Here is a 49,422-nt window from a genome sequence, read left to right as displayed (position 1 = left end):
CCCATCCCGAACAGGACCGTGAAACACCTCAGCGCCGATGATAGTGCGGATTGCCCGTGTGAAAGTAGGACATCGTCAGGCTATTAATCCCCAAAACCCCTCGCAGTAACATGCGGGGGGTTTTGCTTTTGGGGGCTCGAAAATCCGCCCAATGCTTCCGTATCGAGTGGCCCTCGCGTAGAGAGCCGCTCGAATAGGTACCTCAGATGTGCAGTGCCTGGCCCAGTGCGCGCAGGCAGCATTCCTGCACCGCTTCGCCCAGGGTCGGGTGCGAATGGATGGTGTGTGCCACGTCTTCCAGGCACGCGCCCATTTCCAGGCTCAGACCGAACGCGGCAGATAGCTCGGATACGGCGGCCCCCACCGCCTGCCAGCCCAGGATCAAGCGGTTGTCGGCGCGCGCGACGACGCGAACAAAGCCCTCCGGAGATTCCAACGAGAGCGCGCGGCCATTGGCGGCAAAGGGGAACTGCGCCTGCAGCACCTTGAATCCACGCCGGGCCCCCTCGGCCTCGGCGCTAGCCGGAGTGTGGCCGGCACTGACGATCTCGGGATCGGTGAAGCACACGGCCGGAATCGCGGCGGGTTCAAAACGGCCAGGGTGGCCCGCAATAACCTCCGCCACCAATTCACCCTGGGCCATGGCGCGGTGGGCCAGCAGGGGCTCTCCGGTGAGGTCACCGATGGCCCAGACCTTCTTCATTGACGTGCGGCATTGCGCATCGACCTTCACGGCGCGCCCATTCATGTCCAGCATCAGACGCTCCAGTCCCCAGCCCTCGCTGCGCGGCCGGCGGCCCACGGCCACGAGGATCTTGTCTGCCGGCAGCTCCAGCAGCGTGCCCTGGGGATCACGCACCGTCAGCGCCGTGCCGGCTGCGTTCAGGCCCTCAACGCGATGCGCCAACATGGTCTTGAGACCGAGCTTGACGAGCGATTGCGCCACTGGTTTGACGAGTTCGGCGTCGTAGCCGGGCAGGATGCGCTCCTGTGCCTCGACGACCGTGACTTCCGCCCCGAGCTTGCGCCAGGCAGTGCCCAGTTCCAGCCCGATGTAGCCAGCGCCCACCACCACCAGTTGCTTCGGCACCGCGCCGAATGCGAGCGCTTCGGTGGCGGAAACAACGCGACCCTCGCCGGCCCCGAACGGCAGGAAGGGGAGTTCGACTTCCTGCGAGCCGGCGGCCAGCAGCAGGTGTTCGCACTGGATGCGTTGCGGCGCCTCACCGGGGTCGATGCCCGGCTGACGAACCTCGACGGTCTTGCCGTCGATGAGCTCGGCCCAGCCCTTGACGACCGTGACGCCATGCTTTTTCAGCAGCGCGCCCACGCCGCCAGTGAGCTTGGCGACGATGCCGTCCTTCCAATCCAGGGTAGTGGCCAGGTCGAGTTCGACCCCGCCGACTCGGATGCCGAGTGCCGAGCGGCCCGCTGCCTGCGTGCGCGCCTGGGCGTACGCCTCGGCCGCATGGATCAGCGCCTTGCTGGGGATGCAGCCGACGTTCAGGCAGGTGCCGCCAAGCGCCGCGCCTTCGACCAGGGTGGTCTTGATGCCGAGTTGTGCGGCGCGGATGGCGGCGACGTAGCCACCGGGGCCGCCGCCGACGATCAGCAGCTGGGTTTGCGTGTAGACAGGAGGCATTGCGCGCTCACTCAATGAACAGGGTCGCAGGGGTCTCGAGCAGGGCGCGCAGGCGCTGCACGAACAGGGCAGCGTCCATGCCGTCGACCACGCGGTGGTCGAAGCTGGAGCTGAGGTTCATCAGCAGGCGCGGCACGACGCGGCCGTCGCGGTCGAACATCGGACGCTCGACGATGCGGTTGACGCCGACGATGCCGACCTCGGGGTGGTTGATGACCGGCGTGGTGACGATGCCGCCCAAAGGGCCCAGGCTGGTGATGGTGATGGTGGAACCCGACAGCTCGTCGCGCCCGGCCTTGCCGGTGCGCGCCGCTTCGGCCAGCCGCGTGATCTCCGCCGCACAGGCCCAGGGGTCCAGGGTCTCGGCGTGGCGGATCACCGGCACCATCAGGCCGGCATCGGTCTGCGCGGCCATGCCGATGTGCACCGCGCCGTAGCGCGTCACCACGTTGGCCTCATCGTCGAAGCGGGCGTTCACCTGCGGAAACTCGCGCACGGCGATGACGATGGCGCGTGCCAGGAAGGGCAGCAGAGTGAGCTTGGCGCGGGCCTTGCCATTCTGCTGGTTCAGGCGCTGGCGCAAGGCCTCCAGCTCCGTCACGTCCACTTCCTCCACGTAGGTGAAGTGGGGGATCTGGCGCTTGGCCTGCTGCATCTTCTGCGCAATCTTGCGGCGCAGTCCGAGGACCGGGATGGTCTGCTCGTCCAGCCGCGCGGCGTAGCGGCTGTCCGCGCCGGCGCTGGCGGCGCCATGGGGCGCGCCCGCAAAGGCCTCCAGATCCTCATGCGTGATGCGACCCGCAGGACCTGTGCCCTGCACGAACTGCAGCTCGATGCCGAGTTCCCAGGCGCGACGGCGCACGGCAGGTGAAGCGATTGGCCTTTCGTCCGGTGCGCGGCGCTGCTGGGCTGGCGCGCGCGGGGCAGCCGGCTTCGCCGTGATGGGCGCTGGTGTGGCTGCGGGCGCTGCCACTGGTGCAGAAGCCACTGCCGCAACCGGCGCCGCAGCCGGTGCCGTCACGGGCTTGGCCGCCGGCGCTGCAGCTGGTGCCGCGCCCGCCTTCAGATTGCCCTCGCCCTCGACCTCGAGCCGGATCAGCTCCGCTCCCACGGCCATCACCAGGCCCACCGGCCCGCCCAGGGTGGTCACCGTGCCAGCCACTGGCGAGGGGATCTCGACCGTGGCCTTGTCGGTCATCACATCGGCCAGGATCTGGTCCTCGGCCACGGTGTCGCCCGGCTTCACATGCCAGGCCACCAGTTCCACTTCGGCGATGCCCTCACCGATGTCGGGCATCTTGATCACATAGGCACCCATCGGTCAGGCCTCCATCACGCGCTTGAGGGCCGCGCCGACGCGCGCCGGGCCCGGGAAGTAGGCCCATTCCTGGGCATGGGGGTAGGGCGTGTCCCAGCCCGTCACGCGCTCGATCGGCGCTTCCAGGTGATAGAAGCAGTGCTCCTGCACCAGGGCCACCAATTCGGCGCCGAAGCCGCTGGTGCGCGTGGCCTCGTGCACCACCACGCAGCGCCGTGTCTTCTTCACCGAGCTGACGATGGTGTCCAGATCCAGCGGCCAGATCGAACGCAGGTCGATGACCTCGGCATCCACGCCGGCTTCGGCCGCCGCGGCGGCGCTCACCCAGACCATGGTGCCGTAGGCCAGCACGGTCACCTCCTGGCCGGGGCGGAACACGGCCGCGCTGGTCAGCGGCACGCTGTAGTAGCCCTCGGGTACCTCACCCATCGGGTGCTTGCTCCAGGGCACCACGGGCTTGTCGTGGTGGCCGTCGAAGGGGCCGTTGTAGAGCCGTTTGGGCTCCAGGAAGATGACCGGGTCGTCGCACTCGATGGCGGCGATCAGCAGGCCCTTGGCGTCGTAGGGGTTGCTGGGCATCACGGTGCGCAGGCCGCAGACATGGGTGAACACGGCTTCGGGGCTCTGGCTATGCGTCTGCCCGCCGTAGATGCCGCCGCCGCAGGGCATGCGGATGGTCAGCGGGGCGGTGAAGTCACCGGCCGAGCGGTAGCGCAGGCGCGCGGCCTCGCTGACGATCTGGTCGAAGGCGGGGTAGACGTAGTCGGCGAACTGGATCTCCACCACCGGGCGCAAGCCGTAGGCGCCCATGCCCACGGCGGTGCCGACGATGCCGGATTCGGAGATCGGCGCGTCGAACACGCGCGACCTGCCGTACTTGGCCTGCAGGCCTTCGGTGCAGCGGAACACGCCGCCGAAGTAGCCGACGTCTTCGCCAAAGACGACCACATTCGGGTCGCGCTCCAGCATCACGTCCATGGCCGAGCGCAGGGCTTGGATCATGGTCATGGGCTTGGTGGGGCCGTTGCTGTTGGGCACGGCCAATTTGTCCTGTTGGACGCTGTCGTTCATGGCGTGCTCCTGATCAGTAGCCGAGTTGCTGGCGTTGTTGGCGCAGGTGCTCGGGCATGTCCTTGTAGACGCCCTCGAACATGCTGGCCACGCTGGGGATGTGGCCGTCCAGCAGCGAGCCGTAGCGTTCGGCCTCGCGCTGCGCGGCGACCACCTCGGCCTCCAGCGCCTTCTGCGTCGCCTCGTGTTCCTCGGCGCTCCAGTGGCCGATGGCCATCAGGTGCGCCGCCAGGCGGTTGATCGGGTCGCCCAGCGGGAAGCGCTCCCAGTCGTCGGCCGGGCGGTACTTGCTCGGGTCGTCGGAGGTGGAGTGGGCACCCGCACGGTAGGTCACCCACTCGATCAGGGTCGGGCCCAGGCCGCGGCGGGCGCGCTCGGCGGCCCAGAGCGAGGCCGCGTGCACGGCGATGAAGTCGTTGCCATCGACGCGCAGGCTGGCGATGCCCGAGCCCACGCCGCGTGCGGCAAAGGTGGTGTGCTCACCCCCGGCGATGGCCTGGAAGGTGGAGATGGCCCACTGGTTGTTGACCACGTTCAGGATCACCGGCACGCGGTACACGTGCGCAAAGGTCAGGGCGGTCGAGAAGTCGGATTCCGCCGTGGAGCCGTCGCCGATCCAGGCCGACGCGATCTTGGTGTCCCCCTTGATGGCCGAGGCCATCGCCCAGCCCACGGCCTGGATGTACTGCGTGGCCAGGTTGCCGGAGATCGAGAAGAAGCCGGCGCGCTTGTAGGAATACATCACCGGCAGCTGACGGCCCTGGATCGGGTCCTTCTCGTTGCTGAGCAGCTGGCAGATCAGCTCCACCATCGAGATGTCGTCGCGGCACAGCAGCAGGCCTTGCTGGCGGTAGGTGGGGAAGTTCATGTCCCCCTGCTCCAGCGCCATGCCGTGGGCCACCGCAATCGCTTCCTCGCCCAAGCACTGCATGTAGAAGCTGAGCTTCTTCTGGCGCTGCGCGATCAGCATGCGCGCGTCGAAGGCGCGCGTCTTCATCATGGCCTTGAGGCCGCGGCGCAGGAAGTCGGGCGCGAGCTTCGGGTCCCAGGGGCCCTTGGCCGTGCCGTCCTCGTCGAGCACGCGGATCAGCTGGTAGGCCAGATCCTGGGTGTCCACCGGCAGCACGTCCACATCGGGGCGGCGGGTGGCCCCGGCGGGGCTGAGATGCAGATAGGAAAAATCGGTTGCACAGCCCGGACGCCCAGTGGGCTCGGGCACGTGCAGACGCAGTGGCGGGTACTGAGCCATGGTCACGCGGCCTCCTGGCGTCCCTCTTGGGGCGCCTTGGATCGATTGCGAGGGAGCCGCCGCGCCGGCCGGGTAAGGCCGAGGGCGGCGAGGTGCGGCACGCCCGCGCCGGTGGGCACGGGGTCCATGGCGGCAGCGTAGCGGAAGGGCGTGTGCCGCCGCCCCGATGAAAGCCCGCACCGCGGGCTGGCGGGCGGCTGACCTGCATCAAGGCGCCAGACCCAGCCGGCTCAGCGAGGTGTTCGAGCCTCGCGGCGTGCGGGTCGCCCCGGAGCGGAGTTCCCCGGGGCCTCCGAAAACCCTCAGCGGTTTCGGGGATTTGCAACAGCTTGTTTCTTAACAATCCCGGCCCCACGACGGCCTCGCTTTTGAGCGTTCTGCGCGGCCTTCGGTCCCTATCAAAACACTGGAACCAACAGCATGCAGAAGATCTACAAGCGCAGCGCCCTCGTGATCGCGCTCGCCGCCCTTTCTACCGCCACCCTGGCCGCACCGGCTGATGAAAGCCGCGCCCGCGGCCACATCGAATCGTTCTCCGGCTACACCCTGCACGGCAATGGCCATGCCTATGGTCTGCGCGATGTCGTGACCGACGCCGACGGAAGCACCCATGTGCGCTTTGACCGCACGGTGCGCGGCCTGCGCGTCATCGGGGGCGACCTCGTGGTGCACAGCGACCGCCACGGCAACTTCAAGGGCGCCAGCCACACCCTGCGTCATGTGGTGGACACCGACGGCAACGCTCGCATCAACCCGCCCGCCGCCGTGCGCGCCGCGCTGGCCGCCCACCCCGGCGACACCCAGGGCAAGAGCGCCGAGAAGGTGATCTACGCACGTGGCGCCGCGCCGGTGCTGGCCTATGAGGTGATGGTCTACGGCGAACGCGCCGACGGCACGCCGAGCGAGAAGCACGTGATCGTCGACGCCCTGAACGGCGCCGTGCTGGAGGCCTGGGATGACATCCACGACGCCGCCGCCAGCGGCACGGGAAAAAGCCTGTTCAGCGGCAGCGTGGCCCTGACGACCAACAGCCTGTCCAGCGGCTTCGAGATGCGCGACCCGGCGCGCGGTGGCACCTACACCACCAACATGAACAAGAAGACCTCGGGCAATGGCAGCGTCTTCACCGACGCCGACAACGTCTGGGGCAACGGCACCACCTCCGACCTGGCTTCGGCCGCCGTCGACGCCCAATACGGCACCGCCGTCACCTGGGACTACTACAAGAACACCCATGGCCGCAGCGGCATCGCCAACGATGGCAAGGGCGCCTTCAACCGCGTGCACTACGGCCGCAACTACGCCAACGCCTTCTGGTCGGACAGCTGCTTCTGCATGACTTACGGCGACGGCGACGGCACCTCGCTGCGCCCGCTGGTGTCGCTGGACGTGGCTGGCCACGAGATGACCCATGGCGTGACCAGCCGCACAGCCAATCTGACCTACTCGGGCGAGTCCGGTGGCCTGAATGAGGCCACTTCCGACATCTTCGGCACCCTGGTCGAGTTCCACGCGGCCAACAGCAGCGATGCCGGCGACTACCTGATCGGCGAGAAGGTCATGATCAAGAGCGCCTTCCTGCGCAACATGATGCAGCCGAACAAGGACGGCGCCAGCGCCGACTGCTGGTACTCCGGCCTGGGTTCGCTGGACGTGCACTACAGCTCGGGCCCGGCCAACCACTGGTTCTTCATGCTCGCCGAAGGCACCAACAGCAGCTTCGGTACCAGCAAGACCTGCAACGCCGGTGACACCAAGGCCGCCACCGGCAGCGCCAGCCTGGCCGGCATCGGCCGCGATAAGGCCGGCAAGATCTGGTACCGCGCGCTGACGGTCTACATGACCTCGGCCACCAACTACGCCGGCGCCCGTACCGCCTCGCTGAATGCCGCCACCGACCTGTATGGCGCCGGCTCGGCCGAGTACAACGCCGTCAACGCCGCCTGGGCGGCTGTGAACGTGCGTTGAACGGGCGTTGAAATTGCGCAGTTCGCGCTGCGCAACCATCAAAGGCCGGGCTTGCCCGGCCTTTTTTCTTGGCCGCTCCGCGCCGCTGGCGGCGATCTGGCGGCCGGGCTCGCCATCTGTCGGGCAGGGCAGCATCCGGCGCCGCGGGGTCTCTAAGGTGCCGGTCATTGCCACCTCAGGAGCCCGCCATGAATCTGGACCAGGAACTCGAAGCCTTTCGTCAACGCCGCTTTCTCGCCATGCCGCTGGCGGGCACGCTGGCCTGGCTCGGGGTGGCGCTGGCCGGCCAGCTGCTGGCGCCGCGCTGGCATCTGCTGTCGGTCTATGTGCTGACGGGCGTCATCGCCTACATCGGCATGGGCCTGTCCAAGCTCACGGGCGAAGACTTCATGGCGGCGGCCAACCGCCGCAACCGCTTCAACACCCTGTTCATGCTCAGCGTCGGCCAGGCCCTGCTGGCCTATGCCATTGCCATCCCGTTTGCCCTGGTGCGGCCGGAGAGCGCGGTCTTCATGGTGGGCATGCTGACCGGCTTCATGTGGCTGCCCGCCGGCTGGCTGATGGGGCACTGGATCGGCGCCGTTCATGCGCTCGGTCGCACGCTGATGATCCTGGCCGCCTGGCTGCTGGTGCCGCAACAGGGCATGGTCTGGGTGCCGGCCATCGTGCTCGGCCATTACGCGCTGACCATCCTCGTGCTGGAGCGCCGCTGGGCTGCTCTGCGCCCGCGCCCCGCAGGCCTAGCGCAGCCCGCCTGAGCCCGCACGCTTTTTGCGCACCGCAGCAATTCGACGGATCCGCGCCAGAATCGCGTTCTTCGCTGTCCACCAACCAGGAGCCCGACCATGTCCGCCGATCCCATCGTCATCGTTTCTGCTGCCCGCACGCCCATTGGCGGTCTGCTGGGTGATTTCGCCGGCCTGGCTGCCTGGGAACTGGGCGCCGTGGCCATTAAGGCCGCGGTGGAGCGCGCCGGTGTGCCGGGCGATGCCATCGACGAAGTGCTGTTCGGCAACTGCCTGATGGCCGGCCAGGGCCAGGCCCCGGCCCGCCAAGCGCTGCGCAAGGCCGGCCTGCCGGACTCCGCCGGTGCCGTGACGCTGTCCAAGATGTGCGGCTCCGGCATGCGCGCCATGATGTTTGCCCACGACATGCTGGCCGCCGGTTCGGCCAACGTGATGGTGGCCGGCGGCATGGAAAGCATGACCAACGCCCCGCACCTGATGTTCGCGCGCAAGGGTGTGAAGTACGGCCAGACCGCCATGTACGACCACATGGCCCTGGACGGCCTGGAAGACGCCTACGAGCGCGGCAAGGCCATGGGCGTGTTTGCCGAGCAATGCGTGGGCAAGTACAGCTTCACGCGAGAGGCCATGGACCAGTTCGCCATCGCCTCCACCCAGCGTGCCAAGGCTGCCAATGAAGACGGCAGCTTCGACTGGGAAATGGCGCCGGTCACGCTCAGCTCGCCCAAGGGCGACACCGTCATCAAGTATGACGAGCAGCCCTTCAAGGCCAAGCTGGACAAGATCCCCACCCTCAAGCCCGCATTCAAGAAGGACGGCGCCATCACGGCCGCTACCAGCTCCAGCATCTCCGACGGCGCCGCCGCCCTGGTGCTGATGCGCGAGAGCGAAGCCGCCAAGCGTGGGCTCACGCCGATTGCCCGCATCGCCGCCCATGCGGTGCACGCCCGCGCGCCCGAGTGGTTCACCACCGCCCCGGTGGGTGCCATCGAGCTGGCGCTCAAGAAGGCCGGCTGGGACGCCAAGAGCGTCAATCTGTGGGAGGTGAACGAGGCCTTTGCCGCCGTCACCATGGCTGCGATGGCCGAGTTCAAGCTGCCGCACGAGATCGTCAACGTGCACGGCGGCGCCGTGGCTCTGGGGCACCCCATCGGCGCCAGCGGCGCGCGCATCGTCGTCACCCTGCTGGGCGCGCTGAAGAAGCGTGGCCTCAAGCGCGGCATGGCGGCGCTGTGCATCGGCGGGGGTGAGGCCACGGCCCTGGCCGTCGAGATGCTCTAAATGCTGGGCACGCACGATCTGGGGCTCTTTGCCCTCACCGTCTTCCTGCTCAACGCCACCCCGGGCGTGGACATGGCGCTCACCGTCGCCACCACGCTCAAGGGCGGCTGGCGCCAGGGCGCGGCGGTGGTGCTGGGCATCAGCCTCGGGTGCGTGCTGCACAGCCTGGCCGCAGCCTTCGGGCTGGCGGCCCTGCTGGCTGCCAGCTCCGAGGCCTTCACCCTGCTGAAGTGGGCCGGCGCGGCCTACCTGCTTTACGTGGCCTGGGGCATGGCACGCGCCGGTTTGCAGCCCGCCAGCGCGGCTCCCGCGCCCAGCGTGGCGTCCGGCTTCGGGCGCACGGTGTGGCAGGGCTTCTGGACCAATGCGCTCAACCCCAAGGTGGCGCTGTTCTTCCTGGCCCTGCTGCCGCAGTTCATCGCGGCCGAGGCCCCGCACAAGACCCTGGCCTTCCTGTTCCTGGGCGCCTGGTTCGTGCTGCAGGGCGGCCTGTTCTCGCTTGGCCTGGTGGCCCTGGCGGCGCTGGCGCGCCGCCTGCCGCCGCGGCCCGGCCTGGGCCGCGCGCTGAATCTGGGCGGTGCGGGGCTGTTTGCCTTCCTGGCCGGCCGCCTGGCCCTGGCCAAGCCGGGCTGATGCGGCACTGGCTGCTGCTCTTCGTCCTGCTGCTGGCCGCCTATGGGCTCTGGCAGCTGGGCAACCGGCGCTCGCTGCGGCGTGCCGGCCGCCATGCCCTGCGCATCCTCGCCCTGGCCCTGCTGCTGCTCGGCCTGCTGGTGCTGGCCTACTACTCCAACGCCCTCAAACTGCTATGAAGCTGCGTACCCCCTTGCTGCTGGCCCTGGCCGCTGCCCTGAGCGCTTGCACCCAGATCGACACCGGCAACGTCGGCGTCGAGCGCACGCTGGGCAAGGTCAGCCCCGAGGCCCTGCCGCCGGGCATCTACTTCACGCTCTTCAAGACCGTGGACGAGTTCAGCGCCAAGGAGGTGAGCTTCCAGCTGCAGGACATGACGCCCAAGAGCCGCGACAACCTGACCATGAAGGACGTCGACATCGACATCTACTTCAAGGTCAACCCCAGTGCGGTGCCGGGCCTGTTCACCAAGTACCAGGGTGATGTGGTGCGCCACTCGGACATGGTGCGCGAGGGCGGCACCAAAGACCTGGTAATCGCCTACAGCCGGGTCTCGCGCGAGGCCCGCGAGGCCGTCTACAAGGCCATCGCCCAGCTGGAGGCCACCACCATGCACACGCGCCGTTCCGAGCTGGCCGAGCTGGTGCGCAGCGGCCTGCAGAAGGAGCTGGACGCCAACGACAAGGGCGCCTTCGTCATCACCGCCGTGAACGTGCGAAATTTGCTGACCGACCCGGCCATCGAGGCGGCGATCCGCCAGCGCGCCGAGACCGATCAGGCGATCGAGAAGAAGCGCAAGGAGATCGAACTGGCCAAGGCCGAGGCCGAGCGCCTGATCGTCGAGGCCGAGGGTCAGGCCAAGGCCAACCAGATCATTTCCTCCTCGCTGACCCCGGCGCTGAAGGAGATCAAGCTGGCCGAGCTGCAGCGCGACGCCGCGCTGGCCATCGCCAGCAAGCAGGGCAATACCGTGCTGCTGGGTGGCGGCGCGCAGCCGCTCATCAACGTCGGCAAATAAGGAACACGACATGCAAGTGCTGGTCATCGGCGCCTCGCGCGGCATCGGCCTGGAGTTCGTTCAGCAGTACCTGGCCGAGGGTCATCAGGTCACCGCCACCGCGCGCGACGACGCCGCGCTGGAAAAGCTCAAGGCCCTGGGCGCCAAGGCCCTGAAGCTGGAGCTGCTGGACCCCAAAAGCTGCGCCGGCCTGGCCTGGCAGCTCGATGGCATGCAGTTCGACGTGCTGCTGATCAACGCCGGTGTGTACGGCGCCGACGTGGCCGCGCCCACGCCACCCACGCAGGCCGAGTTCGATCTCGTGATGCACACCAATGTGTTGGGCCCGATGCGCGTGCTGCCGGCGCTGACCGACTGCCTGGCGCAGAACGCCAAGCTGGCTCTGCTGTCCAGCCGCATGGGTTCCATCAATCTGCGCCGTAGCCCGAATGGCTGGCTCTACCGCGCCAGCAAGGCCGCCGCCAACTCGGTGCTGAAGGACGCCAGCATCGCCTTCGGCGGCCGCGCCGTCTGCGTGGCCCTGCACCCGGGCTGGGTCAAGACCGATATGGGCGGCTCGCAGGCCGAGCTGAGCCCGGCCGAGGTGGTGAGCAGCATGCGCGCCGTGCTGGCGCGCCTGGGCATGCAGGACAACGGCAACTTTCTGAACTTTGACGGCAAGCCGCTGGCCTGGTGAGCCTATGCAGCTGCACGACATCGAGGCCTTCTTCAAGGCCTATGCGGACGCCTTCAACGACCTGAGCGGCGACGCCGTGGCGGCGCACTGGGCCAGCCCGAGCGGCATCGCGAGCGGGGAAGCCGTCACCTGGTGGCCCACGCACGAACCCATGGCCGAGAACATGCGCAAGCTCTGCGCCGTCTATCGCGAGGCCGGTTTCGACCATTGCGCCTTCGAGGTGCTGCAGGCTGTGCCCATGGGCGCCCACGACGCCTTCGCCCTGCTGCGCTGGACCCTGACGCGCGCCGACGGCTCGCTGCTGCAGCGCTTCAGCACGGGCTACAACCTGCACCGCCAGGGCGGGCGCACACGAGTGCTGCTGTGCACGGCATTTGATGAAGACTTGGCAGTGATGAGATCTGCCGCCTGAGAGGACCAAGGGGCGCAGACCCCGAGCCGCGGGGAGGCGGCACGCCATGATGAAAGTTCTGAAATGGCTGGCCGGCGCTCTGCTGGCCCTGCTGCTCTTGGGCGCCTTGGTGCTCGGGGCTTGGGTTCTTAGCAACATCCGCGACGCCGAGCCACCCCACTGGCCGCAGGAATTGGTCGCGGGCCCGAACCGGTTGGTCGAGGCCGACAACCTGCACCATGCGCTGCTGGCCCCCAAGGCACTGGCGCGCAGCATCAACCTGCGTGTTTGCGAGCCGGACTGCAGCACCGCCTGGCGCCGCGAGTTGCCAGCCTGGCGCAGCCAGCCGGGTGCGGGCGAGTTCTTTGCCGCCTGCGAAGCCTTGGCCCAACGGCCGCGCCTGCAATACGAAGAACCCTTGCCCGCGCGCCTAACGCCAACCAGCGAGTTGCCGCCCTACCAGCGCCTGGTGGCCTGCTCCAACCATCTGCTGCTGCAGGCCTTTGAGCAGGCTGGTGAGGGAGGTGCCGCCTTGCCCTGGCTGGCGCAGTCCGACCGACTGATGCGCGCCGTGCAACAGGGCGCGCGCACCTTGATCGGCCAGATGATCGCGGCCGCCCTGGCCGGCAACCAGTTGCTGGTGCTGCGCGAGATCGGCCAGCAGCGCCCCGATCTTGGGCCCGAACTGGCGATCTTTGCGCGGGCCCCCGCAGAGGACTGGCGCGCCGGCACGCTGCGCTGGATCGGGGCCGAGGCGGAGTTCGGACGCAACGTCATCGAGGACCTGGCCAGAGGACTCTGTGCCGAGACCGAGCTCATGCCGCGGAGCCGTTGGGACCGCTTGACATGCCCGTTCCAGGAGTTGGCCCTGCAGCCGAATTACGCCCAGCAGTTGAGCATTGCCCAGTGGAGTCGATTGCGCGCGCTGGCGAAGCAGCACCCGCTCGAAAACCTGCCCGCCGCTGTGCGCTCGGCCGCACCCGTCGAAACCGGCTGGACTTGGTTCCACACCATTCCGAATGTGCTGTCGGCAGTGGCCCAGCCCGCCTGGTCCGGCTACTTTGAGCGCACCGCCGATCTGCTGCTCAGCAGCCAGGCGACCGCCTTGTGGCTGCAGGCTCAGGGGCAACCCGCCGCCTCGCGCGTCAGTTGGGCGCGCGCACAGCTGCAGGGCGAGTTGGCGCGCCGCCTGACAATCACGCCCGAAGGCGAATGGAGCCTGCAGACTTGGCGCTCACAAGGCGTCAAAGACATGCCGGTCCACTGGCCTGCGACCCGCAGCTGAGAGAGCCCCACCATGATCCTTTCCGAAGACCACCTCGCCGTTCAGGACGCCGTGCGCGCGTTTGTGCAGGCCGAGATTGCCCCCCACGCCGCCGCCTGGGACAAGAGCCACCAGTTCCCGGCCGAGCAGCTCAAGGGCCTGGCCCAGTTGGGCTGCTACGGCGTGGCGGTGCCGCCCGAGTACGACGGCGCCGGCCTGGACTACCTGGCGCTGGCGGTGATCCTCGAAGAGATCGCCGCCGGTGATGGCGGCACCTCGACGGTGGTGAGCGTCAACAACTGCCCGGTCTGCTCGATCCTGATGGCTTTCGCCAATGAAGAGCAGAAGCAGGAATTCCTGAAGCCGCTGGCGCGCGGCGACATGCTGGGCGCCTTCTGCCTCACCGAGCCGCATGTCGGCTCCGAGGCCGGTGGCCTGAAGACGACTGCCGTGCGCGAGGGCGACGACTATGTGCTGAACGGTGTCAAGCAGTTCATCACCAGCGGCAAGAACGGAGACGTCGCCATCGTCATGGCGGTGACCGACAAGGCGGCGGGCAAGCGCGGCATCTCGGCCTTCATCGTGCCGACGAACACGCCCGGCTACACGGTGGCGCGCATCGAAGAAAAGATGGGCCAGCACAGCAGCGACACGGCCCAGATCCTGTTCGAGAACTGCCGCATCCCGGCGCGCTACCGGCTGGGCGAGGAAGGCCAGGGCCTGAAGATCGCGCTCAGCGGCCTGGAGGGCGGGCGCATCGGCATCGCCAGCCAGTCGGTGGGTATGGCGCGCGCGGCGCTGGAAGCCGCGCTGGCCTATGCCAAGGAGCGCGTCAGCTTCGGCCAGCCGATCTTTGAGCACCAGGCCATCCAGTTCAAGCTGGCCGACATGGCCACCCAGATCGAGGCCGCGCGCCAGCTGATCTGGCATGCCGCCAGCCTGAAGGACGCTGGCCGGCCCTGCCTGAAGGAAGCGGCGATGGCCAAGCTCTTTGCCAGCGAGATGGCCGAGCGCGTCTGCTCGGCCGCCATTCAGGTGCTGGGCGGCTACGGCTATGTGAACGACTTCCCGGTCGAGCGCATCTACCGCGATGTGCGCGTGACGCAGATCTACGAAGGCACCTCCGAGGTGCAGAAGATCCTGATCGGGCGCGCCCTGGCCCTCTGAGCCCTGGCCGGCATCAGCCGCCCGGCGGCGGCTCGATGCACACCACGCGGTCGCGGCCCTGCGCCTTGGCGCGGTAGAGCGCGGCATCGGCGCGTTTGACGGCCTCCTCGGCCGTGCCATCGTCCGCGCTGGCCATGGTCAGGCCCAGGCTCATGCTCACGCCCAGCGCCTGGGCGTGGGCCAGCTGGCGTAGGCGCTCGGCCAGGGCCAGGGCGGCGTCCTTCGGGGTGTCGGGCAGCACCAGCAGGAACTCCTCGCCGCCCATGCGACCCACCAGATCCTCGCGGCGCAGGTGCTGGCGAAAGAGCTCGGCGGTGCGGCGCAGCACCGCGTCGCCGGCCGCATGGCCATTGCTGTCGTTGACCAGCTTGAAGTGATCCAGGTCCACCATCACCAGGGCCAGGGGGTAGCGGCGGCGCAGGTGGCGGTGCCACTGCGCCTCCAGGTACTCGCTCAGGGCGCGGCGGTTCAGCAGGCCGGTGAGCGCGTCGCGCTGCGAGGCCTCGCGCAGGCGGTGGGTCAGGCGCTGCGTCACCACGGCCAGGAAGCCGACGCCGAAGCAGGCCGTGCCGGCGAGATAGGCGTAGAGCAGGCCTTGGTTGAAATCCGTGCCGAGCTGGATTTCCTGCGGCACCGGCCAGGCCGCCACCTGCCGCAGGGCGGCCGAGGCATTCAGGCCGGCAATCACCGCGGTGGGCAGCACCAGGCCCAGCTGGGCCCAGCGGCCGAACTCGCGGTGCATGGGGCGGGCCAGGCTCCAGGCAGTCACGGCCATCACGAAGGCCTGCCCGCCGAAGGCCGCCAGCACGCGCCAGGCCGCCCAGTCGGTCGTTGGAGGTAGCAGCAGCAGGGGCAGCACCCATGGGGCCAGCTGCAGGGCCTGTTGAAGGTCGCTGCGGCCGCTGCGCAGGAACAGCTCAACCCCGCGGCGCATCAGGCCGAAGGCCAGCAGGGTGATCAGGTTGACGCCGTTGTAGACCCACCAGCCGCGCTCGCCATCCCGCATGCCGCACAGCACCAGGCCGATGGCCAGCAGGGCGTTGAAGCCGGCCCAGTTGAGCAGGGCCCGGCGCTCTTCGCGCAACAGCCGGGCCGCCACCAGCCAAGCCAGAGCATGCAGGCCGATCTGGAACGCCACCAGCCAGAGCATCGCCGGAACGGGGTTTGCAGCCATCCACTCTCCTGCGGGGAAGCCGATGCTGCCACGGCCTTGGGGGCTGGGCGAGCCCCGCTTCACGGGGCGGGCGAATCGGTTAAAAGCTCGGCCCTTGTGCTGTTGACGCCCGCGGTGCCGCGATGAAACCCGCCATCGACTTCTATTTCGACTTTTCCAGCCCCTACTCCTACATCGCCAGCGAGTGGATCGGAGCCGTGGCGGCGCGCCATGGCCGCACGGTGAACTGGCGCGCCATCCTGCTGGGGGCCACTTTCCAGGTCAGCGGCCTGCGCCCGCCGGCCGAGTTCCCGATGAAGCGCGAATACCTGTTCCGCGACGTGGCGCGCTCGGCCGCCTTTGCCGGCGTGCCGCTGCGCATGCCCGAGCCCTTCCCGATCCCGACCCAGAATGCCGCACGCGTGTTCTGGTGGCTGAAGGCCCAAGACCCGGCGCAGGCCGTGGCCTGGGCGCGGGCCGGCCTGCGCGCCTACTTCGCCCGCGGCGTGAACCTGAGCGACGCGGTGGCGCTGAAGGCCCTGTGCGCCGAGGCCGGCCTGGACGCCGAGGCGGCCGAAGCCGCCTGGAACGACCCGCAGTGGAAGCTCGCCCTGAAGCAGGCCAATGAGCAGGCGATTGCGGCGGGCGTGTTCGGTGCGCCCTTCGTGGTGGTGGACGGCGAGCCCTTCTGGGGCAATGATCGGCAGGCGCAGATCGAGGCTTGGCTCACCGCCGGGCCGCCGCGCGGCTTGGAATAAGGGTGAACGACGAACCTGGCACCGGCACTGACGAAGGCAAGGCGCTCGCCCCGCGCGAGCTGGCCTGGCTGCTGCCCGGTGCCCAGGGCGGCCCCGCCGAGGTGCTGCCGCGCGTGCAGTGGCTGTGTGCGCAATTCCCCGATCTCTTCAGCGCGATGTGGGTGCTGCAGGCCACCCACCAGGGCCTGCCGCGTGAGCTGCTGGCTGCCGCCACGCAGCAGTTCCGCCCTGACCTGCAAGACCTCAGCCGCGACGACGTGGCGGCCCTCTACACCGCGCTGCTGAACGGCGGCCGGCAGGGCTTCGACGCCGTGCTGCGCTCACGCCGCAAGGGCGAGCGCAAGAGTGCGGCGGGCCTGGGTTGGGTCAAGGAGTAGCGAGGGCCTCGGCGCGCACCGGCGCCGCTTGATAGCGGCCGAGCATGTCGGCCCACTGCTTACGCACCGTCTCCACGTTCGCGTGCTTCACATGGCCGTAGCCGCGGATGCGCTCGGGCAGGCGCGCGAGCTGGATGGCCAGCTCCAGGCGCTCGGGGTTCAGGCCTTTGAGCAGTGAGTCGACCAGTACCTCGTAGTCGCTGATCAGCTGGCGCTCCATGCGCCGCTCGGCGGTGTAGCCGAACACATCGAGTGCGCCGCCGCGCAGGCCCTTGAAGCGCGCCAGCACGCCCAAGGCCCGCCACATCCAGCCGCCGAACTTGATCTTCTTGGCGCGGCCATCCGGACCGGGCTTGCTGAAGACGGGCGGTGCCATGTGGAAGTCCAGGCCGTCCCAGCGCTCGAACTGGTCCTTCAGGGCCTTTTCGAAGCTGCCGTCGGTGTAGAGGCGGGCCACCTCGTATTCGTCCTTGTAGGCCAGCAGCTTGGCGTAGTAGCGCGCCACGGCCTTGGTCAGGCGCTCAGGTTTACCGGCTTCGCCCAAGCGGGCTTCGGCCTCGCGCACCTTGCGCACCAGGGCTTCGTAGCGCTCGGCGTAGGCGGCGTCCTGGTAGGCCGTCAGCAGCGCCTTGCGGCGCGCGATCAAGCCCTGCTCGCCGTCCAGCTTGTCGCTGGCCAGGCTGAGCTTGACGACCGTGGCGCCGCCCAGGCGCTCCAGCGCGGCCGGTGCGGCGTGGGCCAGGCGGCCCAGCGCGAAGGCGGTCTTGTTGGCCTCCACCGCCACGTTGTTCAGCTCGATGGCGCGCATCAGCGCGGCAAAGCTCACCGGCACCAGCCCGGCCTGCCAGGCCGCACCCAGCATGACGATGTTGCTGGGCATGGTGTCGCCCAGCAGCTTCTGGGCGATGTTCTGGGCGTCGATGGTCTTGAGTAAGGGCGCCTGCTCGCCGGTGGCGAACTTCATCTTGGCCAGCAGCTCGTGGGCGTGCAGGGTGGCGTCCGGGTTGCGCACGAAGGCGGCGGTGGGAAGCTCGTGCGTGTTGGCCAGGATCACGGTGCGCCCGGGTTTGACGGTCTGCAGCGCGTCGTTGCTCGCGCCCACCACCAGGTCGCAGGCCAGCAGCACGTCGGCCTGCTGGGTGTCGATGCGCACCTGGTTCAGCAGATCTTGCGAGGGCGCCACGCGCACGAAGGAGAGCACCGCGCCGCCCTTCTGCGCAAAGCCCATGAAGTCCAGCACCGAGGCGCTCTTGCGCTCCAGGTGCGCGGCCATGGTGATGAGCGCGCCGACCGTCACCACGCCGGTGCCGCCCACGCCGGTCACCAGCATGTCGAAGGGGCCGGTCCAGTTCCACGGGGCGGGCTCGCCGATGGCGTTGAGCTCGCGCGTCAGGTCGGCCGCGGTGAAGGCCGCGCCCTGGCGCTTCTTGAGCACCGCACCGTTCACGGATACGAAGCTCGGGCAGAAGCCGTTGACGCAGCTGAAGTCCTTGTTGCAGCTGGTCTGCTCGATGGCGCGCTTGCGGCCCAGGTCGGTCTCGACCGGAATGACGGACAGGCAGTTGCTGGCCTGGCCGCAGTCGCCACAGCCCTCGCACACCGCTTCGTTGATGAAGAGGCGGCGCGGCGGGTCCGGGAACTCTTTCTTCTTGCGGCGGCGGCGCTTCTCGGCGGCGCAGGTCTGGTCGTAGATCAGCGCGGTCACGCCCTTGATCTCGCGCAGCTCGCGCTGCACGGCGTCGAGCTCGCTGCGGTCGTGGAAGGTGGTGCCGGGCGGGAACAGGGCGCGGTGGTCGTCGTACTTGTCGATCTCGTCGCTGACGATGGCCAGGCGCTTGACGCCCTCGGCCTCGATCTGGCGCGCGATCTGCGGCACGCTGGTGGAGCCGTCCACTGGCTGACCGCCGGTCATGGCCACCGCGTCGTTGTAGAGGATCTTGTAGGTCAGCGTGGCCTTGGCGGCGATGGCCTGGCGGATGGCCAGGTAGCCCGAGTGGTAGTAGGTGCCGTCGCCCAGGTTCTGGAACACATGCGGCGCCTTGCTGAAGCGCTGCTGGGCCACCCAGTCCACACCCTCGGCGCCCATCTGCACCAGGCCGGAGGTGCTGCGCTCCATCCAGTTGGCCATGAAGTGGCAGCCGATGCCGGCCAGGGCGCGCGAGCCCTCGGGCAGCTTGGTGGAGCTGTTGTGCGGGCAGCCCGAGCAGAAGTAGGGCAGGCGGCGCGTGGCGTCGGCGGCGTTGGAGAGCACCTGCGGGGCGGTGAAGTCCACCACCAGGTGGCGGCGGTCCAGCGCGGGGTTCAGGCGCGCCAGCCATTCGGCCACCACGGCCATGACGCGGCTGGGACGCAGCTCGCCCAGCTCGCTCAGCAGCCTGCGGCCCTGCTCATCGGTCTTGCCCACCACACGCGGGCGCTGGAACTCGGGCAGGTGGAAGAGCAGGTCCTTGATCTGGCGCTCGACCACCGGGGCCTTTTCCTCGATCACCAGCAGGTCGGTCAGGCCCTGGGCGAACTCCGCCATGCGCGTGGTCTCGAGCGGGTAGACCAGGCCAACCTTGTAGACCCGCACGCCGGCCGCGGCCAGGGCGTTGGGGTCCAGGTCCAGGCGGCGCAGCACCTCCATGAAGTCGTAATGCGCCTTGCCCACCGTGACGATACCCAAGGTGGCCGCCGGGCTGGCGACGATGTGCTTGTCCACGGAATTGAGCTTGGCAAAGGCGCGCACCGCGTCCAGCTTGTGCGCGAGGCGGCTTTCCAGGTCCAACGAGGGCAGGTCCACCAGGCGGATGTGCAGATTGGTGGCGGGCTGGTAATCCACCGGCAGGGTGAAGTCCATCGGCACGGCGTCCAAGTCCACCGTCATGCCGCTCTCGACGACCTCCGAGATCGCCTTGAAGCCGACCCAGTTGCCGCTGAAGCGGCTCAGTGCCCAGCCGTACAGGCCGAACTCCAGGTACTCGGCCACGTTGCCGGGGTGCAGCACTGGCATGAACCAGGCCTGCAGGGCCAGGTCGCTCTGGTGCGGCATGCTGGAGCTGACGCAGCCATGGTCGTCCCCGCAGACCACCAGCACGCCGCCCTGCGCGCTGCTGCCGTACACATTACCGTGCTTGAGCGCGTCACCCGCGCGGTCCACGCCCGGGCCCTTGCCGTACCACAGGGCGAACACGCCCTCGACGCGGCGCTCCGGGTCCAGCGCGGCGCGCTGGGTGCCTAGGCAGGCGGTGGCGGCCAGGTCTTCGTTGATGGCGGGCAGGAACTCGACATCCGCGGCGGCCAGGAACTTCTTCGCCTTCCACATCTGCTGGTCCACCATGCCCAGGGGCGAGCCGCGGTAGCCGCTGACGAAGCCGGCGGTGTGCAAGCCGGCCTTTTCGTCCAACTTCTTCTGCATCAGAGGCAGGCGCACCAGGGCCTGGGTGCCGGTCAGGAAGACGGCGCCGCTGTCGGCGGCGAGGTTGTCGCTGAGCTGGTAGGGGCGCAGGGTGTCGGGGGCGTGGGACATGGCGGCGTTCGGGCGGGGGCGCGGAGGGCGAGATTTTTCGAGAAGCGCCCCAATTAGTCTTTGCTCAATGGCTCTGGTTTGCCCTGAATTGGAGAGAATTTCTCTCAAAGGAGCCATTCATGGCAAATGAACGTTTCGATCGGGCCACCGCCCTGATCCTGGAGGCCCTGCAGCACGACGCCCGCCTCTCCACCCAGGCGCTGGCGGACCAGGTCGGGCTCTCGCCCACGCCGGTGTGGCGGCGCGTCAAGGAGTTGGAGGAGAGCGGCGTGATCCGCCGCCATGTCGCCCTGGTGGATCGCGAGAAGCTCGGGCTCTCCATCTGCGTGCTGGCCAATGTCAGCCTGGTGCGGCATTCCGAAGGGGCGGTCGAGCAGTTCGAGGCCCTGGTGCGCGCCAGCCGCGAAATCATCGAGTGCCATGGCATCACCGGCGAGGCCGACTACGTCATCAAGGTGGTGGTGCCGGACATGAAGGCTTACGACCAGTTCCTGCAGACCCAGGTCTTCAAGGTGCCGGGCGTGGCCAGCGTGCGCAGCAATGTGGTGCTGCGCGAGGTGAAGTACGAAACCGCGCTGCCGGTGATCTGACACCGCGAGGGCTCGGCCGGGCTCGGTTTGTCAGGAATCCCCGGGCGCGAACCAGCTATAAGCATGGCCTTGCCGCATCGGCCCCCGGTTCACCGCCATGCAGATCGCCATCGTCGATGACAACGCCGTCAACCTCGCGCTGCTGCGCGGCCTGGTGCGGCAATTGGGGGAGGTCCAGTCCGTGGAGTTCCTCGATCCACGCGAAGGGCTGGCCTGGGTCTGTGCCCACCCGGTGGACCTGCTGATCCTGGACTACCAGATGCCGGAGCTGGACGGCCTGGGCTTCCTGCGCGCCTTCCGCGCCGCACCCGAGCGGGGCGAGGTGCCGGTGCTGATGGTCACCGCCGACCACGAACTGCCGCTGCGCTACCAGGCGTTGCAGGAGGGCGCGAGCGACTTCCTCACCAAGCCGGTGGACCGTGTCGAGTTCCAGGCGCGGGCGCGCAACCTGCTGGCCCTGCGCCGCTCGCAAATCGAAATGGCCTCGCGGGCGCAATGGCTGGCCACGGAGGTGGCCAAGGCCACCGCCACCATCCTGGCGCGCGAGCAGGAAACCATCGTGCGCCTGGCCCGTGCGGCGGAATACCGCGACCCCGAGACCGGCGCCCATGTGCTGCGCATGGCGCATTACGCCCGCCTCATCGCCGCCCAGCTGGCCGTGCCCGAGGCCGAGCAGGACCTGCTGCTGCATGCGGCGCCGATGCATGACATCGGCAAGGTCGGTACACCCGATCAGATCCTGCTCAAGCCCGGGCGGCTGACGCCCGAGGAGCTGGTCATCATGCGCCAGCACGCGCAGATCGGGCACGACATCCTGGCCGGCAGTGCCAGCCCCTATCTGCAGGCGGCCGCGCTGATTGCGCTGCACCACCACGAACGCTGGGATGGTGGCGGCTACCCGAACGGCTTGCGCGGCGAGGACATCTCGCTGATGGGGCGCATCGTGGCGGTGGCCGATGTGTTCGATGCCCTGACTTCGGTGCGGCCCTACAAGCCGGCCTGGTCGCTGGAGCGGGCGGCCGACTTTCTGCGCGAGCACGCGGGCAGCCATTTCGACCCGCGCTGCGTCGAGGCCTTCTTGCAGGCCTGGCCCGGCGTGCTGGAAATCCACGCGCGCTACCGCGACGAGCCCCTTGAAACCCAACCCCAGGAGCTGCTGTGAAAACGGTGCAAGTGAGTCTGGACGCGACCTTCGAGGCGGCGGCCCTGCAGCCGCTGCAGGCCTTGCAGCCGCAGCTGGTGCTGGTGTTCGGCTCGGTGGCGCGCCTGTCCGAGCCGGCGCTGCTGCCGCGTCTGCGGGCGGCCCTGCCGGGGGTGCAGTGGCTGGGCTGCAGCACCGCGGGAGAGATCGCGCAGCAGGGCGTCAGCGAAGACGGTCTGGTGCTGACCGGACTGCGCTTCGCCCACCCGCATCTGCGCCAGGCCGTTACGGACCTGCAGGACATGGGGGATTCCGGCCCTGCCGGCCAGCGCCTGGGCGCGCAGTTGCGGCCGGAGCTGGACGGGCAGCCGCTGCGCCATGTGCTGCTGTTCGGGCAGGGCGTGCACATCAACGGCAGCTCCCTGATCGAGGGCTTGCAAGCCGAGGTGGGCGCGCAGGTGCAGGTCTCGGGCGGCCTGGCCGGAGACGGTGGGGCCTTCAAGCGCACGCTCACCCTGAGCAACCAGGCGGTGTCGGACCGCCAGCTGGTGGCGCTGGGCTTCTATGGCGCAGAGGCGCTGGTGCGGCATGGCAGCTTCCACGGCTGGCAGCCCTTCGGCCCGGCGCGCAAGGTCACGCGCAGCCAGGGCAATGTGCTGTACGAGCTGGACGGCGAGTCCGCCCTGGCCATCTACAAGCGCTACCTGGGCGATTACGCGCAAGGCTTGCCGGCCACTGGCCTGCTGTTCCCGTTCGAGATGTTGGGCGCCAACCAGCAGGCGCTGGGCCTGATCCGCACCATCCTCGGCGTGGACGAGGCCACGGGCAGCCTGGTGCTGGCGGGGGATATCGAGCAAGACGGCTACCTGCGCTTGATGCATGCCTCCACCGATTCGCTGGTGGATGGTGCCGAGGCGGCCGCCAACGCCTTGTTTGACAGCGGCCCCGTGGCGGGCGATCAGCTCGCGCTGCTGGTGTCCTGCGTAGGCCGCAAGCTGGTCATGGGCGCGCGTGTGGATGAGGAGGTGGAGGCCGTGGCCGATGTGCTCGGCGGCCGCGCCTGCGTCACGGGCTTCTACTCCTATGGGGAAATCAGTCCCGACCTGCAGGGGGAGCAATGCCATCTGCACAACCAGACCATGACCATCACCCTGCTGGCTGAGCGCGCCTGAATGGACCTTGCGGCGCTGTTCGGGCAGAAGCTGCTGGCCCGCCAGCTGCGCCGCATCCTGCGCCTGGAGGGACCGCAGGATCTGGTGCGGCTGCAGGCCGAGCTGGCGGCCAGTGCGTCGCCCCAGCTGCAAGCCCTGGCCGAAGGGCTGCCCAAGTTCTTCGAGCGGGTGGGCGATGCCTACGAGCAGGCCGAGCGGGACCTCGTGCTGCGCACCCGCAGCCTGGAGCTGTCCAGTGCGGAGCTCGGTGCCGTCAACGAGCGTCTGCGCCAGGAGGCCGATGCCCAGCGCGCCGTGCTGGAGGCCCTGCGGGGCACCAGCAACGACCTGCTGGCACGCTTTGGCCGGCCGCTGCTGGCGCCCAAAGACACCGACCTGCAGGCCATCAGCGCCCTGCTGGGTGAGCTGGTGGACGAGCGCGAGCGCGCCCAGTACCAGCTGGCCGCCAACGAGGAGCGCTTCCGCAGCCTGCTGGCCAACTTGCCCGGCTGCGTGTACCGCGCCACCGCCACCGAGCCCCCGCGCCTGGTGCTGCTGTCGGAGGGCATCGCCACCCTGACGGGTTACCCCGCCGCCGACTTTCTGGAGGGCCGGCGCGACCTGCTGAGCCTGATCCACCCTGAGGACCTGCCCGCCGCCACGGCCGAGCTCAAGCGCTCCCTGGTCGAGCGCAGGCCCTACGCGCAGGAGTACCGCATCGTGCGGGCTGACGGCAGCCTGCGTTGGGTGCAGGGGCGCGGCCAGGCGGTGCGCAGCGCCACCGGCAAACCGCAGTTCCTGGATGGCTTCATCCTGGACGACCACGCGGCCCAGCTGGCGCAGCAGGAGGCCCTGCGCACGCGCCAGCAGTTGGTGGACGCCATCGAGGCCCTGGATGTCGGCTTTGCCATGTACGACGAGCAGGAGCGCCTCGTTATCTGCAACAGCCGCTTCAAGCAGTTCTATCCCGCCATCGCCGACCTGCTGCAGCCGGGTGCCGCCTACGCCACCCTCACGCGGGAGCTCGGCCGCCGCAGTGGCCTTGCGCCCGAGGCGCTGGACGCCTTCGTGAACGAGCGCGTGCAGCGTCTGCGCCATGGCCGCGGCGTGTCGGAGGCCTGGGAGGGCGAGGTCTGGCTGCGCCTGGACGACAGCCACACGCCCCAGGGCATGACGGTCAGCCTGCGCACCGACGTGACGGCCATGAAGCGCCTGATGCTGGAGCTGACCGAGGCCAAGGAAGCGGCGGAAGCGGCGCTGCGCGTGAAGAGCGATTTCCTGGCCAACATGAGCCACGAGATCCGCACTCCCATGAACGGCATCCTGGGCATGACAGATCTGGCGCTGCAGACCGAGCTCAGCGAGGAGCAGCGCGAGTACTTGCAGCTGGTGAAGAGCTCGGCCGATGCGCTGCTGGTGATCGTCAACGACATCCTGGACTACTCAAAGCTGGAGGCCGGCAAGCTGCAGGTGGAGGCGGTGGACTTCGAGCTCTCCCGCCTGCTGGCCGATGTGGTGCGCCCGCTGGCGCTGCAGGCCCAGGACAAAGGCGTGGAGTTGCTGCTGCACATCGACCCGCAGTTGCCTGAGCAATGCGTGGGCGACCCCATCCGCCTGCGCCAGGTGCTGACGAACCTGGTGGGCAATGCTGTCAAGTTCACCGCCCAGGGCGAGGTGCAGGTGGAGGTGCTGCCGGTGCCCGACGATCCCCAGCTCGTCCAGTTCTGGGTGCGTGACACCGGCATTGGCATCGCTGCCGACAAACTGGCGCAGGTGTTCGAGGCCTTCAGTCAGGCCGACAGCTCCACCACCCGCCGCTATGGCGGCACCGGCCTGGGCCTGGCCATCAGCCAGCGCCTCGTCGGATTGATGGGGGGGCGCATTGCGGTGACCAGCGTGCCGGGGGGCGGCTCAACCTTCAGCTTCCAGCTGCCGCTGCGCAACGCGCTGGCGCCCCTGGCGGTGCCAGAGCCCGTGCTGCAGGACGCGCGCGTGCTGCTGGCCGCGCCCGCCGGCCCCGCGAACGACTGGACCGCCGAGCTCTTGAGCGCCTGGGGTGCGCGCCTGCAGCGCGTGCCCGACGGCGTGCAGCTGGAGATCGCCCTGGCCACCGAGGGCGCGTTCGATCTGATCCTGGCCGATGCCGACCTGCCCCAGATGGCCTTCCACGAGCTGGTGACGGCCCTGCAGTCCCGCCCCAGCCTGCTGCGCCGCACCGTGGCCATCGTGCCCTTGCGGGTGCAGCGCCAGGTGGCGGCCGACGGCGCGGCCTGGGGGGTAGGGGGCGTGATCTCCCGCCCGCTCGACCCCGGCCCCTGGCGTGACACCCTGGTGCGGGTGCTGCAAGGCCGTCCCGCCGCCAGCCCCCGGCCCAACCCCGCGCATGGCCCTGACCCGCGTTCGCTGCACATCCTGCTGGCCGAGGACAACCTGGTGAACCAGACCTTGGCGCTGCGATTGCTGGCCAAGTTGGGCCACCGCGTGGAGCTGGCCACCGACGGCCTGGAGGTCGTGGCCCTGCACCGCCGCACCGACTACGACCTCATCCTCATGGACCTGCAGATGCCACACCTGGGCGGGCTGGAGGCTGCCGCGCAGATCCGCGCGCAGGAGCAGGAATTCGGTCGCCCGCGCACCCCCATCCTGGCGCTCACGGCCAATGTGCTGCCGGGCTTCCGGGAGCGATGCCAAGCTGTCGGCATGGATGGCTTCGTGGGCAAGCCCATTGAGGTGGCCATGCTGCGCATCGAAATGCAGCGGGTGCTGGGCGAGCGGATGGCGCCCCCCTCCCAGGCCATACCGGATACGCCGCCGGCCGATGTGGGGGCGATGGTCTGGCAGCGCCAGCAACTGCTCGAAAGGGTGGGCGGGGACGAGGTGCTGTTGGCTGAACTGATGCATATGTTTCTGAGCGACGCGCCGGCTCGTTTGCGTGCATTGGTGGCGGCCGTACAGGCCCAGGATGGCAGCCTGGCTGCGCGGGAGCTGCACAGCTTGGCTGGGTCCGCCGGCAACCTGGCCGCGCCGGAGCTGCTGCAGGGAGCTCGCGCCGCCGAGGTGCTCGCACATCAGGGTGACTGGGCTGCGTTGGCTGAACAGCTACCCCTGCTGGATGCGGCCCTGAAGCGGTTGCAGGAGCAGGTTCAAGGGGGGTGAGAGGTCCGACGCGGCCAACGCATCGCTGGCACCGCGCCTGCGGCGCTCACGCCACACTCTGTTGTGAAAAAACTGCGAATGTGGGCGGCCTAGGGTTTGTCGCCCATCGGCTGTTACCAAATGGTCAAAAACTGCTTGAACAATCGGCAGTCATTGATCCATCTTCCCGGCCGCCGGCGCTGGGTTCGCCCATGCAGCGGACTTCAGCTTCCCCGGTGGCCGGTTTGCGTCTAGCCCTGCGCGTTTTTACTTAGGAGTTTTCACCGATGAGCACGTCCCTCTTTGCTCGCACCGCGCTAGCGGCTGCGGTGGCCATCGTGGCCGTGGCGCCTGCAATGGCCCAGAACACCACGGCTGCAATCGGCGGCCGCGTCGTGTCCCCCGATGGCAAGCCGGTGGCGGGTGCGACCGTGGTCGTGCTGCACCGCGAGTCGGGTTCGGTCGTGACCCTGACCACGGACGCCGAAGGCCGCTATTCCTCGCGCGGCCTGCGCGTGGGCGGGCCGTACACGGTGACCGTGAGCAAGGGCGGCGAAAAGACCGTCACGGAAGAGGTGTACCTGGCGCTGGCCGAGACCACCATGGTCGACCTGCGCCTGGGCGCGGCGCAGACGCAGCTGGAGCAGGTGGTGGTCACCGGCTCCGCCGCGGCGAACAGCAAATTCGGTTCGGGCTCGATGGGTGCCGGCACGCAGATCGGCCGTCAGGATCTGGAGACCTACGCGTCGATCCAGCGCAATCTGCAGGACTATGTGCGCAATGACCCGCGCATCTCGCAGACCGACAAGGAGCGCGGCGAGATCTCGGCTGTCGGCCAGAACACGCGCTACAACTCGGTCACGATCGACGGCGTCCGCACCAACGACACCTTCGGCCTGGAAGCCAACAACCTGCCGACCATCAAGCAGCCGATTTCGATCGACGCGATCCAGGCGGTGCAGGTCAGCCTGTCCAACTACGACGTCACTCAGCAGGGCTACACGGGCGCCAGCATCAATGCGGTGACCAAGTCCGGCACCAACGAGTTCCACGGCAGCGTGTATGGCGTCTATCGCGACTCCAACATGTCGGGCAAGCGCTTCAACCGCTCGACCGGCGTGTACAGCGCCCCGCCTCCCTCGCGAGACAAGACCTACGGCTTCACGCTGGGCGGCCCGATCATCCAGGACAAGCTCTTCTTCTTCGCCAACTACGAGAAGCTGGAAACGCCGCGCAATGCGCCGACCTTCGGCCCCGTGGGCAGCAGCCTGATCAGCTCCGGCATCACCAACGAGCAAATCGCCGCCGCTCAGGCAGCCGCCAGCAGCAAGTACGGCATGGAAATCGGCAAGCCCTGGGAGCCGAGCGCCGTCCTGACCTCGGTCGAGGACAAGATGGTGAAGCTCGACTGGAACATCAGCGAGAAGCACCGCGCCAGCGTCCGCTACTCGAAGACCGAACAGTCCGACCCGATCTTCCCCTTCACCACGGCCGCCAACGGCCTGGCGCTGGACTCGCACTTCTACACCACGGTCAAGACCCTGGAGACCAAGGTCGCCCAGTGGTTCGCAGACTGGACCGAAGACTTCACAACCGAACTCAAGATCAGCCAGCGCGACTACTCGGCTGTCCACAACAACAACGCCGACTTGCCCCAGGTCAGCCTGGTCTACACGGCATCGGGCCAGCCCGACCGCACCCTGCGCTTCGGTCAGGAGGAGTCGCGTCACTTCAACCGTCTGGCCACCAAGACCACGAACAGCTACTTCGCCGGCAACCTCTTCATGGGCGACCATGAGCTGAAGGCCGGTTTCGATGCCGAGCAGAACGACGTCTTCAATGCGTTCCAGCGCGGCTCGAAGGGCGTGTATGAGTTCCGCGGTACGGACCCGATCGCGCTCTTCCTGGCGGGCACGCCGACGCTGTACAGCGTGCAACTGCCGCTGGCCGGCAAGACGCTGGAAGACGGCGCCGCCAACTTCGGCGTCAACAATCTCGGCCTGTTCATGCAGGACACCTGGACGGTCAGCAACAAGCTGACGCTGAACGCCGGTGTGCGCGTTGACCGTCTGACGGTCGACGGGGCTCCGATCCGCAACGCAGACGCCAGTACCACCTTTGGCTATGACAACAGCCGCACCATGGACGGTGCCAAGCTGGTGCAGCCGCGTTTCGGCTTCAACTACGCGTTCGATGCCGTCGAGAAGCGCAAGTCGCAGGTGCGAGGCGGCTTCGGTCTGTTTGGCGGCGCGGCCCCCACGGTGTGGATCACCAACCCGTTCCAGAACACCGGCGTGGCGATCTACAACCCGGCCTGCTCGACCACCGGCAACAACATCTGCCCGAGCGATCTGCGTTTCACCAAGGACACCAGCAAGCAGCCGGACATCACCGGCGTGGTGCCGGCCTCGGCGGTCGACTTCGTGTCGCCCGACGCGAAGCAGCCCTCGGTCTGGAAGATGAACCTGGCCTGGGACACCGAGCTCCCGGTGGCTGGCCTGACCTTCGGCGCGGAGTGGCTCTACACCAAGGTCAAGGACAGCCTGTACTACCGCCATCTGAACCTGGGTTCGGTGGTGGCCAAGTCGCCGGATGGTCGTGACATGTACTGGAGCGCCAACGGCCTGGATGCCGACTGCTGGACCGGTGGCACCACCCCCGTCACGGCAGCCCGCCCGGGTTGTGCCGGCCGCGGCGTGACCAAGGCCAACGCCCTGGCGCGCTTCACCAACGTGCTGCTGCTGGACGGCACCGACAAGGGCGGCGGCAATGCGCTCACCCTGTCGCTGTCGCAGCGCCCCATGCCGGGTCTGAGCTGGAGCGCGGCCTACACCCGCACCAGCGCCACCGAGGTCAGCCCGCTGACGTCGACGACCTCGAACTCGGGCTGGCTGAACCGCGCGGTCTACAACCAGAACGAGAACACGGCGTCGAACTCGAACTACCTGATCCAGAACCGCTTCAACGCGAACGTGTCCTGGTCCAAGGCCCTGATCGGCAGCCTCAAGACCACCTTCGGCGTGACCTACGAAGGCCGCAGCGGCAAGCCCTACAGCTGGGTCTTCAACAACGACATGAACGGCGACGGCGTATCGGCGAACGACCTGCTGTACATCCCGGCCAATTCCGGCGAAGTGGTGTTCACGGGCTCGACCGTCAATGGTCGTACTCCTGAGCAGCGCTTCTGGGATGTGGTCGATGCCAACAAGGAACTGCGCAATTCGAAGGGCCGCGTAGTTGAGCGCAATGGTTCGTTCGCTGGCTTCACCAACAGCTTCGACCTGCGCCTGAGCCAGGAAGTGCCGAGCTTCTTCAAGGGCCACAAGGGCACGCTGTCCCTCGACATCCTGAACTTCGGCAACCTGCTGAACCGTCGCTGGGGTCGTATCGACGAGATCAACTTCCCCTCGACGCGCCGGTTCGTGAACTTCAACGGCGTGACGGCCGACGGCAAGATGGTCTACAACGTCACGACGCCGGACGACTTCATCACGCGCCAGAACAAGGGCGAGTCGCAGTGGGCCATGCAAGTGACGGCACGCTACGAGTTTTGATCCGGCTCCGGCCGTTCTTTCATGCAAGCAAAGGGCCCGCAGCGCGGGCCCTTTTTTCTTGGTCGCGCCGAACGCTCACTCGATCGTCAGCACCACCTTGACGCTGCCGTCGACGGCCGCCTTCTCGATGTAGCCCACTGCGTCGGCATGGGCGCCGACGAACTTCTTCACCTCGGCCGCGTTGGCGAGTTCCTTGGGCGGCGTCGCCTTGCCCGAGAAGGCCAGGCGGGCCCAGGTGGCCTTGACCTGGCTGGCCGACTTGCCGGCGCCCTTGGCATAGAACTGGTCGCGTGCGGCGTTGGCTTCGGGTAGGTCCAGGGCCTGGCTCAGGCCGCCGGGCAGGCTGCTGGACTTGCCCAGGAAAAAGGCGGCCACCTGCTCGGTGCTGAGGCTGTCCAGCCCGGCCTTGGGATTGACGACCACGACCACCTGCGCCTGGGCGGCCGTGCAGGTGAGCAGAGCGAGTGCGAGGGTGCGGAGCGGCAGCATGGCGGGACTCCCTCAGAACACCAGGTCGTAGGACAGGCTGATCAGGCGGTTGTCGCCGGTCAGCGCGCTGGGGCTGCGGTCGCGCACCCGGTCCCACTGCAGCTTCAGTGCGCCGCCCTTGTGCAGGTCGTAGCGCAGGGCCAGGGTGCGGGTGTTCAGGGTCACGGGCACATAGCTGTCGAGGTCGAAGTCGCTGCGCTCGGCGTAGCGGCTCATGCCGGCCGTGAGGGTGAAGTGACCGAACTGGCGGCCCAGGGTGGCGAGCCAGAAGCGAGCGTCATAGCCCGCGGCCTCCATGCGCGAGGCCTTGCCGAACTCGCTGCGCCACTGCCACTCGTCCCAGTCGCCGTTCAGCACCAGGCCGAGGAAGCTCTGGTTGGCGCGCGTGCGTCCGTTGTAGAGCTCGGCCTGTTCGCCGCTGGCGCGATCGCGCACGCCAAAATTCGTGCGCGTGTAGCTGATGCGGCCGGTGAACCAGTCGCGGCTGATCTCGGCTGACAGGCCGCGGATGCCGCCCCAGCGCACGTCCTGTTCCTCATCGATGAAGATCGTGTAGTAGGGGTTCTTGCGGCTCGTTTCGCTGCCGGTGTAGAGCTCGGTGCGCAGGGTCCAGTCGCCCAGGCTGCGCGTGTTGCTGAGACTGGCGCCGTTGTAGTTGACGACATCCCAGCCGTAGACATCGGGGGTGGGGCGGATGGTGTTGTAGGCGAAGCCGATGTCCTGGAAGTCGGAGTAGTAGTAAAGCGGGATGCGCTTGCGCCCCAGCTGCAATTTCCATTCGGGCGTGGGGCTGTAGCTGACGTAGGCCCACTCCAGATTGGCATGCTGGTTCTTCAGCGTGCGGGCACTGACCTGGGCCACTGCACTGAGCTGCTTGCTCAGGCGCCACTCGCCCTGCAACCCGGCACGGCTTTCCTGGTCGAGTTCCCAGTCATCGCGGTACACCGCGCCATGGCCCCAGTCGGCAATGCTGCGCGTGCAGGCTTCCTGGTAGCGCGGCGCCATGGCTTCGGTGGCCACGCAGCCGCCGCTGCTGCGGCCAAGCACCAGGGAAGCGAAACCGGTGAGCTTGAACTCCTGCGCCCAGGCCGGCGCGGCCAGCGTGAGGGCCAGGCCCAACCCCATCCATCCCTGCAGCACTCGGGCACGACGAACACGCATCGCAAGCTCCTGGCAAGTCGCCCCGGATGGGGGCCAAGTCCTCTTTGTACTCGGCCTGTGCGAGGGTGGCGAGCGCTGGTGCGCGCGCTGTGCCGGCCGGGCAACAGCGACAGCCTGCCGTCAGCCTGGGCGCGCCCCGAACAGGGCGGTGCCGATGCGCACCCAGTGCGCCCCTTCGGCCACGGCAGCTTCCAGGTCCGCACTCATGCCCATGCTCAGGGTGTCCAGCTGCAGGCCCTGGGTGTTGAGCGCATGCATCAGTGCGGCCAGCTGGCGGTGCGCCTGGCGTTGCGCTTCAAAGCCTTCGGCAGGAGCCGGAATGGCCATCAGGCCCCGCAGGCGCAGCCGAGGCAGGGCGGCCACGGAGTTGGCCAGATCCAGGCAATCCTGTGGACTGACACCATGCTTGCTGTCTTCGCCGCTGATGTTGACCTGCAGGCAGACCTGCAGCGGCGCCCGCTCAGCCGGGCGCTGGTTGCTCAGCCGCTCGGCGATGCGCAGCCGGTCCACGCTATGCACCCAGTCGAAGGCCTCGGCCACCACGCGGGTCTTGTTGGCCTGCAGGGGGCCGATGAGGTGCCAGATCGGAGGTGGTTGCAGGTCGGCCAGCTCGGTCATCTTGTCCAGCGCCTCCTGGACATAGTTCTCACCAAAGTGCCGTTCACCCAGCGCATGGGCCGCGCGGATGGCGGCGGCGGGCTGCGTCTTGCTCACGCAGAGCAGCTGCACGGTGCCGGCAGGGCGCCCGTACAGCGCACAGGCCTCATCCATGCGCGCATGCACGGATTGCAGGCGCGCGGGCAGGTCGGAGAAACGGGGGTCGGAAAGCACGGGGGGGATCGCCATAATGGTCCGCAGCCTACTCTGTGCCCCACATCATGGACATCACCCAGCTGCTCGCGTTCTCGGTCAAGAACAAGGCCTCGGATTTGCACCTCTCGGCCGGTCTGCCGCCGATGATCCGGGTGCATGGCGATGTGCGCCGCATCAATGTCGAGGCGCTCGACCACCGCGGTGTGCACGACATGGTGTACGACATCATGAACGACAGCCAGCGCAAGGTGTACGAGGACACGCTGGAAGTCGACTTCTCGTTCGAGATCCAGGGCCTGGCGCGGTTCCGCGTCAATGCCTTCAACCAGAACCGCGGCGCCGGCGCGGTATTCCGCACCATCCCGAGCAAGATCCTGACGCTCGAGCAGCTGGGTTGCCCCAAGGTCTTCGCCGACCTGGCACTGCGCCCACGCGGCATGGTGCTGGTGACGGGGCCGACCGGCTCGGGCAAGTCCACCACGCTGGCCGGCATGGTCAACCACCTGAACGAGAACGAGTACGGCCACATCCTCACCATCGAGGATCCAATCGAGTTCGTGCATGAGAGCAAGAAGTGCCTGATCAACCAGCGCGAGGTGGGCCCGCACACGCTGAGCTTCGCCAACGCCCTGCGCAGCGCGCTGCGTGAGGACCCGGACGCGGTGCTGGTGGGTGAGATGCGCGACCTGGAAACCATCCGCCTGGCGCTGACCGCGGCCGAAACCGGCCACCTGGTGTTCGGCACCTTGCACACCTCATCGGCGGCCAAGACGGTGGACCGCATCGTCGACGTGTTCCCCGCGGCTGAGAAAGACATGGTGCGCGCGATGCTGTCCGAATCCCTGGTGGCGGTGATCTCCCAGACTCTGTGCAAGCTCAAGGACGGCAGCGGCCGTGTGGCGGCGCACGAGATCATGATCGGCACCTCGGCCATCCGCAACCTCATTCGCGAGAACAAGGTGGCGCAGATGTATTCGTCCATCCAGACCGGCCAGGGCCAGGGCATGCAGACGCTCGACCAGAACCTCACCGAGCTGGTCAAGCGCAACGTCATCAGCCCGGCCGAGGCGCGCGCGAAGGCCAAGTTCCCGGAAAACTTCCCGGGCTGAGACCGGACCAAGCCGAGTCCGGAAGACTCGGCGCCGCCGGTCGAAGCGGGCCGGCATGCAAGCCGGCCCGTGGAGAGCGGGTGAAAGGACTGAAAAAACCATGGAACGCGACCAGGCATCCAAATTCATCAACGACCTGCTGCGCCTGATGGTCAGCCGCAAGGGCTCCGACCTGTTCCTGACCGCCGAGTTCCCCCCCGCCATCAAGGTGGACGGCAAGATCACCAAGGTCAGCCCGCAGCCGCTGACCGGCCAGCACACCATCCAGCTGGCGCGGGCGATCATGAACGACAAGCAGACCGCGGAGTTCGAGCGCACCAAGGAGTGCAACTTCGCGATCTCGCCGCAGGGTATCGGGCGCTTCCGCGCCAACGCGTTCGTGCAGCAGGGCAATGTGGGCCTGGTGCTGCGCACCATCCCGGCCACCTTGCCCACGGTGGCGAGCATGGACCTGCCGCCCATCCTCAACGAGCTGGTGCAGACCAAGCGCGGCCTGATCATCCTGGTGGGCGGCACTGGCTCGGGCAAGAGCACGACGCTCGCAGCCATGATCGACCACCGCAACGAGACCAGCTACGGCCACATCATCACCATCGAGGACCCGGTCGAGTTCGTGCACCCGCACAAGAACTGCGTGATCACGCAACGCGAGGTTGGCATCGACACCGACGGCTGGGAGGCGGCGCTGAAGAACACGCTGCGCCAGGCGCCTGACGTCATTCTGATGGGTGAAATCCGTGACCGCGAGACCATGGACCATGCCGTGGCCTTTGCCGAAACCGGCCACCTCTGCATGGCCACCCTGCACGCCAACAGCGCCAACCAGGCGCTGGATCGCATCATCAACTTTTTCCCGGAAGAGCGGCGTACCCAGCTGCTGATGGATCTGTCGCTCAACCTCAAGGCCCTGGTGTCGCAGCGCCTGTTGCCGCGCCGCGAGGGCAAGGGCCGCGTGGCGGCGGTGGAGATCCTCATCAACACGCCGCTGATCTCCGAGCTGATCTTCAAGGGCGAGGTGGGCGAGATCAAGGACGTGATGAAGCGCTCGCGCGAGCTCGGCATGCAGACCTTCGACCAGGCCCTGTTCGACCTCTACGAGGCTGGCCGTGTGACCTACGAGGACGCACTGCGCAATGCCGACTCGGTCAACGATCTGCGCCTCAACATCAAGCTCAACAGCGAGCGCGCGCGTAGCGGCGATCTGAGTTCGGGTACCGAACACCTGACCATCGTCTGAGGCATCATCCGCAGCTTTGCTGCTGACCTGCCTTGCCCATGCGTCCGCTTCCCGCCGCTTTTGCCTGCACCCTGCTGGCGCTTTCGCTCTCGGCCCCGGCCGGTCCCATCATCGAAACGCGGCTGCCGCCTCAGCAGGGTGCCGCGGGCGCTCAGGATCCGTTCGAGCCCGCCCAGCCGGAGGCCCGCAAGCAGTGGCAGGCCGGGCGCGTGGCGCTCGGCCAGGGCGATCTGAAGGCCGCTGAGGCGGCCTTCAAGCAGGCGACCCAGCTGGATCCGAAGTCCGGGGCGCCGTGGGTGGGCCTGGGTGACGTGGCCCTGCGCCGTGGCGACCTCAAGGCCGCACAAGCCGCGGTTCTGGAAGGCCTTAAGCGAGACCCCAAGCACCTGCCCGCCCGACTGGGCGTGGCCCGCCTGGCCCTGATGGCGGGGGATACGGCCAAAGCCGAACCGCTGCTCAAAGCCCTGGTGCAAGAGGAGCCGCGCTTCCTGCCGGCCCAGGTCGACCTGGGCGAGCTCTACCTCAATACCAACAAGCCGGCCCTGGCCGAGCCCGTGTTCAAGCAGGCCTTGACGGTGCCCGGAGCAGGCTGGACGGTCTGGCAGGGCCTGGCTCGTGCCCAGGCGCGGCAGAACCGCGGGCCGGAGGCCCTGAAGACACTCGAAAAGGCGGCGGCCGAACTGCCGGGCAATGCCCAGCCCTGGATCGGGGCGGCAGAACTGGCGCAAAGCCTGGGAGATCGCGCCGCTGCGCTGCGCCATGCCCAGCAGGCCGTCAAGACCGATGGCAAGTCCGTGCCGGCACAGATGGCGCTGGCCGATGCCCTGGTGGCTAACGACCAGACGGCCAAGGCCGTCGAAGGGTTGCAGAGCCTGCTCAGCGTGGCCGATGTGCCGGCCGCCCTTGTCCACACCAAGATCGCCATGATCAAGGCCGCGCGCAAGGATCTCGACGGCGCCCAGGCGGCGTACCGCCTGGCGCTGCGCGCCGATCCGAAGTACCACCCGGCCTTGAACAACCTGGCCTGGATGAACGCCGAGCGCAAGGTCGATCTCGACGAAGCCCTGCGCTCGGCGCGCCGGGCCATCGAACTGCAGCCCAACCAGCTCAGCTATGTCGACACCCTGGCCTTCGTGCATCTGGCCCGCAAGGAGCCCAAGCTGGCCTTGGAACTTCTGGGCAAGACCTTGAAGGCCCAGCCCAACCAGCCTCTGCTGTTGCTGCGCGTGGCACAGGCCCACCAGGCAATGGATGACCTGGCCAAGGCCCGCGAGGCGGTGGACCAGGCGCTCAAGTTGGCGCCGCAGTTCAAGGAAGCCCAGGAACTGAAGCAGAAGCTCGGGGGGGCGCGGTGATGAGCCCTTCGAACCTGAACATTGCCTTCATTGGCCTGGGCGCCATGGGCGGCCCGATGGCCGGTCATTTGCAGGCTGCCGGCCATCGCGTGACGGTGTTCAACCGCAGCGCCGCCAAGGCCCAGGGCTGGGCGCAGGCCCATCGCGGCCAGGCGGCGGCCAGCCCGCAGGCGGCGGCCCAGGGCGCGCAGCTGGTGTGCCTGTGCGTGGGGCGCGATGACGATGTGCGCGAGGTCGTGGCCGGCCCGCAAGGCGTGCTGGCCAGCCTGGCCGCTGGCAGCGTGGTGGTGGACCACACCACCACCTCGGCCACCCTGGCGCGCGAGATGGCGCAGCGCTGCGCCGAGCAGGGCGTGGCCTTCATCGATGCCCCGGTTTCCGGCGGAGAGGTGGGCGCGCAGAAGGGGCAGCTGACGGTGATGTGCGGCGGCGACGCGGCGGCGTTCGCGCGTGTGGAATCCGTGCTGCGCGCTTACGCCAAGGCCGTCACCCTGCTCGGCGAGAGCGGCGCCGGCCAGCTCGCCAAGATGGTCAATCAGATCTGCATCGCCGGCCTGGTGCAGGGCCTGGCCGAAGCCCTCGCCTTTGGCCAGCGCGCGGGCCTGGACATGCCCACGGTACTCAAGGTGATCGGCGGCGGTGCCGCTCAGAGCTGGCAGCTGGACCAGCGAGGCCCCACCATGCTGGAAGACCGCTTCGATTTCGGCTTCGCGGTGGACTGGATGCGCAAGGACCTCGGCCTGGTGCTAGACGAAGCGCGCCGCAACGGCAGCAGCCTGCCCGTCACGGCCCTGGTCGACCAGTTCTATGCAGAAGTGCAGAAGCTCGGCGGCGGCCGCTGGGACACCTCCAGCTTGATCAGGCGCCTGAAGTAAGCGCCGCGCCGGCGCTGCTTCAGTTGGATGGCTTCGGTGGAACGAGGCGGGCGAGCTCTTCCTCGCTGAGAAGGTCGAACACCCGCACGACTTTCTGCACGCCGGGGATGCCGCGAACCAGCTCGCTGGCGCGGTGTGCCTCACGTTCGGTCACGCGGCCCATCAGGTAGACCTCGCCGCGCTCCACCACCACCTGGAAGGCGTTGGACATCAGGTCGCGGGCGTCGATCAGCGTAGCCTTGATCTTCGCGGCCAGCACCAGGTCGTTCGAGCGCGAGCTCAGGCTGCTGATGAAGCCGACCTGGAGCTCGTTGACCACGCGCGCGACGTTGTCCACCTGGGCGGCGATGGTCTGGGCGCGCTGCTTGTCGGCCTCGTCCTTCACTTCTCCGCTCAGCAGCAGCACGCGGTTGTAGGCGTTGACGTTGATGTGCACGCGGTCGCCGAGCTGTTCCTTGAGGCGCATTGCGGCCTTGAGCTCGATGCCTTGGTCTTCCAGCTGCGTGCCGGCGGTGCGGCGGTCCGTGGCCACCAGGGCGCCGCCCATCATGGCGCCGCCCACCACCAGGGGCGCGCAAGCCGACAGGGACACCGTCAGCGCTGCCAGGGCCAGGGTAAGGGGCAGGAATTTTTGGGTCAGGCTCATGGGATCAGACTCCGGCGTCGAGGCCGAGCAGTTGGGCATCGATGGCATCGCAGAGCGCATGCAGCGCCAGGCGATGGGTTTCGCTGACGCGCGGCCAGCGCGCGTGGTTGACGCGGATCAGCAGATCGGTGTCGGCCAGGCAGTCGCGCAGCGGCCCATCTTGCTGGCCACAGAGGGCGACGATACCGATGTCCTGCGCACGCGCAGCCAGCACCAGCTCCGCCACGCCGGGTTCGCCCAGCGGATCCACCCAGATCAGCAGATCGCCCGGGTGGGCCAGCGCCTGCAACTGGCGCGCAAAGGCGGGCACGCCCTGCAGATCGCCCAACTGGGCGCTCAGCAACTGCGCGCACAGGGCAGGGCGGTCCTGCTCCAGCCGGTTGAGCAGCAACTGGCTTGCCCACTGGGCGTCGAACTGGGCCAGGCCGGCGCCGGCGAGGAAAAGCCGGCCGCCGCCGGTCATGGTCAGCACCGCCATCTGCGCGGCCGCGGCGAGCGGGCGCGTGAGCTGCTCGGCGGCCTGGTAGAACAGGTCGGCGCTCTCGAAGAACTGCTGCTGGATGCGGGCTTCCGTCATGGGGCGCGGATGATACGGCGCGCCCCCGTGATTACCCGCTTCTCATCCGGCATCAAAGGCGGCTTGCAGCCATTCGATGTGCTCGCCCTCGATCGCTACTACGTCGAATCGGCAGGGTGGAAGTTGGGGCAACTGCAGCAGGTAGTGCTGGGCGGCTCGCACCAGGCGCCGGCGCTTGGCGGCGTCGATGCTGGCGGCCGCGCCTCCGTGGCTGGACGCCGCGCGCTGGCGCACCTCCACGAACACCAGCACGCCGGAGCGGTCGCGCATCACCAGATCGATCTCACCGGCAGGCCGGCGCGGCCCGCCCCCGATTCGATAATTGCGCGCTTCCAGCTTCAGCCCTTGCTTCTGCAAGTGCTTGAGCGCGCGTTCCTCGCCATCCGCCCCTTTGCTGCGGGTGCTACCAAAGCCCAGCATGTCTGCTCTCCCCGACCTGGTTGCTGTCGCCGCCCAAGCGGCCGGCGCGCAGCAGTATCCGACCGGCGCGCTCTACGTCGTGGCCACGCCGATCGGCAACCTGGCCGACCTGAGCCTGCGTGCCATCCATGTGCTGGCCCTGGTGGACGCCGTGGCCTGCGAGGACACGCGCGTCAGCGCCCAGCTCCTGCGCCATCTGGGTCTGCACAAGCCCCTGCTGGCCCTGCACCAGCACAACGAGCGCGAGGCTGCGCAGGGCCTGATGGAGCGCCTGCAGCGCGGCGAACGCATCGCTCTGATCTCCGACGCCGGCACGCCGGCCGTTTCCGACCCCGGCGCGCGCCTGGTGGCCGAGTTGCAGACGGCGGGCCTGCGCTGCGTGCCGATTCCCGGCGCCAGCAGCACCCTGGCGCTGCTCAGCGTGGCGGGCGATGCCCAGGCCCAGGGCTTTCGCTTTGCCGGCTTCCTGCCGCCCAAGGGCGAGGCGCGCGCGCAGGCCCTGGCCGGCCTGGCGGATGCGCGCGACACCGTGGTGCTGTTCGAGGCGCCGCACCGCATTGCCGACCTGGCGGCCGAGCTCGCGCAGCGCTGGCCGCAGCGCCGCGTCACGCTGGGCCGCGAGCTGACGAAGCAATTCGAGACCCTGCGCACGCTGAACTGCGCCGAGCTGCCGGCCTACCTGGATTCGGACGCCCACGCGCAGCGCGGCGAGTTCGCACTAGCCCTGCACGCCGAAGGCGAGCCGGTCAGCGAGGGACTGCCGGCCGCGGCCGAGCAGACCCTGGTGCTGCTGCTGGAGGAACTGCCGCTCAAGCAGGCCGTGGCCCTGGCCGCGCGCCTGAGCGGCGTGGCGCGCAACAGCTTGTACGCGCGTGCCCTGGAGCTCAAGCAGGCTCAGTGATCGCGGTCGCGCGCGTTGTGCTTCTTGCGCTTGATGTCGCGGCTGGTGGCGTCTTGCGCGGCATCGAGCTTGGCGCGTTCGCGGCGCGTCACCTTGCCGTCGGCTTTGGCCTTGTCTTCCATGCGGTCCACGGCCGCCTGCTCACGCTCCAGCTTGCGCGCCTCGCGCTTCGTCAGCTCGCCGCTGGCCACGCCTTGGTCGATGCGCTTTTCCTGGTTCGCCTGGCGCTCGTCCACCTTGGGGGTGTGGGTCTGGGCCTGGGCGCCCAGCACGGCAAGGCTGAACAGTAGGGCGGTGCAAATCGTCTTCATGCAGGTTCTCCTGGGGTTGCCGGCGCGAGAATGGCCGGGTTGGGGCAGCAACGGTGCGCCGCTTCGTGGCGGCGACAGAGCAACCGTAAACCGGCATGAAGTTTTGTGAAGCCCCCCACAATTGGGGCATGAATGCCCCCGACTCGATGCTGAGCGCATTGGCCAGCGCCCAGGCCAGCCTGCTCACCCCCTTCGGCCTGGACGAGGCCGCGCTGAGCCGCGCGCTCAAGCTCATCACCGCACACCGCGTGGACGACGCCGATCTTTACTTCCAGACCACCCGCGCCGAGGGCTGGAGCCTGGAGGAGGGCATCGTCAAGAGCGGCAGCTTCTCGATCGACCAGGGCGTCGGCGTGCGGGCCGTGGTGGGCGAAAAGACCGCCTTTGCCTACTCCGACTCCCTCAGCGAAGCCGCGCTGGCCGATTGCGCCCTGACCGTGCGCAGCATCGCCGCAGCCGGCCAGAGCCGCCGCGTCAAGGTCAACCCGCGCCGCGCCCAGGGCATGCAGCTCTACGGCGCGGCCGACCCCATCGCCAGCCTGGACAGCGCCGCCAAGGTGGCGCTGCTGGAACGCATCGAGCGCATGGCGCGCGCCAAGGACCCGGCGGTGGTGCAGGTCATGGCCGGCCTGGCGGCCGAGCATGAAATGGTGCTGATTGCCCGCGCCGATGGCCTGCTGGCGGCCGATGTGCGCCCGCTGGTGCGGCTCTCGATCACCGTGATCGCCGAGCGCAATGGCCGGCGCGAGGTGGGCAGCGGTGGCGGCGGCGGGCGCTTTGGCCTGGCCTACTTCACTGACGAGATGCTGGCCGGCTATGTGGAGCAGGCCGTGCACGGCGCGCTGACCAATCTGGAATCCCGCCCTGCCCCGGCCGGCGAGATGACCGTGGTGCTGGGCCCGGGCTGGCCCGGCGTGCTGCTGCACGAGGCCGTGGGCCACGGCTTGGAAGGCGACTTCAATCGCAAGGGCTCCAGCACCTTCGCCGGCCGCATCGGCCAACGCGTGGCCGCCAAGGGCGTGACCGTGCTGGACGACGGCACCCTGCCGGACCGCCGCGGCAGCCTGAACATCGACGACGAGGGCCATGCCCCGCAGCGCAACGTGCTGATCGAAGACGGCATCCTGGTCGGCTACATCCAGGACGCGCTCAACGCCCGCCTGATGAAGGTGCCGCAGACCGGCAACGGCCGCCGCGAGAGCTACGCCCATGTGCCGATGCCGCGCATGACCAACACCTACATGCTGGGCGGCGACCGCGACCCCGCCGAGATCATCGCCAGCATCGACCGCGGCCTCTACGCCACCAATTTCGGCGGCGGCCAGGTCGACATCACCAGCGGCAAGTTCGTGTTCTCGGCCTCCGAGGCCTACTGGGTCGAGAAGGGCAAGATCCAATACCCCGTCAAGGGCGCCACCCTGATCGGCAACGGCCCCGAGGCGCTGACGCGCGTGTCCATGATCGGCAACGACATGGCGCTCGACTCGGGCGTGGGCGTGTGCGGCAAGGAGGGGCAGTCGGTGCCCGTCGGTGTCGGGCAACCCACCCTTCGCATCGAAGGGCTGACGGTGGGCGGGACCGCCTGATACATTCGTCGCCATGTTCCGCGTCGCCGCCTTTTTTAGCTTTTGGTTCTATCCCCGCCCCGGCGGTGGAGAGATCTGAGCGCACGCGCAACCCAGACTCCCCAAGAACCGCCGGGCCCCAAAGCCCGGCGGTTTTTTTATGCCCTAACGGAACCGGACCATGAACGCCAAAGCCCTGCCCGAGCGCGTGTACAGCCAGGAAGACCGCACCAGCCGCACCGATGACGAGCGCATTGCCGACATCACGCCGCTGCCGCCGCCCGAGCACCTGATCCGCTTCTTCCCGATCGCCGGCACGCCGATGGAAAAGCTGGTGCTGAACACCCGCCAGGCCATCCGCAACATCCTGGCCGGCAAGGACGGGCGCCTGCTGGTGGTGGTGGGGCCCTGCTCGATCCACGACCCGGCCGCGGCCCTGGACTACGCCCGCCGCCTCAAGGGCGTGCGCGAGCAGTACAAGGACACGCTGGAAATCGTCATGCGGGTCTATTTCGAGAAGCCGCGCACCACGGTGGGCTGGAAAGGCCTGATCAACGACCCCTACCTGGACGAGAGCTACCGCATCGACGAAGGCCTGCGCATCGCCCGCCAGCTGCTGCTGGAAATCAATCGCCTGGGTGTGCCGGCCGGCAGCGAGTTCCTCGACGTGATCTCGCCCCAGTACATCGGCGACCTGATCGCCTGGGGCGCGATTGGCGCGCGCACCACCGAGAGCCAGGTGCACCGAGAACTGAGCTCCGGCCTTTCCGCCCCGATCGGCTTCAAGAACGGCACCGACGGCAACATCAAGATCGCCACCGATGCCATCCAGGCCGCGGCACGCCCGCACCACTTCCTGTCGGTGCACAAGAACGGCCAAGTCGCCATCGTGCAGACCAAGGGCAACAAGGATTGCCACGTCATCCTGCGCGGCGGCAAGGCGCCGAACTACGACGAGGCCAGCATCGACGCCGCCTGCGCCGAGCTCACCGCCGCCAAGCTGCCCAACCGCCTGATGGTGGACTGCAGCCACGCCAACAGCAGCAAGCAGCACGAGCGCCAACTGCTGGTGGCTGAGGAACTGGCCCGCCAGTGGCGCGCCGGCCGCCGCCAGATCTTCGGCGTGATGGTGGAGAGCCACCTGAACGGCGGGGCGCAGAAGTTCAGTCCCGGCAAGGACGACCCGGCCAAGCTGCTCTACGGCCAGAGCATCACCGACGCCTGCATCGACTGGGCCCAGACCCTGGAGCTGCTGGCCGGCCTGGACGCGGCGGTGCGCGGCGCCTGATCGATCAGAATCCCTGCTCTTGAAACCCGGCGGCATGCCCTCAGTTGGGCTGCCGCCGGTTTGTTTTTCACGCCACAAACACCATGAGCACCAAGCACACCCACGCCTTCCAGGCCGAAGTCAAGCAGATCCTGCATCTGGTCACGCACAGCCTGTACTCGAACAAGGAAATCTTTCTGCGCGAGCTGGTGTCCAACGCCAGCGACGCCTGCGACAAGCTGCGCTTCGAGGCCCTGGACAAGAACGAGCTGTTCGAAGACGCGCCCAATCTGGAGATCCGCCTGCTGGTGGACAAGGAAAAGCGCACCCTGACCATCCGCGACAACGGCATTGGCATGAGCGCCGACGAAGCGGTGGCGCACCTGGGCACCATCGCCAAGAGCGGCACGCGCGACTTCCTGGCCAATCTGGACGAGAGCAAAAAGGGCGACGCCAACCTGATCGGCCAGTTCGGCGTCGGCTTCTACTCGGGCTACATCGTGGCCGATCGCATCACGGTCGAGAGCCGCCGCGCCGGCTTGTCCGCCGGGCAGGGCGTGCGCTGGATCAGCGAAGGCACGGGCGAGTTCGAGGTTGAGCCGATCGACAAGGCCGAGCGCGGCACCGACGTCATCCTGCATCTGCGCGAGGGCGAGGACGAGTTCCTGCAGCCCTGGAAGCTGCGCGCCATCGTCGGCAAGTACAGCGACCACATCAGCCTGCCGATCCTGCTGCGCAAGGAAGTCTGGGACGCTGAGAAGAGCGCCTACGTGACGACCGACGAGTGGGAGACCATCAACAAGGCCTCGGCCCTGTGGGCGCGCCCGAAGAGCGAAGTCACGCAGGAGCAGTACGAGGAGTTCTACAAGACCCTGAGCCACGACAGCCAGGCACCGCTGGCCTACACGCACAACCGCGTCGAGGGCCGCAGCGAATACACCCAGCTGCTCTACATCCCGGTCAAGGCGCCGTTCGACCTGTGGAACCGCGACAAGAAGCCGGGCGTGAAGCTCTACGTCAAGCGCGTCTTCATCATGGACGACGCCCAGGAGCTGATGCCCGCCTACCTGCGCTTCGTGCGTGGCGTGATCGACTCGGCCGACCTGCCGCTCAACGTGAGCCGCGAGCTGCTGCAGGAAAGCCGCGATGTGCGCGCCATTCGTGAGGGCTCGACCAAAAAGGTGCTCTCCATGCTGGAGGCCCTGGCCGACAGCGACGATCAGGCCGACAAGGACAAGTACGCCGCCTTCTGGAAGGAGTTTGGCGCCGTGCTGAAGGAGGGTATGGGCGAGGACTTCCAGAACCAGGAGCGCCTGGCCAAGCTGCTGCGCTTTGCCTCCACCCACGCCAGCGAGAACGTCAGCCTGACGGACTACGTCGGCCGCATGAAGGAAGGCCAGGAACACATCTACTACATCACCGCCGACAGCCTGGCCGCCGCCCAGAGCAGCCCGCAGCTCGAAATCTTCCGCAAGAAGGGCATCGAGGTGCTGCTGATGACCGACCGCGTGGACGAGTGGATGCTCAGCCACCTGCATGAGTTCGAGGGCAAGCCCCTGCAGTCCGTGGCCAAGGGTGCGGTGGACTTGGGCAAGCTGCAGGACGAGGCCGAGAAGAAGGCGGCCGAAGAGGCGGCCGAGGCCTTCAAGCCGGTGCTGGAAAAGCTCAAGGACGCGCTGAAGGACCGCGCCAAGGACGTGCGCGTCACCACCCGCCTGGTCGATTCGCCGGCCTGCATCGTGGTGGAAGAGGGCGACATGTCGGCGCACCTGGCGCGCCTGCTCAAGCAGGCCGGCCAGGCTGCGCCGGAGGCCAAGCCCACGCTGGAGGTGAATGCCGAACATGCGCTGGTGAAGGCGCTCGACGGCCACCCGAAGTTCGACGAGTTGGCCCAAGTGCTGTTTGACCAGGCCTTGCTGGCCGAGGGCGGGCAGCTGGAGGACCCGGCCGCCTACGTGAAGCGCGTCAACGCGCTGCTCTTGTCCGCCTGATGTCTGCCTGATCAGGCAAAGCCATCGCCGTCGAAGTCGACGAAGTCATCGTCGTCCTTCGGCGGCGGGCTGGGCGGCGCGTCGTCCATGGCCTCCAGCTGCTCGGCCAGCTTGGCCACCTGGTCCAGCCAGTAATTTGGTGTGCCGAACCAGGGGAAGGCGATCGGGAAGGCAGGGTCGTCCCAGCGTTTCGCGATCCAGCCGCTGTGGTGGACCATGCGCAGGGTGCGCAGCGGCTCGATCAGGCGCAGCTCGCGACGGTCGAATTCCAGCACCTGCTGGTAGCCCGCCAGCAGGCTGCCGAGCTGGCGGCTCGCTTGCTCGGGTTCGCCGCTGAGCAGCATCCACAGGTCCTGCACCGCCGGGCCGCTGACGGCGTCGTCCAGGTCGACGAAATGGGCCCCGCTACCGGGCGACCAGAGCAGATTGCCCGGGTGGCAATCGCCATGGATGCGCTGCAGGCGCAGGTCGGCCAGGCTGTCGAAGGCCTGCTGAACGGCCTGCAGGCAGCGTTCCACCATGTCGCTCCAGCGCGCTTCCAGCTCCAACGGCAGCAGGCCGCTGGCCAGCACGGCGTCGCGGGCCAAATCCCCGGGGGCGCGGCCGGCCCAGCGCGGGCGGTGATCGAAGGTGCCGGCGCGCCCGACGCGGTGGATGCGCGCAATGAAGCGCCCCAGCACCTCCAGCACCTCGGGGTCTTCCAACTCCGGTGCGCGACCCCCCAGGCGCGGTGCGGCCGCAAAGCGCAGGTTGTGCCAGCAGGCCAGCGTGGGCGGTTCGCCCAGCAGTTCGGCGCCGGCGGCCTGCAGGGGCAGGGGGGCGGCCAGTGGCACCTCGGCGGCCTGCAGGTCCAGCGCAAAGCGGTGCTCCTCCAGCAGCTGCTCGTTGCTCCAGCGTCCCGGCCGGTAGAACTTGGCCACCACGGCGCCGCCTTCCTCCAAATGCACCAGGAAGACGCGGTTCTCATAGGAGTTCAGCTGCAGCAGGCGGCCATCGCCGCGCAGGCCCACGGCATCCAGCGCGTCCAGCACGCGGCTGGGGTCGAGTTCGGCGTAATCGAGGTTCAAGGGCTGGGGTCGGGTGGCGGCGCGGGGGCGCGATCATCCCCCAGCAGCTCGCGCACCTCGGTCTGGACGGAATCCACGAACTCCTGCACCTGCTTGGCCTGCACTTTGAGGCGGAAATCCAGCTCGCCCAGGCCCTGCTCCAGCGCCTGCTCGGCGTGGCTGGCCCAGTTGTCGGCCGGCAGGTGCAGGCGCGCGCTGACACTGCCGTCCGCCACCTCCTCGGCCCAGGCGCCGGCCTTCTCGGCGATGCGCAGCATGGCCTGGTTCTCGCTCAGGGCATGGATCAGCAAGAAGCGCATGTTGCGGTTGCGCGCGTGCAGGCAGGCGAGCTGGAACAGCCGGCTGCCCAGCCCGCGGCCGCGGTAACGCTGCAGCACCGAGACACCGAACTCGGCCGTGTCGGCCTCCGGCCCGTCCTGGCTGAAGGCCAGATGCGCCATGGCCACGATCTCCAGCCGGCGGTTGAAGATGCCCAGTACCTCATCGCGCGTGAACTCCAGGCTCAGCGCGTAGCGTTCGATCTGGCTGTCCCCGGCGGCATAGCCGAAGCGCAGGTAGCGGTCGGCCGGCGCCAGCGCCAGCAGATGGGCCAGGATGCGGCGGCGATGCCGGCGCGCCAGCGAGCGGATCGGCACCCAGCCGCCACCCAGGGCGGCCAGGGCGCTGCGCAAGGGGGTGGCGGGCGCGGTCATGGCGCTCTGATTATGGGGAGCGAGGCCTCCCGCAGCGTGCCGGCAGCGCCGTCCTTGCCCGATCCGTGCCAACCCTGGTAGACTCGCCGGCTTTTCCGCGTCCAGTGGGCTTTGGGCGCGGGGTTCGTCACGAGAGGCCGCCGGGGTTCACCTCTATAAGCGGCGCCGAGCGGCGGATTTTCATCAAGCCTGATCGAAAGACATTCATGAAGACCTTCAGCGCCAAGCCGGCCGAAGTGACGCACGAGTGGTTTGTGATTGACGCCACCGACAAGGTGCTCGGACGTGTTGCCAGCGAAGTGGCACTCCGACTGCGCGGCAAGCACAAGGCCATTTACACGCCTCACGTGGATACCGGTGACTTCATCATCGTTCTGAACGCCGACAAGATCCGCGTCACCGGCACCAAGTCGGAAGACAAGATCTATTACCGTCACAGCGGCTTCCCCGGTGGCATCTATGCCACCAAGTTCAAGGACATGCAGGCCAAGCACCCCGGTCGCGCCCTTGAGAAGGCCGTCAAGGGCATGCTGCCCAAGGGCCCGCTGGGCTACGCGATGGTCAAGAAGCTGAAGGTCTACGCCGGTGGTGAGCACCCGCACGCCGCTCAGCAGCCCAAAGTCCTGGAGATCTGAGCATGATCGGCAATTGGAACTACGGCACCGGCCGTCGCAAGTCCTCGGTGGCTCGTGTCTTCATCAAGAAGGGCACTGGCAAGATCGTCGTCAACGGTCGTCCCATCGAGCAGTACTTTGGCCGTCAGACCTCCATCATGATCGCGCGCCAGGCTCTGGTGCTGACGAACAATGGCGAGGCCTTCGACGTCAAGGTCAATGTCCACGGTGGTGGCGAATCCGGCCAGGCCGGCGCCGTCCGTCTGGGCGTGACCCGCGCGCTGATCGACTACGACGCGGCCCTGAAGCCCGAGCTGAGCAAGGCCGGCTTCGTGACCCGCGACGCCCGCGAGGTCGAGCGTAAGAAGGTCGGTCTGCACGGCGCCCGTCGCCGGAAGCAGTTCAGCAAGCGCTGATGCACCGACGGGCAGCCATTGGCTGCCCATCAAGAAAGGCCGCAGCTTGCTGCGGCCTTTTTGTTTGCCCTGGATAATTGCCGCCTTACTGCTAGGACTCCCTGCCATGAACGCCGTTGCCGAAACCCTCGACATTCCCGCCCCGCTGGTCTTCACCGACAGCGCCGCCGCCAAGGTGGCCGAGCTGGTGGCCGAAGAGGGCAACCCGGAGCTGAAGCTGCGCGTCTTCGTGCAGGGCGGCGGCTGCTCGGGCTTCCAGTACGGCTTCACCTTCGACGAGGTGGCCAATGACGACGACACGCAGATGAGCAAGAACGGCGTCACCTTGCTGATCGACGCCATGAGCCTGCAGTACCTGATGGGTGCTGAGATCGACTACAAGGACGATCTGAGCGGCGCGCAGTTCGTCATCAAGAACCCGAATGCCACGACGACCTGCGGCTGCGGGTCGAGCTTTTCGGCCTGAAGTTCCTGGCCTTCGTTGACAAGCCGCCTTTGGGCGGCTTGTTTGTTTTGCCGCCTGCGACGACGCTCCTCTCAGGCGGGATAGAGCGCGCCCAACACCCGTGACCCCGTCGCCCCGGTGACGGCGGGCAGATTGCCGGGCTGGCGCTCGACGAAAGCCTTGGCCAGCCAGGCGAAGGCGGCGGCCTCGACCTGCATTGGCGGCAGTCCGCGTGTTGCGCTGCTGATGATCTGAAAGGCGGGCAGGCGAGCCTGCAGGCGGCGCAGCAGGTCGCTGTTGAAGGCGCCACCGCCACACACGATCAGCTCCTGCGTCTGCGGCGCCTGCTGTTGCAGGGCCTCGGCCACGCTCCAGGCCGTGAGCTCGGCCAGGCTGGCTTGCACATCGACGGGGGCGATGCCCTGCAGCCCTTGGCGCTCCAGCCAGTCGAGGTCGAACAGGTCGCGACCGGTGGAACGCGGGGGAGGCAGCGCGAAATAGGGTTCCGCGCACAGGCGTGCCAGCAGTTCTGCATGCACTTGGCCCGAGGCGGCCCAAGCGCCATCGGCGTCATAGGCGCCGCCGCGGTGACGGTGATGCCAGGCGTCCAGCAGCACATTGGCCGGGCCGGTATCGAAGCCGCGGGTCTGGCCATCGGCGCCCAGCAGACTGAGATTGCCCATGCCGCCCAGGTTCAGCACCGCCACGTCCACGCCGGGGCGGCTGAACACCTCACGATGGAAGGCAGGCACCAGCGGAGCGCCTTGGCCGCCGGCGGCGACGTCACGGCTGCGCAGATCGCATACCACGTCGATGCCGCTGCGTTCGGCCAGGCGGGCGCCATTGAGCAGTTGCAGGGTGTAGCCGCGTTCGGGGCGGTGGCGCACGGTCTGGCCGTGGGCGCCGACGGCGCGTACGCGCCCGGCCGGCACCTGGGCCAGGGCAAGCGCCTCGGCCAGGCGCTCGGCGTAGGCGTCGGCCAGCGCGTTCGCGGCAAGCGCGGCGCGCTCCAGTTCGTTGTCGCCGGGCTGGTTCAGTGCCAGCAACTCGGCGCGCAGCGCGGACGGCAGGGGGCCAAACGAGTGGGCCAGAACGCGCAACTCGGCGTCCATCAGCACGGCATCGATGCCGTCCAGCGAGGTGCCGGACATCAGTCCGGCGTAGAGCCGATCGCTCAATCCGCGCCGGTGACGCCGGGGCCCAGGGTGGCGGCCACGGTCAGCTGGGTCTTGGCGCTGGCCACCTGCTCCTGGAACGCGGCGCGGGCATGCGCGGGCAGCAGCACGGTCTCGCTGGCCTTGGCGATGGCGCGCGGGTCCTGGTGCGCGCCTTTGACGCGGAACTCGAAGTGCAAATGCGGGCCGGTGGCCCAGCCGGTGGCGCCCACCGCGCCGAGGCGCTGGCCCTGCTCGACCTTCTGGCCCTTGCGCACGTCGATCTTGCTCAGATGGGCGTAGACCGTGCTGCGCTCGCCGCCATGGCGCAGGTGCACCACGTTGCCGAAGCCGTTCTGCCAGCCGGCGAACTCGACCACGCCATCCCCGACGCTGCGCACCGGGGTGCCGGTGGGGGCGCCGTAGTCCACGCCGAGGTGGCGGCGCCAGGTTTGCAGCACCGGGTGGAAGCGCATCGCGAAGCCGCTGGTGACGCGCGAGAACTCGAGCGGGCTGGCCAGGAAGG

At 68.2% G+C, this 49,422-nt stretch carries 45 protein-coding genes (1 of these 45 cut by a window edge); 28 read left to right on the top strand and 17 right to left on the bottom strand.

What is annotated here, in order from left to right; all coding sequences use genetic code 11:
- Positions 1-202 precede the first annotated feature (202 nt).
- The 4 genes from lpdA to I7X39_RS19565 form a co-directional block, all read right to left on the bottom strand.
- Positions 203-1,642, bottom strand: a complete 1,440-nt coding sequence (lpdA, locus tag I7X39_RS19580) for a dihydrolipoyl dehydrogenase (protein WP_198112864.1) — start codon at positions 1,640-1,642, stop codon at positions 203-205.
- Positions 1,643-1,649: 7 nt separating this feature from the next.
- The gene (locus tag I7X39_RS19575) at positions 1,650-2,960 is read right to left on the bottom strand and encodes a dihydrolipoamide acetyltransferase family protein (RefSeq protein ID WP_198112863.1); all 1,311 of its coding nucleotides are present in this window, start codon (positions 2,958-2,960) and stop codon (positions 1,650-1,652) included.
- Between the two features lie 3 nt (positions 2,961-2,963).
- Positions 2,964-3,968, bottom strand: coding sequence for an alpha-ketoacid dehydrogenase subunit beta (locus I7X39_RS19570; protein WP_198112870.1), 1,005 nt, complete (start codon positions 3,966-3,968; stop codon positions 2,964-2,966).
- 76 nt (positions 3,969-4,044) lie between these two features.
- The gene (locus I7X39_RS19565; RefSeq protein ID WP_198112869.1) at positions 4,045-5,280 is read right to left on the bottom strand and encodes a 3-methyl-2-oxobutanoate dehydrogenase (2-methylpropanoyl-transferring) subunit alpha; all 1,236 of its coding nucleotides are present in this window, start codon (positions 5,278-5,280) and stop codon (positions 4,045-4,047) included.
- A gap of 420 nt (positions 5,281-5,700) precedes the next feature.
- Here I7X39_RS19565 and I7X39_RS19560 point away from each other — a divergent pair, with 420 nt between their 5' ends.
- The 10 genes from I7X39_RS19560 (at position 5,701) to I7X39_RS19515 (ending at position 14,424) form a co-directional block, all read left to right on the top strand.
- Positions 5,701-7,248: a M4 family metallopeptidase gene (locus tag I7X39_RS19560; protein WP_198112862.1), complete on the top strand. Its 1,548-nt coding sequence runs from the start codon at positions 5,701-5,703 to the stop codon at positions 7,246-7,248.
- Between the two features lie 188 nt (positions 7,249-7,436).
- Entirely contained in the window at positions 7,437-8,006 is a 570-nt protein-coding gene (locus I7X39_RS19555; RefSeq protein WP_198112861.1) for a DUF7010 family protein, read from the top strand.
- Positions 8,007-8,093: 87 nt separating this feature from the next.
- Positions 8,094-9,275, top strand: coding sequence for an acetyl-CoA C-acyltransferase (locus I7X39_RS19550; RefSeq protein ID WP_198112860.1), 1,182 nt, complete (start codon positions 8,094-8,096; stop codon positions 9,273-9,275).
- Complete coding sequence (locus I7X39_RS19545; RefSeq protein ID WP_198112859.1) at positions 9,276-9,908, top strand: LysE family translocator; 633 nt, start codon at positions 9,276-9,278, stop codon at positions 9,906-9,908. It begins immediately after the preceding gene.
- A complete protein-coding gene (locus I7X39_RS19540; RefSeq protein ID WP_198112858.1) occupies positions 9,908-10,087 on the top strand; it encodes a hypothetical protein in 180 nt (59 codons plus the stop codon). Before I7X39_RS19545 ends, I7X39_RS19540 begins: the two co-directional genes overlap by 1 nt.
- A complete protein-coding gene (locus tag I7X39_RS19535) occupies positions 10,084-10,926 on the top strand; it encodes an SPFH domain-containing protein (RefSeq protein WP_198112857.1) in 843 nt (280 codons plus the stop codon). The genes I7X39_RS19540 and I7X39_RS19535 overlap by 4 nt, the downstream gene beginning before the upstream one ends.
- A gap of 10 nt (positions 10,927-10,936) precedes the next feature.
- Positions 10,937-11,602, top strand: coding sequence for an SDR family oxidoreductase (locus I7X39_RS19530; protein WP_198112856.1), 666 nt, complete (start codon positions 10,937-10,939; stop codon positions 11,600-11,602).
- Between the two features lie 4 nt (positions 11,603-11,606).
- A complete protein-coding gene (locus I7X39_RS19525; RefSeq protein WP_198112855.1) occupies positions 11,607-12,014 on the top strand; it encodes a DUF6841 family protein in 408 nt (135 codons plus the stop codon).
- A 46-nt stretch (positions 12,015-12,060) separates the two neighbouring features.
- The gene (locus tag I7X39_RS19520; protein ID WP_198112854.1) at positions 12,061-13,278 is read left to right on the top strand and encodes a hypothetical protein; all 1,218 of its coding nucleotides are present in this window, start codon (positions 12,061-12,063) and stop codon (positions 13,276-13,278) included.
- 12 nt (positions 13,279-13,290) lie between these two features.
- A complete protein-coding gene (locus I7X39_RS19515) occupies positions 13,291-14,424 on the top strand; it encodes an acyl-CoA dehydrogenase family protein (RefSeq protein ID WP_198112853.1) in 1,134 nt (377 codons plus the stop codon).
- Positions 14,425-14,437: 13 nt separating this feature from the next.
- Here I7X39_RS19515 and I7X39_RS19510 read toward each other — a convergent pair whose 3' ends face one another.
- Positions 14,438-15,598 (bottom strand): GGDEF domain-containing protein, encoded by a 1,161-nt coding sequence (locus tag I7X39_RS19510; RefSeq protein WP_198112852.1) that lies wholly within the window; start codon positions 15,596-15,598, stop codon positions 14,438-14,440.
- A 122-nt stretch (positions 15,599-15,720) separates the two neighbouring features.
- On the opposite strand from I7X39_RS19510, the gene I7X39_RS19505 reads away from it, so the two are divergent.
- Both I7X39_RS19505 and I7X39_RS19500 read left to right on the top strand, forming a co-directional pair.
- Positions 15,721-16,335, top strand: coding sequence for a 2-hydroxychromene-2-carboxylate isomerase (locus I7X39_RS19505; RefSeq protein ID WP_198112851.1), 615 nt, complete (start codon positions 15,721-15,723; stop codon positions 16,333-16,335).
- A 2-nt stretch (positions 16,336-16,337) separates the two neighbouring features.
- Entirely contained in the window at positions 16,338-16,712 is a 375-nt protein-coding gene (locus tag I7X39_RS19500; RefSeq protein WP_198112850.1) for a hypothetical protein, read from the top strand.
- On the opposite strand, the gene I7X39_RS19495 is transcribed toward I7X39_RS19500, so the two are convergent.
- Entirely contained in the window at positions 16,702-20,220 is a 3,519-nt protein-coding gene (locus tag I7X39_RS19495) for an indolepyruvate ferredoxin oxidoreductase family protein (protein ID WP_198112849.1), read from the bottom strand. The two genes, I7X39_RS19500 and I7X39_RS19495, sit on opposite strands and share 11 nt — an antisense overlap.
- Positions 20,221-20,339: 119 nt before the next feature.
- On the opposite strand from I7X39_RS19495, the gene I7X39_RS19490 reads away from it, so the two are divergent.
- From I7X39_RS19490 to I7X39_RS19470, 5 genes are all read left to right on the top strand, one after another.
- Positions 20,340-20,810 (top strand): Lrp/AsnC family transcriptional regulator, encoded by a 471-nt coding sequence (locus tag I7X39_RS19490; protein ID WP_198112848.1) that lies wholly within the window; start codon positions 20,340-20,342, stop codon positions 20,808-20,810.
- A 97-nt stretch (positions 20,811-20,907) separates the two neighbouring features.
- On the top strand, positions 20,908-21,972 hold the full coding sequence (locus tag I7X39_RS19485; RefSeq protein WP_198112847.1) for an HD-GYP domain-containing protein: 1,065 nt from the start codon (positions 20,908-20,910) through the stop codon (positions 21,970-21,972).
- Positions 21,969-23,123, top strand: coding sequence for an FIST signal transduction protein (locus I7X39_RS19480; protein ID WP_198112846.1), 1,155 nt, complete (start codon positions 21,969-21,971; stop codon positions 23,121-23,123). Before I7X39_RS19485 ends, I7X39_RS19480 begins: the two co-directional genes overlap by 4 nt.
- On the top strand, positions 23,124-26,258 hold the full coding sequence (locus I7X39_RS19475) for a hybrid sensor histidine kinase/response regulator (protein ID WP_198112845.1): 3,135 nt from the start codon (positions 23,124-23,126) through the stop codon (positions 26,256-26,258).
- 266 nt (positions 26,259-26,524) lie between these two features.
- Complete coding sequence (locus tag I7X39_RS19470) at positions 26,525-29,791, top strand: TonB-dependent receptor (RefSeq protein WP_198112844.1); 3,267 nt, start codon at positions 26,525-26,527, stop codon at positions 29,789-29,791.
- A 75-nt stretch (positions 29,792-29,866) separates the two neighbouring features.
- On the opposite strand, the gene I7X39_RS19465 is transcribed toward I7X39_RS19470, so the two are convergent.
- The 3 genes from I7X39_RS19465 to I7X39_RS19455 all read right to left on the bottom strand — a co-directional run bounded on the left by I7X39_RS19465 (position 29,867) and on the right by I7X39_RS19455 (position 32,287).
- Positions 29,867-30,280, bottom strand: a complete 414-nt coding sequence (locus tag I7X39_RS19465; RefSeq protein WP_198112843.1) for a hypothetical protein — start codon at positions 30,278-30,280, stop codon at positions 29,867-29,869.
- A 12-nt stretch (positions 30,281-30,292) separates the two neighbouring features.
- A complete protein-coding gene (locus I7X39_RS19460; protein WP_198112842.1) occupies positions 30,293-31,441 on the bottom strand; it encodes a porin in 1,149 nt (382 codons plus the stop codon).
- Positions 31,442-31,561: 120 nt separating this feature from the next.
- On the bottom strand, positions 31,562-32,287 hold the full coding sequence (locus I7X39_RS19455) for a YggS family pyridoxal phosphate-dependent enzyme (protein ID WP_198112841.1): 726 nt from the start codon (positions 32,285-32,287) through the stop codon (positions 31,562-31,564).
- Positions 32,288-32,319: 32 nt separating this feature from the next.
- Between I7X39_RS19455 and I7X39_RS19450 the strand changes: the two genes are divergently transcribed.
- From I7X39_RS19450 to I7X39_RS19435, 4 genes are all read left to right on the top strand, one after another.
- Positions 32,320-33,363 (top strand): type IV pilus twitching motility protein PilT, encoded by a 1,044-nt coding sequence (locus tag I7X39_RS19450; RefSeq protein ID WP_198112840.1) that lies wholly within the window; start codon positions 32,320-32,322, stop codon positions 33,361-33,363.
- Positions 33,364-33,463: 100 nt separating this feature from the next.
- Positions 33,464-34,600 carry a PilT/PilU family type 4a pilus ATPase gene (locus I7X39_RS19445; RefSeq protein WP_198112839.1) on the top strand — a complete coding sequence of 379 codons (1,137 nt, stop codon included), beginning with the start codon at positions 33,464-33,466 and terminating at the stop codon, positions 34,598-34,600.
- A 38-nt stretch (positions 34,601-34,638) separates the two neighbouring features.
- On the top strand, positions 34,639-35,955 hold the full coding sequence (locus tag I7X39_RS19440) for a tetratricopeptide repeat protein (RefSeq protein WP_198112838.1): 1,317 nt from the start codon (positions 34,639-34,641) through the stop codon (positions 35,953-35,955).
- The gene (locus I7X39_RS19435; RefSeq protein ID WP_198112837.1) at positions 35,955-36,830 is read left to right on the top strand and encodes an NAD(P)-dependent oxidoreductase; all 876 of its coding nucleotides are present in this window, start codon (positions 35,955-35,957) and stop codon (positions 36,828-36,830) included. The genes I7X39_RS19440 and I7X39_RS19435 overlap by 1 nt, the downstream gene beginning before the upstream one ends.
- A gap of 19 nt (positions 36,831-36,849) precedes the next feature.
- Here I7X39_RS19435 and I7X39_RS19430 read toward each other — a convergent pair whose 3' ends face one another.
- Genes I7X39_RS19430 through I7X39_RS19420 form a run of 3 tightly spaced genes read right to left on the bottom strand, consistent with a single transcriptional unit; the run spans position 36,850 to position 38,473 of the window.
- Positions 36,850-37,476, bottom strand: coding sequence for a BON domain-containing protein (locus I7X39_RS19430; RefSeq protein WP_198112836.1), 627 nt, complete (start codon positions 37,474-37,476; stop codon positions 36,850-36,852).
- A 4-nt stretch (positions 37,477-37,480) separates the two neighbouring features.
- A complete protein-coding gene (locus tag I7X39_RS19425) occupies positions 37,481-38,053 on the bottom strand; it encodes an SIS domain-containing protein (protein ID WP_198112835.1) in 573 nt (190 codons plus the stop codon).
- Between the two features lie 42 nt (positions 38,054-38,095).
- A complete protein-coding gene (locus tag I7X39_RS19420; protein ID WP_198112834.1) occupies positions 38,096-38,473 on the bottom strand; it encodes a YraN family protein in 378 nt (125 codons plus the stop codon).
- Here I7X39_RS19420 and rsmI point away from each other — a divergent pair.
- Entirely contained in the window at positions 38,472-39,374 is a 903-nt protein-coding gene (rsmI, locus tag I7X39_RS19415; protein WP_198112833.1) for a 16S rRNA (cytidine(1402)-2'-O)-methyltransferase, read from the top strand. The two genes, I7X39_RS19420 and rsmI, sit on opposite strands and share 2 nt — an antisense overlap.
- Here rsmI and I7X39_RS19410 read toward each other — a convergent pair.
- Complete coding sequence (locus I7X39_RS19410; RefSeq protein WP_198112832.1) at positions 39,368-39,685, bottom strand: hypothetical protein; 318 nt, start codon at positions 39,683-39,685, stop codon at positions 39,368-39,370. The two genes, rsmI and I7X39_RS19410, sit on opposite strands and share 7 nt — an antisense overlap.
- A gap of 128 nt (positions 39,686-39,813) precedes the next feature.
- Between I7X39_RS19410 and tldD the strand changes: the two genes are divergently transcribed.
- The 3 genes from tldD to htpG all read left to right on the top strand — a co-directional run bounded on the left by tldD (position 39,814) and on the right by htpG (position 44,508).
- Positions 39,814-41,271, top strand: coding sequence for a metalloprotease TldD (tldD, locus tag I7X39_RS19405; RefSeq protein ID WP_198112831.1), 1,458 nt, complete (start codon positions 39,814-39,816; stop codon positions 41,269-41,271).
- A 160-nt stretch (positions 41,272-41,431) separates the two neighbouring features.
- Entirely contained in the window at positions 41,432-42,538 is a 1,107-nt protein-coding gene (locus tag I7X39_RS19400) for a 3-deoxy-7-phosphoheptulonate synthase (protein ID WP_198112830.1), read from the top strand.
- 83 nt (positions 42,539-42,621) lie between these two features.
- A complete protein-coding gene (htpG, locus tag I7X39_RS19395; protein WP_198112829.1) occupies positions 42,622-44,508 on the top strand; it encodes a molecular chaperone HtpG in 1,887 nt (628 codons plus the stop codon).
- A gap of 11 nt (positions 44,509-44,519) precedes the next feature.
- On the opposite strand, the gene I7X39_RS19390 is transcribed toward htpG, so the two are convergent.
- Positions 44,520-45,575, bottom strand: a complete 1,056-nt coding sequence (locus tag I7X39_RS19390) for a serine/threonine protein kinase (RefSeq protein ID WP_198112828.1) — start codon at positions 45,573-45,575, stop codon at positions 44,520-44,522.
- A complete protein-coding gene (locus tag I7X39_RS19385) occupies positions 45,572-46,267 on the bottom strand; it encodes a GNAT family N-acetyltransferase (protein WP_198112827.1) in 696 nt (231 codons plus the stop codon). The genes I7X39_RS19390 and I7X39_RS19385 overlap by 4 nt, the downstream gene beginning before the upstream one ends.
- 206 nt (positions 46,268-46,473) lie before the next feature.
- Between I7X39_RS19385 and rplM the strand changes: the two genes are divergently transcribed.
- The 3 genes from rplM to erpA all read left to right on the top strand — a co-directional run bounded on the left by rplM (position 46,474) and on the right by erpA (position 47,763).
- The gene (rplM, locus tag I7X39_RS19380; RefSeq protein WP_198112826.1) at positions 46,474-46,902 is read left to right on the top strand and encodes a 50S ribosomal protein L13; all 429 of its coding nucleotides are present in this window, start codon (positions 46,474-46,476) and stop codon (positions 46,900-46,902) included.
- A 2-nt stretch (positions 46,903-46,904) separates the two neighbouring features.
- The gene (rpsI, locus tag I7X39_RS19375) at positions 46,905-47,297 is read left to right on the top strand and encodes a 30S ribosomal protein S9 (RefSeq protein WP_198112825.1); all 393 of its coding nucleotides are present in this window, start codon (positions 46,905-46,907) and stop codon (positions 47,295-47,297) included.
- A gap of 106 nt (positions 47,298-47,403) precedes the next feature.
- Entirely contained in the window at positions 47,404-47,763 is a 360-nt protein-coding gene (erpA, locus tag I7X39_RS19370) for an iron-sulfur cluster insertion protein ErpA (protein WP_198112824.1), read from the top strand.
- Between the two features lie 71 nt (positions 47,764-47,834).
- Here the strand turns inward: erpA and I7X39_RS19365 are convergent, their stop codons facing one another.
- Together I7X39_RS19365 and I7X39_RS19360 are read right to left on the bottom strand one after the other, a co-directional pair.
- The gene (locus I7X39_RS19365) at positions 47,835-48,920 is read right to left on the bottom strand and encodes an anhydro-N-acetylmuramic acid kinase (protein ID WP_198112823.1); all 1,086 of its coding nucleotides are present in this window, start codon (positions 48,918-48,920) and stop codon (positions 47,835-47,837) included.
- Positions 48,917-49,422 carry the final stretch of a M23 family metallopeptidase gene (locus I7X39_RS19360; protein WP_232352069.1) on the bottom strand. It continues 871 nt past the right edge of the window, so 506 of the gene's 1,377 nt are visible here — the last part of the coding sequence; the start codon falls outside the window, past its right edge; the stop codon is at positions 48,917-48,919. Before I7X39_RS19360 ends, I7X39_RS19365 begins: the two co-directional genes overlap by 4 nt.

The organism is Inhella proteolytica, assembly GCF_016093275.1.
In the GTDB taxonomy this organism is placed as follows: Bacteria; Pseudomonadota; Gammaproteobacteria; order Burkholderiales; family Burkholderiaceae_C; genus Inhella; species Inhella proteolytica.
The sequence above is the reverse complement of the archived record's forward strand: the minus strand, read 5'-3'. Positions and strand labels throughout refer to the sequence as shown.

Excerpts from the sequence above, each read along its gene's own strand:
- I7X39_RS19435 (WP_198112837.1), top strand. The coding sequence starts at position 35,955 with ATGAGCCCTTCGAACCTGAACATTGCCTTCATTGGCCTGGGCGCCATG.
- I7X39_RS19535 (WP_198112857.1), top strand. The coding sequence starts at position 10,084 with ATGAAGCTGCGTACCCCCTTGCTGCTGGCCCTGGCCGCTGCCCTGAGC.
- I7X39_RS19470 (WP_198112844.1), top strand. The coding sequence starts at position 26,525 with ATGAGCACGTCCCTCTTTGCTCGCACCGCGCTAGCGGCTGCGGTGGCC.
- I7X39_RS19455 (WP_198112841.1), bottom strand. The coding sequence starts at position 32,287 with ATGGCGATCCCCCCCGTGCTTTCCGACCCCCGTTTCTCCGACCTGCCC.
- rsmI (WP_198112833.1), top strand. The coding sequence starts at position 38,472 with ATGTCTGCTCTCCCCGACCTGGTTGCTGTCGCCGCCCAAGCGGCCGGC.
- rplM (WP_198112826.1), top strand. The coding sequence starts at position 46,474 with ATGAAGACCTTCAGCGCCAAGCCGGCCGAAGTGACGCACGAGTGGTTT.
- I7X39_RS19510 (WP_198112852.1), bottom strand. The coding sequence starts at position 15,598 with ATGGCTGCAAACCCCGTTCCGGCGATGCTCTGGCTGGTGGCGTTCCAG.
- I7X39_RS19545 (WP_198112859.1), top strand. The coding sequence starts at position 9,276 with ATGCTGGGCACGCACGATCTGGGGCTCTTTGCCCTCACCGTCTTCCTG.
- I7X39_RS19490 (WP_198112848.1), top strand. The coding sequence starts at position 20,340 with ATGGCAAATGAACGTTTCGATCGGGCCACCGCCCTGATCCTGGAGGCC.
- I7X39_RS19440 (WP_198112838.1), top strand. The coding sequence starts at position 34,639 with ATGCGTCCGCTTCCCGCCGCTTTTGCCTGCACCCTGCTGGCGCTTTCG.
- I7X39_RS19400 (WP_198112830.1), top strand. The coding sequence starts at position 41,432 with ATGAACGCCAAAGCCCTGCCCGAGCGCGTGTACAGCCAGGAAGACCGC.
- I7X39_RS19550 (WP_198112860.1), top strand. The coding sequence starts at position 8,094 with ATGTCCGCCGATCCCATCGTCATCGTTTCTGCTGCCCGCACGCCCATT.
- I7X39_RS19430 (WP_198112836.1), bottom strand. The coding sequence starts at position 37,476 with ATGAGCCTGACCCAAAAATTCCTGCCCCTTACCCTGGCCCTGGCAGCG.
- I7X39_RS19555 (WP_198112861.1), top strand. The coding sequence starts at position 7,437 with ATGAATCTGGACCAGGAACTCGAAGCCTTTCGTCAACGCCGCTTTCTC.
- I7X39_RS19450 (WP_198112840.1), top strand. The coding sequence starts at position 32,320 with ATGGACATCACCCAGCTGCTCGCGTTCTCGGTCAAGAACAAGGCCTCG.
- htpG (WP_198112829.1), top strand. The coding sequence starts at position 42,622 with ATGAGCACCAAGCACACCCACGCCTTCCAGGCCGAAGTCAAGCAGATC.
- lpdA (WP_198112864.1), bottom strand. The coding sequence starts at position 1,642 with ATGCCTCCTGTCTACACGCAAACCCAGCTGCTGATCGTCGGCGGCGGC.
- I7X39_RS19560 (WP_198112862.1), top strand. The coding sequence starts at position 5,701 with ATGCAGAAGATCTACAAGCGCAGCGCCCTCGTGATCGCGCTCGCCGCC.
- I7X39_RS19520 (WP_198112854.1), top strand. The coding sequence starts at position 12,061 with ATGATGAAAGTTCTGAAATGGCTGGCCGGCGCTCTGCTGGCCCTGCTG.
- I7X39_RS19515 (WP_198112853.1), top strand. The coding sequence starts at position 13,291 with ATGATCCTTTCCGAAGACCACCTCGCCGTTCAGGACGCCGTGCGCGCG.
- I7X39_RS19420 (WP_198112834.1), bottom strand. The coding sequence starts at position 38,473 with ATGCTGGGCTTTGGTAGCACCCGCAGCAAAGGGGCGGATGGCGAGGAA.
- I7X39_RS19495 (WP_198112849.1), bottom strand. The coding sequence starts at position 20,220 with ATGTCCCACGCCCCCGACACCCTGCGCCCCTACCAGCTCAGCGACAAC.
- I7X39_RS19530 (WP_198112856.1), top strand. The coding sequence starts at position 10,937 with ATGCAAGTGCTGGTCATCGGCGCCTCGCGCGGCATCGGCCTGGAGTTC.
- I7X39_RS19540 (WP_198112858.1), top strand. The coding sequence starts at position 9,908 with ATGCGGCACTGGCTGCTGCTCTTCGTCCTGCTGCTGGCCGCCTATGGG.
- I7X39_RS19570 (WP_198112870.1), bottom strand. The coding sequence starts at position 3,968 with ATGACCATGATCCAAGCCCTGCGCTCGGCCATGGACGTGATGCTGGAG.
- I7X39_RS19445 (WP_198112839.1), top strand. The coding sequence starts at position 33,464 with ATGGAACGCGACCAGGCATCCAAATTCATCAACGACCTGCTGCGCCTG.
- rpsI (WP_198112825.1), top strand. The coding sequence starts at position 46,905 with ATGATCGGCAATTGGAACTACGGCACCGGCCGTCGCAAGTCCTCGGTG.
- I7X39_RS19505 (WP_198112851.1), top strand. The coding sequence starts at position 15,721 with ATGAAACCCGCCATCGACTTCTATTTCGACTTTTCCAGCCCCTACTCC.
- I7X39_RS19465 (WP_198112843.1), bottom strand. The coding sequence starts at position 30,280 with ATGCTGCCGCTCCGCACCCTCGCACTCGCTCTGCTCACCTGCACGGCC.
- I7X39_RS19460 (WP_198112842.1), bottom strand. The coding sequence starts at position 31,441 with ATGCGTGTTCGTCGTGCCCGAGTGCTGCAGGGATGGATGGGGTTGGGC.
- I7X39_RS19410 (WP_198112832.1), bottom strand. The coding sequence starts at position 39,685 with ATGAAGACGATTTGCACCGCCCTACTGTTCAGCCTTGCCGTGCTGGGC.
- I7X39_RS19425 (WP_198112835.1), bottom strand. The coding sequence starts at position 38,053 with ATGACGGAAGCCCGCATCCAGCAGCAGTTCTTCGAGAGCGCCGACCTG.
- I7X39_RS19485 (WP_198112847.1), top strand. The coding sequence starts at position 20,908 with ATGCAGATCGCCATCGTCGATGACAACGCCGTCAACCTCGCGCTGCTG.
- I7X39_RS19385 (WP_198112827.1), bottom strand. The coding sequence starts at position 46,267 with ATGACCGCGCCCGCCACCCCCTTGCGCAGCGCCCTGGCCGCCCTGGGT.
- I7X39_RS19575 (WP_198112863.1), bottom strand. The coding sequence starts at position 2,960 with ATGGGTGCCTATGTGATCAAGATGCCCGACATCGGTGAGGGCATCGCC.
- I7X39_RS19525 (WP_198112855.1), top strand. The coding sequence starts at position 11,607 with ATGCAGCTGCACGACATCGAGGCCTTCTTCAAGGCCTATGCGGACGCC.
- erpA (WP_198112824.1), top strand. The coding sequence starts at position 47,404 with ATGAACGCCGTTGCCGAAACCCTCGACATTCCCGCCCCGCTGGTCTTC.
- I7X39_RS19475 (WP_198112845.1), top strand. The coding sequence starts at position 23,124 with ATGGACCTTGCGGCGCTGTTCGGGCAGAAGCTGCTGGCCCGCCAGCTG.
- I7X39_RS19565 (WP_198112869.1), bottom strand. The coding sequence starts at position 5,280 with ATGGCTCAGTACCCGCCACTGCGTCTGCACGTGCCCGAGCCCACTGGG.
- tldD (WP_198112831.1), top strand. The coding sequence starts at position 39,814 with ATGAATGCCCCCGACTCGATGCTGAGCGCATTGGCCAGCGCCCAGGCC.